Here is a 57202-nt window from a genome sequence, read left to right as displayed (position 1 = left end):
TCTCCGACCGCTTCCCGCAGGACATGCCCGCGCGCCTGACGATCACCCTCGACGACGGCTCCGAGGACGGGAACGTGTTCACCGCCGAGGAGTCAGCCTACGACGGCTTCTTCACCCAGCCACTGGACTGGGCCGGTGCCCGTGCCAAGTTCGACGCGCTCACCACCCCGTTCGCCGACCAGGGCCTACGCGACGAGATCAGCGACATCGTCCACGGCCTGGAGAACCACCGCACCAGCGATCTGACTGCGGCACTGGCACGCGTGAACACCACCCGCGCGTAGCGGCCCGGCGCGGTCACCGGCCACCCCGATATCCCCGGCACACCACCACACGCTGCCGAACCACCGCATTACTCACCACACCACTCACCACGACTCCTAAGGAGTAATCACGATGAGCAACGCCATCGACGAGAACGTCTCATTCAACTTCGTCCCCCGCGCCTACCGGCCCTCCAAGCCCCGCTCCTTCGGCATGACCGAGATTCGCGCACCCTACTACGACACCTACGGCACCCGTCACCTGCAGGACGTCTTCGACGTCATCGAGATCTCCACCGGCTTCATCATGCTGCCCACCAGTGGGCTGGAGCGCCTGGTGGAGAAGGTCGTCAACGCCGGGTTGAAGGCCAAACCCGAGCTCGGCATCCAGATCGGTTCCGGCGGTGACTCCACCGAGACGGAGCTGGCCGCCGAATCCGACAAGGACGTCGGCGACCTCATCGACCGAGGTAAGCGCGCACTCGACGCCGGTGCCTCGATCATCATGATCGAGTCCGAGGGCATCACCGAGAATGTCGTCGAGTGGAACACCGGTGCTGCGGCGTCCATCATCAACGGCCTGGGTCTGGAGAACGTCATGTTCGAGGCCGCTGACGGCCCCGTCTTCGAGTGGTACGTCAAGAACTACGGCAATGAGTGCAACCTCTTCGTCGACCACAACCAGATCCTCCAGTTGGAGGGCCTGCGCCAGAACATCTGGGGCAACAAGTCGACGTGGGGCAGGGTCATCAACCCCCGGCCGTAGCGTCCTGATAGGGCGCCCCCGGGGGGCGCCCTGTGCGACCTTATCCGGTGGTCTAGTCCATCCCCGCCGGGCGTGCGACGAAGACGCTCGCCGCCCTCTTGCCCTGCTCCTGGAGCAGGGCAATGGCATGTCCGGACGGGGTCACCGCCGCATGGACCTCTTTATCGCCCACCGGCTCCAGCCACTTGCCCAGCGACAGGGCCACACCCTCCTCCTCGGTGACCTTGCGGACCGGGAAGCAGGTGGACATCGCCTCGTCCAAGGTCAGGGACAGTTCCGGGGCGGCGTCGGTGTCGTCACGCACGGCGGACAGGGCGTCCAACGTCCTGGCCTGGGAGATGTCGAACGGGCCGGCGCTGGTGCGTCGCAGTGCGGTCAGGTGACCGCCGACGCCGAGTTCCGCGCCCACGTCGCGGGCGATCGATCGGATGTAGGTGCCCGAGGAACAGTGCACGTTGATGTCGATCTCCACGGCGTCGCCGCCGAGTCGGACGTCCAGCACATCCAGCGAGTGCACTGTCACCGGACGCTCCGGAAGCACGACGTCCACACCCTCGCGCACCAGCTCGTGGGCCCGCCGCCCGTTGACCTTCACCGAGCTCACGCTGCTGGGACGCTGCATGATCTCGCCGACCTGGCGGTCGAACGCGGCGCGCACGGTCGCCTCGTCCAACCCGGCGAGATCCTCCGCCGACGCCGAGGTGAGCACCTCACCCTCCATGTCGTCGGTCACCGTGGACGCCCCCAGGCGCACCGTGGCGGTGTAGCGCTTGTCGTGGGTGACCACGTGGGCCAGGAACTTCGTGCCCCGTTCCACCCCGACGACCAGCACACCGGTGGCCATCGGATCCAGGGTGCCGGAATGGCCCACCCGACGGGTTCCGAAGATCCGGCGGCACCGGGCAACCACGTCATGACTGGTCATCCCGGCCGGCTTGTCCACGACCACCAGGCCGGAGCGGGACAACAGCCCGTCGGCGGCGGGGGAGGGTGCGGCAGGGGAACCGGAGGTATCGGAGGCGCCTGTAGACATGGCGTTCAGTCTAGGTGTTGGCCCCGGATGTCGTAGTGTGGTGCCCGTGGATATCTGGAATGGACTAGACGAGGTTCCCACGGATCTCGACGGCAGTGTCGTGACCATCGGCGTCTTCGACGGCGTGCACCGCGGACACCAGAGGTTGGTCACCTCGACGGCGGACAAGGCGCGCGAACTCGGCGTGCCGGCGGTGATGGTGACCTTCGACCCTCACCCGCGGGCGATCTTCGACCCGCAGAACACACCACCACTGCTGGCCACCGTGGAACAGCGCGCGGTCAGTGCCGCACGCTACGGGATCGACGCCATGCTGGTCATCGCCTTCGACGAGGAGATCACCAGCTGGGACCCGGAGGAGTACTTCCGCAACGTCCTGCTGGAGACGCTGGGCGCGAAGGCCGTCGTCGTCGGCGAGAACTTTACCTTCGGGTCGCAGGCGTCCGGCACCAGTGACACCATGCGCGAGCTGGGGGAGAAGTACGACGTGGACGTCACTGTCCACGGGCTGCTCGTCGATGAGGGTGACGTGGAAGAGGGGTCGAGCAGCCACACGGTGTGCTCCTCCTGGATCCGTGACCGGCTGTCGGAGGGCGACGTCGTGTCGGCCGCCGGGGCGATCGGACGCAACTTCACCGTCCGTGGGGTCGTCACCCGTGGTGCAGGACGCGGCGGTGCAGCCCTGGGCTTCCCGACGGCGAACCTGTACTTCCCGGACAGTCAGGCGCTACCGGTCGACGGTGTCTACGCCGGTGACCTGCGCATCCTGCCGACCCAGAAGGATCCGTCGGGGTCCGAGGTCGGCGACATGCCGGTGGACGCGCACCTGCCGGCGGCGATCTCGGTGGGCACCAACCCGACGTTCAGTGACGAGACCCGCAGTGTCGAGGCCTTCGTCCTGGACCACGAGGCCGACCTGTACGGACGCAAAGTCACCGTAAGTTTCATCGACCACATCCGTGGCATGGAGACGTACACCGACCTCGACAGTCTGATCACCGCGATCACCAGCGACGTCGATGCGACCCGACGATTGGTTCCCCGCGACCGAGGGTGATAGTGTTGGCCGGTCTGTGACTGTGGTTCGCGGTAGTCACAGACAGTGTCGCCAGTAATGATGTCGGAAACGGCATCGGACGCTTCAACTTTTTTGCGCGGACTGAAACAACTAGGAGATTCATCATGGCTCTCACCCAGGAGCAGAAGGCCAGCACCCTCAAGGAGTTCGGCCTTCACGAGACCGACACCGGTTCCCCCGAGGCTCAGGTCGCACTGCTGACCGTCCGCATCCGTCAGCTGACCGAGCACCTCAAGTTCCACAAGCACGACCACCACTCCCGCCGCGGCCTGCTGCTGCTGGTCGGTCGTCGCAAGGGCCTGCTGAAGTACCTGCAGGAGAACAATGTCGAGCGTTACCGCTCCCTGATCGACCGTCTGGGCCTGCGCCGCTAGTCATAAGACGGTCGGCCGCATCTTCTGATGCGGCACGTTCTCCGGACACCCGTCCCGTCACCGTCATGGTGGTGGGGCGGGTGTTCTGCTGTTGTAGGGAGGGTCCGGGGGAAGGTGGCTGTCGCTGTGGGGTTCCGCCGCCGCTGTCCTGCGTCCCCGGCACATCGCAGACGCCCTGGGATCTGCTTTTCCGCCCCCGTTTGGCGATATGCCTGCCAGCGGATCGACGAATCGGGGGCGCAAAAGCCGAACTTGAGCGTCACCTCTCGCATCGTCGGCTGATCACCTAGTGTGGGGACTGCACGGCAGGGGTCGTGCGGGGAAGGCTGGAGGGGCACAATGGGGGCGCAGAACATTAAGAGGAAGTTCTGGACCACGTCGGAGCTGTTGAAAGCAGGCAAGAGTCGCCACTCGGTGACCAGGGCAGTGCGGGGCGGAGTGATTCATCGGGTCGGTCACGGTCTCTACAGCGTTGATGAACCAACCGACGACATCCGTCTCGAGGCGCTGGTCCACCAGCATCCGGAGTTGGTGTTCAGCGGGGAGACCGCAGCACACCTCCACGGGTGGGCTGAGATGCAATGGCCGGCGCAGGGCGTCCTGCCGAAGTGTCGGACCAGCGACGGCGGTGCACGGCTGACCGTGACGCAGCGCAAGTTCAGCCGGACGGTGACCGTCCGCGGCCTGCCGGTGACCACACCACTGCAGACCGTCGTGGACCTGCACCGACAAGGCTGGCAGAAAGAGAAACTACGGGCGTGCCTGGTCCGTGCCTACCGCGGGGCGAAAGGCAACGACAACCGTGCCGAGGACATGGCGGCACTGATGCCGCAGAGCCGCGGCATCGCCGAGACCCTGTTGGACGGCCTGGTCACCGGCACCGCGAGCAACCTGGAGCGCCAGGTCGTCGACCGACTCCGGACCGCGCTGGCGGACACCGGGGTGAGGATCGAGGTCAACCGGAAGGTCCGTGGCTACCGCTTCGACATCGTGATCCCTGAGGCCAAGGTCCTCATCGAGATCGACAGCTACATCTACCATGCCGCCGACGGGGCGAACCTGGGGGAGAGGACGTTCATCATCGACCGGTGGAAGGGGAACATGGCGGCCCGGTGGGGTTGGATGCTGCTGCGGTATCCGGACCTGTGCGTGCAGATCATCCCGGGGATGGTGACGGACGAGATCGTCGACACCGTACGGTACAACCTGCGGCACCGGCGGGGACGGAGACTACGCACCGCCCTGGAGAAGTTGTGGACTGACATGGAGGTCTGGCTCTGGCACCCGTCACTGCGATGAGGAGACGGGGACGCCGCAGAGACGCTGCAGGGACGCCGCGGGCCACTGAGGTGGGGATCACGCTGGTGGCCCCACCAGCTTTCCCGGACTGTGGTGTAGGGTTATCTGCGGTAATTGTCCAGAATCCAGAAGACATGTCCAACCGTCGACACCGATGATCGACACACGGACCACAGACGCAGAAGGTTTGAGAATACAACGTCATGACGACGCCGAACGAATCCCCGAACGACGAGCAGAACACCGCCGAGACCGGCGCGAAGAAGGCCCCGGCCCGCAAGTCCACCGCCAAGAAGGCGCCGGCGAAGAAGACCGCCGCCAAGAAGGCTCCCGCGAAGAAGGCTGCCGCCAAGAAGGCGACCGCCACCAAGGCTCCGGCGAAGAAGGCCCCGACCAAGCGCGCTGCCGCCAAGCAGTCCGCTCCGGCCCAGGACGCTCAGGACGCCGCGGCAACCACCGCCGCCGAGACCACGGCACCGGCGAAGAAGGCCCCCGCCAAGAAGGCCCCGGCCAAGACCACCACCAAGGCTCCCGCCAAGACCACCACCAAGGCTCCCGCCAAGACCACCACCAAGGCACCGGCCAAGGCAGCTGCCCCGGCTCCGACCCACACCGCTGAGCTGGTCGATGCCGAGTCCGGCATCTGGGAGTCCGCAGCCACCATCGACAACGGTGACTTCGGTACCCGCACCATCACCTTCGAGACCGGCCTGCTGGCCCGTCAGGCCGACGGTGCCGTCACCGCCTACCTCGACGACGACACCATGCTGCTGTCGACCACCACCGCCTCGAAGCACCCGCGCGAGAACCTCGACTTCTTCCCGCTCACCGTGGACGTCGAGGAGCGGATGTACGCCGCCGGACGTATCCCCGGCAGTTTCTTCCGCCGTGAGGGACGCCCCGGCACCGAGGCCGTCCTGGCATGCCGCCTGATCGACCGCCCGCTGCGTCCTACCTTCTTCAAGGGCATCCGCAACGAGGTCCAGGTCGTCGTCACCGTCATGTCCCTGGACCCGGCCGACCAGTACGACGTCGTCGCGATCAACGCCGCCTCGGCCTCCACCCAGCTTTCCGGCCTGCCGGTCTCCGGCCCGGTCGGTGGCGTGCGCATGGCCCTGGTCGTCGACGAAGACCACGCCGAGGGGAAGTGGGTCGCCTTCCCGACCCGTGAGCAGCAGGACAAGGCCGTTTTCGAGCTGGTCGTCGCCGGTCGCGTGACCGAGCCGGTCAAGCGTGGCCGTAGCCGTCGCAAGCCGGCCCCGGGCGAGAACGTCGCCATCATGATGGTCGAGGCCGGCGCCACCGACTCTGTCGTCGAGCGTGTCGCCGAGGGCGCCCCGGCCCCGACCGAGTCGGTCGTCGCCGAGGGTATCGAGGCCGCCCGCCCGTTCATCGCCGAGCTGTGTGGCGCCCAGGCCGCCCTGTCGGCCGCCGTCGCCGCCGAGACCCGCGAGTTCGAGCTCTTCCCGCCGTTCGGTGAGGACGTCTTCGCCGCTGTCGAGTCCGAGTCCCAGGCCCAGCTGGCCGACATCATGGCCATCGCCGACAAGGCCGAGCGTGACGAGGCCCTGTCCGCCAACATGGCCGCCGCCGTCGACACCCTGGCCACCCAGTTCGAGGGCCGCGAGTCCGAGGTGCGCAACGCCCACAACGAGGTCACCCGCCAGCTGGTCCGCAGCCGCATCCTCACCGATGGTTTCCGCATCGACGGCCGTGACGCCACCGCCATCCGCGACCTCGGCGTGATGATCGACCTGGTGCCGCGCGCCCACGGTTCCGCCCTGTTCGAGCGCGGCGAGACCCAGATCCTGGGTGTCACCACCCTGGACATGCTCAAGATGGAGCAGCAGATCGACAGCCTCGGGCCGGACACGTCCAAGCGCTACATCCACCACTACAACTTCCCGCCGTACTCCACCGGCGAGACCGGACGCGTCGGCTCCCCGAAGCGTCGTGAGATCGGACACGGTGCGCTCGCCGAGCGCGCCCTGCTGCCGGTCATCCCGTCCCGCGATGCCTTCCCGTACACCATCCGCCAGGTCTCCGAGGCGCTGAGCTCCAACGGCTCGACCTCGATGGGCTCGGTCTGTGCCTCGACCCTGTCGCTGTACAACGCCGGTGTGCCGCTGAAGGCCCCGGTCGCCGGTATCGCGATGGGCCTGGTCACCGGCCAGGTCGACGGCAAGGACGCCTACGTCACCCTCACCGACATCCTCGGTGCCGAGGACGCCTTCGGTGACATGGACTTCAAGGTCGCCGGTACCGCCGACTTCGTCACCGCCCTGCAGCTGGACACCAAGGTCGACGGCATCCCGTCCGAGGTCCTGGCCGATGCCCTGGGTCAGGCCCGCAACGCCCGCCTGGAGATCCTGTCCACCATGGGCGAGGCCGTCGCCGGCCCGGAGGAGATGAGCGAGTTCGCCCCGCGCATCACCACCGTCACCGTGCCGCAGAACAAGATCGGCGAGCTGATCGGACCGAAGGGCAAGACGATCAACCAGATCACCGAGGAGACCGGCGCCAACATCTCCATCGAGGACGACGGCACCGTGTTCATCTCCGCCTCCGACGGTAAGGCCGCCGAGGCCGCGGTGGACAAGGTCAACTCCATCGCCAACCCGCAGCTGCCGAAGGTCGGCGACCGTTTCCTGGGCACCGTGGTGAAGACGACCGCCTTCGGCGCGTTCATCTCGCTGCTGCCGGGCCGCGACGGCCTGCTGCACATCTCCAACATCGGCGGCGACCGCCGGGTGGAGAAGGTCGAGGACGAGGTCTCGGTGGGCGAGTCCCTCGAGGTCGAGATCGCCGACATCGACAACCGTGGCAAGATCTCCCTGGTCCTCGTCGACGCCGGAAACTGACAGCAGAGAAACCCGAAGGAGTAGAAGATGACGAAGGTCGGAGTACTCGGCGCCAAGGGCCGGGTCGGTACCGCAGTGGTTGCCGCAGTGGAGGCCACCGAGGGACTGGAGCTGTCCGCAGCCCTGGACCACGGGGATGACCTGCAGGCTCTGGTGGAGTCCGGGACGCAGGTCGTCGTGGACTTCACCGTGCCGGACGCGGTGATGGGCAACCTGGAGTTCTGTGTCGCCAACGGCATCCACGCCGTCGTCGGAACCACCGGCTGGACCCCGGAGCGCTATGACACGCTGCGGACCTGGCTGTCCGACAACCCGACCGTGGGCGTGCTCGTGGCCCCGAACTTCGCCATCTCCGCGGTGCTGACCATGAAGTTGGCGGAGATCGCCGCTCCGTACTTCGACTCTGCCGAGGTCATCGAGCTGCACCACCCGAACAAGAAGGACGCTCCGTCCGGCACCGCCGTGCACACCGCCGAGGGCATCGCCCGGGCGCGTGCCGCCGCCGGGCTGGGCGAGCAGCCGGACGCCACCGACCAGACCCTCGACGGTGCCCGTGGCGCCGATGTCGACGGTGTTCCGGTCCACGCCGTGCGGATGACCGGCATGGTCGCCCACGAGCAGGTCATCCTGGGTGCCAAGGGCCAGACCCTGACCATCAAGCAGGACTCCTACGACCGGGAGTCCTTCGTCCCGGGCGTGCTGCTGGGTGTCGACAAGATCGGCGACACCCCGGGGCTGACCATCGGCCTGGAGAAGTTCCTGGGCCTCGACCAGCTCGGCGTCCCTGCCGAGTAACTCGCGTTCATGACCAACACCACGGAGTTGTCCGTCCGGCTGATCTCAACGTCGTCGTTCATCCCGCCGGAGGACGTCGACTGGGCCCCGCAGCCCGGGGTCGGTGACGCGTCCAGCCTCGTCGAGTTCGCCGGACGCGCCTGCTACGAGACGTGGGACCGTCCTAACCCGCACACCGCGGAGACGGACGCCTACATCCGGCACATCCTGGACGTCGGGCACTTCAACGTGTTGGAGCACGCCACCGCGGGCATGTACCTGCGCGGGGTTTCCCGCAGCTGCGCCCAGGAGATCATGCGGCACCGCCACTTCTCCTTCAGCCAGCTCTCGCAGCGCTACATTCCCGATGGCCAGTCCCAGGTCGTCATCCCCGCGAGCATCGCCGAGGACCCGGAGGTCGCCGGCCTGTTGTTGCACGCCACCGATGTCGCCCGGGACGCCTACGAGGAGTTGCTGGAGGCTCTCGAGGAGCGCTTCAGTGGTGAGTCGAACACGGTGTTGCGCGAGAAACAGGCCCGTCAGGCTGCCCGTGCGGTGCTGCCGAACGCCACCGAGACCCGGTTCGTGATGACCGGCAACATGCGCTCCTGGCGTCACTTCATCGCCATGCGCGCCGCCGAGCACGCAGACCCGGAGATCCGGGAGGTGGCGGTGCAGTGCCTGGAGCTGCTTCGTGGGGTGAGTCCCGAGATCTTCGAGGACTTCACCGTCACCACGCTGCGAGACGGCTCGTCGATGGCCACGAGTCCCTACGTCGCAGATATGTGATTGTCTGCGGCGGCTGCACGTGGCTGCATGTGGTTGCACGCGGCTTCCCGAATTGCAGGCATGTGAGCTGTGACGATGCCTACCGGGTGTGGTCATTCGGCGCGTCGCGGGGGTCGCTGGTACACATCCGGACGCCGGGGCGGTAACCTGTTGTGACATGAGCACAGGTATTGCAGCGACAAGAGGAGCCGAGTTCTTCGGCACGGTCTCTGTGGCGATGGTTACGCCCTTCACGGAGGACGGAGACCTCGACCTGGACGCCGGAGTGGCCCTTGCGGGTCATCTGGTGGATCAGGGCTGTGACGCTCTTGTTCTCGGCGGCACCACGGGTGAGTCACCCACGGTACGTCCGTCGGAAAAGATCGACCTGCTCAAGGCAGTGCGCGCCGAACTCGGCGATCGTGTGAAGCTCACCGCCGGCAGCGGCACCTACGACACCGCGGAATCCGTGGAACTGTCGAGGATGTCGCAGGACGCCGGGGCTGACAGCCTGCTCGTGGTCACCCCGTACTACTCCCGGCCCAGCCAGGAGGGGCTCTACCGGCACTTCACCACTGTGGCAGATGCCGTGGACACCCCGATCTGCCTGTACGACATCCCGTCCCGGTCGGTCACTCCGATCGAGACCGAGACCTTGGCCCGCCTGTCGGCGCATCCGAACATCCACGCCGTGAAGGACGCCAAGGGTGATATTCCGGCGGCGATGGGGTTGATGGAGCAGACCGATCTGGCCTGGTACTCGGGGGATGACCCACTGAACGTCCCGTGGCTCGCCGTGGGCGCGACCGGAATGATCTCGGTCATCGGCCATGTCGCCGCAGCACAACTGAAGAAGCTGCGCGACGCCGTTGACGCCGGAGACATCACCGGTGCCCGCGCGATCGCGACTGCGCTGACTCCGCTGACCCAGGCACAGGGCCGGCTCGGTGGAGTGACGTTCGCCAAGGCCGCACTGAAACTTCAAGGAATTCAGGTGGGCGCACCGCGCCTGCCGATCATCGAGCCCACGCCGGAAGAGATCGACCGGCTGGCAGAGGACCTGCAACGCGCAGGGGTATAAGGACACTATGACTGAGAATCGTTCCCGGGCACGCAAGGTGACCCGGAAGGCTGCTCCGCCGAGCGCCGACACCACCGCGGCCGACGTGACCGCCACCTTCAACGACGGTGGCCTGGCGGCACCGTCCAACCAGGATGGCGACAGCAACGCCGACAGCGGCAACAACGACAACAAGGCCAACCAGGGCGGCAACAGCAACGACGAGGGCGGCAACGGCGGCAACAACCGCAACCGTTCGCGTCGCTCCCGCGGGCGCGGCGGAAACCAGGGCGGTAACCAGGGTGGAAACCAGGGGGGCCAGAACAACTCCGGCAACCAGGGCGGAAACCAGGGCGGCCGCAACCGTGGTGGCCAGGGCAACAAGGGTGGCCAGGGTGGCCGTAACCGTGGCGGGCGCGGCGGTGACCGCAACCAGGGTGGAAACCAGGGCGACCGTCGTCGCAACGCCATGCAGACCATGCAGGGCGCTGACCTGACCCAGCGGCTGCCGAAGCCGCCGGCCGCCCCGAAGGACGGCGTGCGTATCGTCGGCCTCGGCGGTATCTCCGAGATCGGCCGCAACATGACCGTCTTCGAGTACCACAACCGTCTGCTCATCGTGGACTGTGGCGTGCTCTTCCCGTCCTCCGGCGAGCCGGGCGTGGACCTGATCCTGCCGGACTTCTCCTACCTCGACGACAAGTGGGACCGGGTCGACGCCCTGGTCGTCACCCACGGTCACGAGGACCACATCGGTGCGATCCCGTGGCTGCTCAAGCAGCGTTCGGACCTTCCGATCATCGCCTCGCGCTTCACCTGCGCGCTGATCGCCGCGAAGTGCCAGGAGCACCGTCAGCGTCCGAAGCTCATCGAGGTCAACGACACCTCGAACGAGAACCGCGGACCGTTCAACATCAGCTTCTTCAACGTCGGCCACTCCATGCCCGAGTGCCTCGGTGTGCGGCTGAAGACCGGTGGCGGCACCATCGTTCTCACCGGTGACGTCAAGCTGGACCAGACCCCGGCGGACAAGCGTCCGACCGACCTGCCGGCCCTGTCCCGCATGGGCGACGAGGGTATCGACCTCTTCCTCTGCGACTCCACCAACGCCACCACCCCCGGGTTCTCCGGGTCGGAGGCGGCCATCGGCCCGAACCTCAAGCGCATCATCGGTGAGGCCAAGCAGCGCGTGATCCTGGCGTCCTTCGCCTCCAACGTCGCCCGCGTGCAGATGGCGGTCGACGCCGCCGTCGCCGCCGGCCGCAAGGTGGCCTTCAACGGCCGCTCGATGATCCGTAACATGGAGATCGCCGAGCGCCTCGGCCTGCTGACCGCCCCGCGCGGCACCATCGTCTCCATGGACGACGCCTCCCGCATGGCTCCGCACAAGGTGCTGCTGGTCACCACCGGTACCCAGGGTGAGCCGATGGCGGCACTGTCGCGCATGGCCCGTCGTGAGCACCGCCAGATCACGGTGCGCCCCGGCGACCTGATCATCCTGTCCTCGTCGCTGGTCCCCGGCAACGAGGAGGCGGTCTTCGGCGTGATCAACATGCTCTCCCAGATCGGTGCCGAGGTCATCACCGGCAAGGACGCCATGGTCCACACCTCCGGCCACGGCTACTCCGGCGAGCTGCTGTTCCTCTACAACGCCGCCCGCCCGCGCAACGCCATGCCGGTCCACGGCGAGTGGCGCCACATGCGTGCCAACCGCCAGCTGGCGATCGACACCGGTGTCAACCCCGACAACACCGTGCTGGCCCAGAACGGCGTGGTTGTCGACCTGGTCAACGGCAAGGCCTCCGTCGTCGGCCAGGTGCCGGTCGGCAACCTCTACGTCGACGGTGTCACCATGGGTGATGTGGGAGCCGAGGAGCTCGAGGACCGTACCGCCATGTCCGAGGGCGGTCTGATCTCGGTCACCGTCGTCATCGACAACCGCACCGGTCGTCCGCTGGAGGACCCGCAGGTCCAGGCCCGTGGTTTCTCGGACGCCTCGAAGGACATGATGCGTCAGGTCACCGAGCTGGTCGACAATGTCATGCTCGACCTCTCCGGCCAGGGTGAGAACGACCCGTACCGCATGGCCCAGAGCCTGCGACGCAAGGTCGCCAAGTTCGTCAAGGACAAGTGGAAGCGCGAGCCCTTCATCGTTCCCACCGTCGTCCCGATGACCAGCGAGGTCGTCGAGGAGCTCGACCCGGAGGACCACGTCCCCTCGCTGTAGAGCTGGACGAGGCTCGACGAGTCCGACAGCACACGGTCCGCCGTGTCTGCGCGTACCATCGGAGATCATGACGATCTCCCACGATGAACGCGAGGCACTGGCGGACCTTCTGCTGTCTCTGGGGCCGGACGAGCCCACGCTCTGCGAGGGCTGGACCACCCGCGACATGGCCGTGCACCTGGTGCTTCGGGAACACCGGTTGGACGCGACGGCCGGGATGTTCCTCAGTTCGTTGTCCGGCCACCTGGACAAAGTCAGTCGCGAGTACGCGCAGAAGCCTTTCACCGACCTGGTGGAGTCCTACCGGAACGGTCCGCCGGTGTGGAACCCGATGAAACTGGCGGACAAGTTCATCAACCTGGGGGAGAACTTCGTCCACCACGAGGACGTGCGCCGCGGGGGAGGGGAGTACACCCCGCGGGACCTGCCGGTGGCGACCCGTGATGCACTGTGGACGCTGGTCTCCCAGGCCGCCCGCGGGATAATCCGTTCCACCGGGGCGACTGTTCAGCTGGTGCGCACGGATGGTTCTGGAGCCGAGTCGGTGACCGTGGGAACCGGGGAGCCGGAGGTGACCGTGTCCGGGGAGGCCGGCGAGATCGTCCTGTGGGTTTACGGCCGGGACAAGGCTGCAGGCGTGACAGTGGAGGGCCCGGTTGACCGGGTCCGACGGACCTCCCTGTAGTCGGTAGGACGGCCCGGTTCGCTAGGTAGTCATGAAATTGTCACGGTTGTGACGTGTGTTGCGACTGTTAAAGGTGAGGTTAAGCGATTAGACTGGCCGGCATGTCAACGCCCAGTCGCACGCGCACCTCTCCAGGGTCCACCGCTTCCCGCTCTCCGAAGACCTCCGGAGGGCGGGAAAGTGGGCATGCCTCGGGTCGGCGGGCGACGTCCTACGGCACCAGTGAATTCGAGCGGACGTCCGGGGCCTTCGGGGCAGTCGGATCATCGCTGCGTGCGATGCTCGGCGGGATGTCTCGTGGCGTGGGAACCGTGGCACGCGGCCTGTCGGTCTCCGACCGTGGCGGCGACGACCACGGTACGACCGCGCCCGATGAGCAGCCGACCACGGTGCTGGAGCGTGCGGCGGAGAAGGAGCGCGCCAAGGGTTCCGGTAAGGGTAAGCGTAAGGACAAGACCGGGGCAACAGGGGCAGCAGGGTCGACAGGTTCGACAGGTTCGACACGTCAGAAGGGACGCCAGGACACCGTGACCGATGAGCCGGAACAGCCGGAAGAGACGATCGCCGACGATGACGCCGTGCGTATCGGCGGACGCTACGACGGTGCGGCTCTCGGTGCCCTCGCCCTGGCGATCGTCGTGGCCGGGACGTCCTGGTTCAATGTCGGCGGCGCCGTCGGATCCGGCATCGACTTCGGGCTGACCTACCTGGTCGGTGCCGGTGCGCTGCTGGTGCCGCTGATCCTCGTCGCCACCGCCTGGGTGCTGATGGTCGGTGTCGAATCCACCCAGCACTCCCGCCTGCGACTGGGCATCGGCACCGGGCTGATCGTGCTGTCACTGTTGGGCATCATCCACATCCTGGCCGGTCAGCCGTCCGAGGTGGAGGACCGTGCGCGCGCCGGCGGTATCGTCGGCCAGTTCATCGGTACGCCGATGGCAGTGGGCTTCAGCCCCTACCTCGCCGTGCCGCTGCTGCTGCTCATCGTGCTCTACGGTGGCCTGCAGATGACCGGCATGTCGGTGCGCGACCTGGCCGGTGCACTGTCCGGGTGGCTCGGCTACCAGGTTCGATCGGCACGTCACCACGATGAGGACGGCCTGGAAGGCGCTGAAGGCGCAGACGAGTACGCAGCGGTGGACCGGGAGCTCGAGGACGCGGTGCGTGAACGCCGCACTCCGCGGGCGACCCCCCGCGCCGGTGGACCGTCCGCCGCCCGGGCCAGTCACCGGACGTCCCGGGGACGTTCCCCGATGGACAACTACCCCGTCGATCCGGCCGTGGGGGAGCAGACCACCCTCACCTTCCAGACCGGGGACCAGGCTGGAGACGAGGTCGAGGACCAGGCAGAGAAGCGTCCTGCGGCCTCCATCGACGACAACCTCCTCGATGACGCACCGAAGCCCCCTGCCCGGCGCAAGAGTACGGCCCAGAACACGAGCACTGCAGCTGTGAACCAGAACCTGGACGAGCTCGCCGAGGACTACGGGCTGGAGGACGATCCGGCACCCGCCGCCCCGGCTGTTGCATCTCCGGCTCCTGCTGCATCTTCTACAGCGGCATCTTCCGCCGATCCGCGCGAAGAGACCCGTCGCCGCATCGTCGCGCGCTCTGGAGTCGATGCCGCGGCTGTCGCAGGCAAGGCGGCCCAGGCGGCCCAGGCGGCAGAGAGCGCCGAGGCTGAAGCTGTACCGCAGGTCGCCGGCGACTACGTTCTGCCGTCGACCGAACTGCTGGTCCAGGGTGAGACCGCCAAGACCCACAGCGCAGCCAACGACCGGATGATCGAGGCGATCACAGAGGTCTTCGCCGAGTTCAAGATCGACGCCCACGTCACCGGCTTCTCCCGCGGTCCGACAGTGACCCGCTACGAGGTCGAGCTCGGCCCCGGTGTGAAGGTCTCCAAGATCACCAACCTGCAGTCCAACCTGGCCTACGCCGCCGCCACCGACAACGTCCGGCTGCTCACCCCGATCCCCGGCAAGTCAGCCGTGGGTATCGAGGTCCCCAACACCGACCGTGAGATGGTGCGTCTGGCCGACGTCCTGGAGGCCCCGAACGTCCAGTCCGACGTGGACCCGATGCTCATCGGCCTGGGCAAGGACATCGAGGGGCACTTCGTGGCCCACTCGATCCAGAAGATGCCGCACCTGCTGGTCGCCGGTTCCACCGGCTCCGGTAAGTCCGCCTTCGTCAACTCGATGCTGGTCTCGCTGCTCACCCGCGCGACCCCGGAGGACGTGCGGCTGATCCTGGTCGACCCCAAGATGGTCGAGCTGACCCCCTATGAGGGCATCCCGCACCTGATCACCCCGATCATCACCCAGCCGAAGAAGGCGGCTGCTGCGCTGACCTGGCTGGTCGAGGAGATGGAGCAGCGCTACATGGACATGAAGTCCACGCGCGTGCGCCACATCAAGGACTTCAACCGCAAGGTGAAGTCCGGGGAGATCGAGACCCCGCTCGGCTCCGAGCGCGAATACCGGCCGTACCCCTACATCGTCTGTGTCGTCGACGAGCTCGCCGACCTGATGATGACCGCCCCGCGGGAGATCGAGGACTCCATCGTCCGGATCACCCAGAAGGCCCGCGCCGCCGGCATCCACCTGGTGCTGGCCACCCAGCGTCCCTCGGTGGACGTGGTCACCGGTCTGATCAAGACCAACGTGCCCTCCCGGCTGGCGTTCGCGACGTCCTCGCTGACCGACTCCCGCGTCATCCTGGACCAGGGTGGTGCCGAGAAGCTGATCGGCATGGGCGATGGCCTGTTCATCCCGCAGGGTGCCGGCAAGCCACAGCGTATGCAGGGCGCCTTCGTCACTGATGAGGAGGTCCAGGCCGTCGTCGATGCGGCGAAGGACCAGGCGGAGCCGGAGTACGCCGACGGTGTCACCGAGGACAAGGCCGCCGAGGCGAAGAAGGAGATCGACGCGGATATCGGCGACGACCTCGACGACCTGCTCCAGGCCGTTGAGCTGGTGGTCACGAGCCAGTTCGGTTCGACCTCGATGCTGCAGCGCAAGCTGCGCATCGGTTTCGCCAAGGCAGGTCGACTCATCGACCTCATGGAGACCCGTGGGGTGGTCGGCCCGTCCGAGGGATCCAAGGCGCGCGATGTGCTGGTCAAGCCCGAGGAGCTCGACACCATGCTGTGGATGATCAAGGGTGCCGACCCGGCGGACGCCCCCAAGGAGCTGCAGGCGGAAGAGGATGCTGCGTACGGTGCAGCCGGTTCGTCCGACGCCACGGCGGTGACCCTCGTCGGGCAGGACGATCAGCCCACCGGCGAGATCCCGGCGGTGCAGGACGCCCAGACCCGCGTGGTCCGTGCCGACGCCTCCGGTACCACCGGGGCGTTCTGAGGAAGATCTGCTAGACTTCGATCTTGTCAGGAGGGGAGTACCCCGCCCGCGGCACTGATCGTCAACACGGCGGTCGGGGCGACACCACAGGAACCCGTTTCCACCGTGGTCGAGCCTCCGGCCCCCGGTCGTGCCGGCCATCCGGAGCAGACGGCATCGTCGGTCCGGATGGTGGGGGAGACCTCCGGTCCTTAACTCTTGCTACGAGACCGGAGGCTTTAGCTGCCCATGGAAGTTAATACACTCACCTGGGCGATCACCATCGCCGTGATCGCCGGGTTCTTCATCTTCGACTTCTACGCCCACGTGCGTACCCCTCACTCCCCGTCGCTGAAGGAATCAGCGTGGTGGAGCCTGTTCTACGTCGCTCTGGCCTGTGCTTTCGGTGTCTTCCTGTGGTTCACCTGGGGTGAACCAGGCGACCCGCACGGCCACGGCATCGAGTTCTTCACCGGTTATGTCACGGAGAAGGCACTCAGCGTGGACAACCTGTTCATCTTCGCGCTGATCATGGGGTCGTTCAAGGTCCCCCGCGAGTATCAGCAGAAGGTCCTGCTCATCGGCATCGCCCTGGCCCTGGTGTTCCGTGGCGTGTTCATCGCCTTCGGTGCCGCCGCCATCGAGGCCTGGTCGGACGTCTTCTACATCTTCGGCATCTGGCTGATGTGGACCGCCTACACCGTCGTCCGCGACGAGGTCCGCGACGAGCCGGCCCGGGATCCCAGCGACATGAAGCTGATCAAGGTGCTCAACAAGGCGGTCCCGGTGGCCGACGAGTTCCACGGTGACAAGCTGATCGTGCGCAAACTGGGCAAGGTCATGGTCACCCCGTTGATGGTCTGCCTGGTCGCCATCGGCATGACCGACCTGATGTTCGCGCTGGATTCGATCCCGGCGATCTACGGCATCACCCAGGAGCCCTACATCGTCTTCACCACCAACGCCCTCGCGCTGCTGGGACTGCGTCAGATGTACTTCCTGTTGGACGGACTGCTCGACCGCCTGGTCTACCTGCCGTACGGCCTGGGCATCATCCTGGCCTTCATCGGTGTGAAGCTGGTGCTGCACGCACTGCACGAGAATGGCCTGCCGTTCATCAACGGCGGCGAGCCGGTCTCCGGTGCTCCTGAGGTCGAGACCGTGACCTCCCTGTTGGTCATCGTCGGTGTGCTGGTCGTGACCATCATCGCCAGCGTCCTGAAGTCCAGGAAGGACGGTGAGGACGGTGAGAACGCCGGCGCTGCCGAGACCGACGCCGACACCACCTCGGACGCTGTGTCGGAGGCACCGGCCGACGCTGACACTGACTCGAAGGTTGAGTCCACCGTCGCGTCCGACGCCGAGGTTGGTATCGGGAATGACGCCGGTACGGACACCGGATCCGGATCCGATGACGGATCCGCCACCACGAAGAACTGACACCACGGACTGAAAGGCACAGTGACCGGCGCACATGCCGGCACGTGAGTCGACACCGCCGTCGTTCCGACGGTGCGAATCGCGAGTCGGGTGGCTGTCTGAGTAGGATATGGGACGTGCAAGAAACTCACGACGGGAACCAGCCAAGCGCAGAAGACCGTACGCAGGACCCCGGGGGTGACCTCACCGGCGTCACGCGGTCGGCGTTCGGCCGTGCGGTGCACCGCTACAGCATCCCCAACGTCCTGACCACGATCCGGATCGCCCTGATCCCGATCTTCGTCTGGCTGCTCGTCGCGGCCGGCCCGCTGGACGGTACCCGGGAACTGGACACCGCCCTGCGCTGGTGGGCATTGTTCGCGTTCTGCCTGCTGATGATCACCGACCAGCTGGACGGCCACCTCGCCCGCAAGTACGAGGTCATCACCGACTACGGCAAACTCGCCGATCCGATCGCCGACAAGGCCTTGATGATTTCGGCGATGGTCACCCTGAACATCCTGGGCGACCTGTGGTGGTGGGTGACCGTGGTCATCGTCGTGCGCGAGCTGGGGATCACCGTCTGGCGGATGGTCCTGGCCCGTCGTGGCAAGGTCGTGCCCGCCTCCAAGGGCGGCAAGCTCAAGACCGTGCTGCAGACCCTGGCCATCGCCATGGTTCTCGCCCCGCTGCCGGACTGGACGGACTGGATCACCATCCCGCTGGTCCTGCTGGCCGTCGCGGTCACCGTGGTGACCGGCATCCAGTACCTGCTGGATTCCCGGAACCGTTCGGACAGCTGAACGGACACCTGAGGTGCCTTCGCCCGAGACCGTGACCGCGACCGTTGCCCGCGAGTTCGTCGCGGCTGCGGAGGAGCGTGGGTTGACGGTCGCCACGGCTGAGTCGTTGACGGCTGGGCGTATCGCGGCCACCATCGCCGACGTCCCGGGAGCCTCGGCGGTGCTGCGTGGCGGACTCATCGTCTACGCCACCGACCTGAAAGGCACCCTGGCAGGGGTCGACGCTGATCTGCTGGACCGGGTCGGCCCGGTTCATCCGGAGGCTGCCGCCCAGCTCGCCCGCGGAGCGGCACGGGTCTGCGGGGCCGATCTGGGGGTGGGGGTGACAGGGGTCGCCGGCCCCGACGCCCAGGACGGCCACCCGGTCGGGGAGGTCTACCTCGCCGTCAGTGTGTTCGCGCAGGCCGACTGCCCGGACCAGGGCACAGTCGTCCATCGTCTGGATGACCGGTGGCACTCCCCGGCCCAGGACATCGGGGCACGGGAGGCCATTCGGAGGGCCACCACGATCCGTGCCCTCGAACTGCTCACCACGCAGGTGGCGGGTGGTCTAGAATTGAAGGGGAACAAACCAGCCCCCACATCCGTTGGAGACGGTGATGGCAAAGCACACTTCGGTCCTTGAGAAAGAACGCCCCGACGTCGACCTGGCGCAGATGGGCGCTGTTCCTGAGCCCGTCGCCGAGCCGCTGTTGCGGGAGGCTCTCGGCGCGACGTTGCGCGGCTTCCGTGAGGATGCCCACCTGACACTCCGGCAGCTCGCCGTCCAGGCGAACGTGAGTCCCGGTTACCTCTCCGAGCTGGAACGTGGCCGCAAGGAGGTCTCCTCTGAACTGCTCGCCAGCGTCTGTGAGGCGCTGGGGGTCCGGGTGTCGCAGACGATCATCGAGGCAGCCTCGATGATGGCACTGGACGCAGCGGCGGCGGAGCTTACGGCGGCAACGCAGGTCACCGTTCCTACCCGCTGATATACTTTTCCCGGTAACAACCCCGACACCAACCCATGCCTGTGACTAGGAGACTGTAGGACCAATGGCAAACCCGTTCGTGAAAGCCTGGAAGTACCTCATGGCACTGTTCGACTCGAAGATCGAGGAGAACGCCGATCCCAAGGTGCAGATCGAACAGGCCATCCAGGAGGCGCAGCACCAGCACCGTCAGCTCTCCCAGCAGGCCGCCGCGGTCATCGGCAACCAGCGTCAGCTGGAGATGAAGCTGAACCGCCAGCTCTCCGAGATCGAGAAGCTGCAGTCCAACACCAAGCAGGCTCTGACCCTGGCGGACAAGGCTCGCGCTGAGGGTGACAACGACAAGGCCGTGCAGTACGAGAACGCTGCCGAGGCCTTCGCCGCCCAGCTGGTCACCGCCGAGCAGGGTGTCGAGGACATGAAGCAGCTGCACGACCAGTCGCTGCAGCAGGCCGACCAGGCGAAGAAGGCTGTGGAGCGCAACTCCATGCAGCTGCAGCAGAAGGTCGCCGAACGCACCAAGCTGCTGAGCCAGCTGGAGCAGGCCAAGATGCAGGAGAAGGTCGCCGACTCCCTGCAGTCGATGGACAAGGCCTCCGGCGCCTCGACCCCGAACCTGGACCAGGTCCGCGACAAGATCGAGCGTCGCTACGCCAACGCGCTCGGCCAGGCCGAGCTGGCGGAGAATTCCGTGCAGGGCCGCATGGCGGAGGTCGAACAGGCCGGCGTGCAGATGGCCGGGCACTCCCGCCTGGAGCAGCTGCGTGCCGAGATGGGTTCCGGCTCCGACCAGGCTGCCGTGGCCGGTGGCGAGAACAAGGCCATCGACCAGGCGCAGCCCGATGCGCAGTCCGTGTCGAATGACGCGGTCGCCCAGAAGATGCGCGAACTGCGCGGCGAGTAGTCGCCTCTGATCCGGGGTGACCCGGATGATCCGTCGACGGCCCGGTCCCTGTGTCAGGGGTCGGGCCGTCGTCGTTTCCTCGGGAAGAAATGCGAAGGGGAGTCGAGGGTACTCTGGTGAAGTATGGGCACTGAAACCACCCCCGGCAACGGGGACGATCGCAGTCGGCCGATCCGGGCCACGACCGAACAGCGTGAGCGTGTGCTCAGGGAACTGTCGGAGGCGACGGCACGGGGACAGCTGGAGATCGGCGAGTTCGACGAGCGTTCCGCCCAGGCCTGGAAAGCCCGGTCAGCGACGTAGCTGGCCGATCTGCTCGATGACATCCTGCCTGATCCGATGGGAATGGTCACCGGTGCGGCACTGCCGCGCACGGACGTCCCGGTCACCAGATTCTCTGACCATGTGACTCCCGTGGTCAGCGGACCTGGTAGCGCGAGGGTGACAGGGGAGGCCGGCGCCAGGTGGACCGTGGCGGTGTTCTCCGGGGCGGAGAAGAAGTCCGGCTGGACCTGTGCCGCCTCACACAATGCGGTCTTTGTGTTCGGTGGCGGGCTCATCGACCTGCGTGAGGCAACTTTCGAGGCCTGCGAGACGGTGATCACCGTGTATGTGGCGTTCGGCGGGGCACAGATGCTGGTGCCTGAGGATGTCCGCGTGGAGGAGCACGGGATCGGAATTTTCGGCGGGTTCGAAAGCAACACGTCCAAGAAAGTCAGGACGCACAACCGTGACCTTCCTGCGGACGTACCGGTGGTGCGGGTACGAGGCGCCGCTGTCTTCGGTGGCGCTGAGGTGAAACGAGTGCCTGTTCGCCCCCGCAGGAGCTGAGGTTTCAGTCGGCCGCACCACGGGCGCGCAGCGCATCGGCGATCGCCCGGGACCGCAGGATCGTCCGCACCACGATAGGCACCCCGAAAGCGGTCAGGGAAGCGCTTGTCGAGCGGGAACCCCGGGCCCGACGAGCGTCGAGGACCTCGTTGACCGCCTGGACCTGCAGCGGGATCAGCCGGATGGTCAACGTCATCGCCAGGGCGACCTGGTCGACCGGAACACCGATACGGGCGGTTGGGGCGAGGATCCGCTCGAAGGTCTCCATCAGTACAGAGACCCGTGTGGTCAGGGTCAGTAGGATCGCCGCGGCGATGGCGGAGAGCAGGACCAGGAACATCGTCAACGCCTGCTCGCCGTCGGTACGCCACCACAGCATCAGTGCGATGAAGATCAGCAGCGGCAACGCCCCGGACAACTGACGGACGAAGAGTCTCGCCGGGATCCTGGCGACGGCAGCAGTCAGCACGACCATGCCCACGCTCACCGCAGCCCACTGCCAGGTGGAGACGAAGATCGCGGTGCTCAGGATGAACACGGTCAGGACCAGGAGCTTGATCCCGGCCGGGGCACGGTGGACCACCGTGTTTCCGGGGGAGTAGACCCCGAGTGGGACGCGGGAGGTGCTGATCATTGTTGGCACACCTCGTTCATCCGTCGGATGTAGCGGTCGATGACCTCGCCGGGCTGGCCGTCGTCCACGACCTGGCCGTTGTCGATGCACAGGGTACGCTCGGCGTCGGCGGCGAGTTCGAGATCGTGGGTGACCATGATCAGCTGCTGCGGCAGGGCGTCGAAAGTGCGACGCAGCCGATTGCGGTTGACCAGGTCCAGCAGGCATGACGGTTCGTCGGCGACGATGACCTGCGGAGTCAGGGCCGTGATCGAGGCCAGCGCGAGCATCTGCTTCTCACCGCCGGAGAGCAGGTGCGGGGACTGCTCGTTCTTTCCGGCCAGGCCCACGGCGGCGAGGGACTCGTCGACTTTCGTGGCGATCTCCTCGCGCGACAGGCCGGATCCACGCAGTGAGAAGGCGACGTCCTCGGCGACGGTAGGCATGATGATCTGGTTGTCGGGGTCGGAGAACAGGAAGCCCACGGCACCGCGAACCTTGCGGCCGCGGCGTCCCACCTCCACCCCGTTGACCTGTACGGTACCGCTCGTTGCCGGTGTGAGGGCGTTGATCATACGGATCAACGTCGATTTGCCGGAGCCGTTGGCGCCGATGATGCTGATCCGCTGTTCGGTGAGGTCCAGGGTGACCGGTTCAAGCAGGGTGGTGCCGTCGACCTGGACGCCTGCATGATCGAAAGTGACCGTCATCTAGGCCGCGACCTTCTCCTCGCTGGCGGAACGGTCCGGCTGACGGGGCCCGCGGGACGGTGCGAGGTCCGGGATGGCGCGCAGCACCGCCGCGGCGATCAGGGCGGCGGCGACGACCTTGATGATGTCGCCGGGGATGAAGGCACCATTGGAGGTCAGGGCACCGACGAAGTCCATGCCGGTGCGCAGCATCAGCCCGATGGTTCCGCAGATGTACTGCACGACCACTCCGACCAGGCCGGCGATGGTGAACACGACCAGGCGTCCCGTGTTCGAGCGCGGAGCGAGCTGGGCGATGAGACCGATGACCACGGCTGCGACGATGTAGCCGAAGATGTAGCCGACGGTCGGGCCGGACACCGCGGCGATCGCGGGCTTCCAGCCGGCCATGTTCGGCACGCCGACGAAGCCGACGGCGATGAACAGCGTGACGGCGAGTCCGCCGCGCTTCCATCCCAGGATCATGGCGGCCAGTGCCACGCCCATGTTCTGCAGGACGATCGGGACACCAAGGGCTCCGATCGGGACGGTGATGCCGCCGAGCACGATGATCAGGGCGGCGAAGGCCGCGATCAACGCAATGTCGGCGGCTGTGGAACGGGAGGATGGTGTCGTCATGGAAAGAACTTTAGCCGGTTCACTGTACGGCGTTCAACACAGTGTCCGTGGTGCCTGCCCGTGCTGCCCGGAGTGTGCGGTCTGTTAGCGTGGGAGTCATGAGACGCACCGAGTTCGACAGGTTGGTCACCGGGGAGTTCGGCGATTCCTTCGGTACCTGGATCGCCGGTAGTCATGTCCTGCAGTCGCTCGGACGGACATCGGCCGAGTTGATCGAACAGGGGCACGATCTTCGGGAGATCTGGCTGTCGTTGTGCGATGATTTCGATGTCCCGTCGGACCGGCGGTTGGGCGAGGACCTGTGAGCTGACCTGTAAGTTCCGATCATGCCGGTCGGGTGTTCGACTTACTTTCGGCCCAATTGCGTTGATCGAACACAGGTTCGTGTATTCTCGTTGGTGTCCGCCCTGCACGGTAGAAATGGGGACCAGAACGTTGGCCCGGGATCACCGCTGACGGGAACCCCGGCACTACCGCCGGAGTCTATCTCCGGTAAAGGCCCGCTGACTGAACCAAGCACCGAACGAATCGAGGACTGAGATGGCCACCAGGAAGAAGACCGCTGCAGCCGGAAACGCCGCCAACGACCGGCAGAAGGCGCTCGATCTCGCGATGTCGCAGATCGAGAAGGATTTCGGCAAGGGGGCGGTGATGCGTCTGGGTGACGACAACCGCCCGCCGATCCAGGTGATCTCCTCCGGCAACATCGCCATCAACGTGGCGCTGGGTATCGGAGGATTCCCGCGCGGCAGGGTCGTGGAGATCTACGGTCCGGAGTCCTCGGGTAAGACCACGGTGGCCCTGCACGCCATCGCCGAGGCCCAGCGGGCCGGTGGCATCGCCGCGTTCGTCGATGCCGAGCACGCCCTGGACCCGGACTACGCCCGGAAGCTCGGCGTGGACACCGACAACCTGTTGGTGTCCCAGCCCGACACCGGTGAGCAGGCACTCGAGATCGCCGATATGCTGGTTCGTTCCGGCGCCATCGACATCATCGTGGTCGACTCCGTGGCGGCACTGACCCCGAAGGCCGAGATCGACGGCGACATGGGTGACAGCCACGTCGGCCTGCAGGCCCGCCTGATGAGCCAGGCGCTGAGAAAGATGACCGGTGCCCTGCACCAGACCGGGACCACCGCGATCTTCATCAACCAGCTGCGCGAGAAGATCGGCGTGATGTTCGGTTCCCCGGAGACCACCACCGGCGGTAAGGCCCTGAAGTTCTACGCCTCGGTGCGTTGTGACGTGCGCCGGATCCAGACCCTCAAGGACGGTCAGGATGCGGTGGGCAACCGTACCAAGATGAAGATCGTCAAGAACAAGGTCTCCCCGCCGTTCAAGATCGCCGAGTTCGACATCCTCTACGGTGAGGGTGTGTCCCGTGAAGGATCGATCATCGATCTCGGTGTCGACAACGGCATCGTGAAGAAGTCGGGCTCCTGGTACACCTACAAGGGTGACCAGCTGGGGCAGGGCAAGGAGAAGGCCCGTGAGTTCCTGAAGACCAACCCGGACCTGTGCGCCGAGATCGAGGACAAGATCATGCAGACGCTGCAGGCTGGTCCGTACGCCGCGAAGTCCGGTGCCGTCGCGGCCGAGTCCGACGAGATGGACGTTCCGGGCATGGAGTCCGGTGCCGGCGCAACCGACCCGGACAATGTGCCGATCAGTGTGGTGCCGACCTTCGACGACGAGGACGATGACTAAGTCCGATGACTGAGTTCGCCTCCGACGAGCCTGGCATGGGCCACGGCCCTGACGGCCAGGGGAAGACGGTGGAGAAGGTCAGGGCGCTGCAGGAGGCCATTGCCGCGGTCCAGGCTGACGGTGGTGCCGAGCCGATCGTCGACGCCCTGCTGGAGGAACGGCTGGCACCGTTGAAGGCCAAGGCCCAGCGTCTGGTCAGCCACCGCGACCGCTCTGTGCACGAACTCCGGCAGCGATTGGGGGAGGTCACCTCGTCCGATGGCACACCAGTCGATACCGAATTGGTGGAGATGGTGGTCGAACGGTGCATCGCCAACGGCATGGTCGATGACCAGCGGTTTGCTTACGAGTGGGTCCGGCAGCGTCAGTACAACAAGAAGAAGTCGGTGTCCGCGCTGCGCCGCGAACTACACGACAAAAAGGTCCCGGCAGACATCATCGAGGATGCGCTGTCACAGGTCGACCAGGACGAGCAGGACGAGATCCTGCAGTCACTGGTGACGAAGAAAGCGGGCACCGTGAAAACGGTGCCCGCTGACCGGGGGGAGTACGACAAGGCACTGCGCCGCATCGTCGGGGTAGCTGCCCGCCGGGGGTTCCCGGAGGGCCGTAGTCTCACCGCCGCCCGGGCCGCGCTGGATGAGCGCATCTCAGAACTCGGCGGCTGAACCGCCGGGCCCAGGCGAGATCCCGCCGGGGCAGGAGATCATCGGCCCGGCTTGCCTAGTCAGTGCCGGGACGTAGGTCCTTGTGCCCTTCGGCGTGCCAGTCGACATTCACGCTGTCCTTGGTCTCCAGGCCCTGGTCGGGCTGGTGGGGGACCTTGGCAACGATATTGCGGCGGGCACGCCCCGCACGCAGCTGCTGCTCGATACGCTCCGCCAGCTTCGACAGACCGAAGTTGATCAGGATCATGATCGCAGCAACAGCCAGCAGCGCCGGCAGCATCGCACCGTAGAACTCGCCGAGCTGACGCCCCGACCGGACGACCTCGACGAAGCCGATGGCGTAACCCAGCGCCGAATCCTTCAGCGCAATGACCATCTGGGAGACGATTGCCGGCAGCATCGCGGCCACGGCCTGCGGCAGCAGGACCTTGCGCATCGTCTGGCCCCAGGACATGCCCAGGGCGTAGGCAGCCTCGGACTGGCCCTTCGGCAGCGACTCGATACCCGAGCGCAGCACCTCGGCGATGACCGAGCCGTTGTACAGCGTCAGAGCGAAGACCACGGCCGCAAGACCCAGGTACTGCGACGGGAAGACCCCGTAGAAGCCGAACACGGCATAGCCGAAGAGAATCAGCACCAGCACCGGAATGGAACGGAAAAGCTCGACGACGATGCCGCAGAACCAACGCACCGCGCGATTCGTCGAGAGTCGTCCGATCCCGAACACGGCACCGAAGATCAGGGAGAAGACGATCGACAGCAGTGCTGCGCCGATCGTCGCCAACAGACCCGGGAGAATGTAGGTGGTCCAGGTGCTGCCCTCGAGGAAGATGTTCCACTTGTCGGCGTCGAGCTGACCGCCGTCGTTGAGCTTCCACAGCACCCAGGCCAGGATCGCCAAGAGGGCGATGGTGGTGATGACCGTCAGGATTTTGTTGAAACGCACCGCCCGGGGGCCGGGGGTGTCATAGAGAACTGTCGCACGTGCAGACATCAGCGCTTCACCGCCCAACGCTTACCCGCCCAGCCGAAGAACAGGCCGGTCGGGAGGGTGAGAATGATGAAGCCTGCCGCGATGATCGCGGTAATGACGAACAGGTCACTGGCATAATTCTCCGTCATGGTCTTCATCAGCAGCGACGCCTCGCCGACGCCGATGACTGAGGCGATGGTGGTGTTCTTGATCAGGGCGATCAGGGTGTTGCCCAGCGGAACGATCGCGCCACGGAACGCCTGGGGGAAGACGACGTAACGGAAGTTCTGCATGAAGCCCAGGCCCAACGAGCGGGCGGCCTCAGCTTGACCGAAAGGCACCGTGTTGATGCCCGAGCGCAGCGACTCGGCCACGAAGGTCGAGGTGTACAGGATGAACGCCAGCACCGCGAGTCGGAAGTTCTGCTGTTCGACGAAAGCACCACTGCTCTCATTCGCCAGCAGCAGATTCAGCTGGTAGTACAGGCCCATGGTCATCAGCAGGGCGACCAGGGTCAGGGGGGTGTTGCGCACGATGTTGATGTACGCGGTGGAGACGGTCCGCAGGATGCCCATCGGGCAGACCCGCATCGCCGTGAGGATCACGCCGAGGATCAGGGCGCCGATCGCTGACCAGAACGACAGCTTGATCGTCACCCAGAACACCGGGAGCAGTTCGGGGCCCATTTCGGCCCATAGATCGGGATTCATGTTGTTCTACCTCCTTCTTCCTTCCGGTCAGGACTCTTCTGTGAAGGAGAGGTCGCCGATATTCGGCTTGGGGCCGATCTCGAAATCTTCACCGAGGTTGTCGCGTGCCATGGTCTCGAAGGCGCCGGAGTCGTGCATCTCCTCCAGTGCCTCGTTGACGGCATCGACGTCCGCGTCGTTGCCCTTGGGCAGGCCGATGCCGTAGTTCTCGTCGGTCCAGTAGGAGCCGTCGTCGTTCTGCAGTTCGATGACCTGGAACTCGTCGCCGTAGCGTTCCAGGAAGCGCTGCGCGAAACCGGCCAGGATGGTCGTGTCGGTGGTGGTGGCGTCCACCACCCCCTGCTTCACACCTTCGGCGCAGGCGGCGTAGGTGTCGAACTCCTGGAGCTGGACCCCGGGGAGCTCCGCCTTGACCTGCTGGGCCGGGGTGGAGCCGGAGACCGAGCACAATCGGGTGCCGTCGGCGACGTCCTCCAGGCCCCTGATGGCATTGTCGGCATCGATCAGCAGTCCCTGGTGGGTTACCAGGTAGGGCCCGGCGAAGTCCACGGCGTCCAGGCGTCCGGCGTTGATCGAGTAGGTGGCGGCGATCATGTTGACCTCGCCGTTGCTGATCAACTGCTCACGCTGGGCGGAGGGGGTTTCGCGCCAGGTGATGTCCGGCATGTCCCAGCCGTTCTTGTCCGCGATGTACTTGACCACGTACTCGGAGACCTCGACGTCCAGACCGACGAACTCCTTGTCCGGGGTGCGCTCGCCGAGACCGGGCTGGTCGTACTTGGTGCCCAGGGTGACGCTGCCGTCACGGATGTCGTCGAGCAGGGAGCGCGGTTCGGTGCTGCCGCAGGCCGCCAGGGCCACGACCCCGGCGGCGGCGACCACCGTCGCGGTGACCCGCCGGAGCACGCCGGTGCGTCCTCTCGTGGATGAATGTGTCTTCAGATTCCTCACGGTCAGATCGCCTCCCTAGTGGCCGTGGATCTTGGCCAGGAAGTCCTTGGCGCGATCCGACTCAGGGTTGGTGAAGAAGGTCTCCGGATCGGTGTCCTCGACGATGGCACCGTCGGCCATGAACAGGATCCGGTCGGCGGCCTTGCGGGCGAAGCCCATCTCGTGGGTCACCACGACCATGGTCATACCGCCGGCGGCGAGGTCGGCCATGACGTCCAGCACCTCGTTGATCATCTCCGGGTCAAGCGCGGAGGTCGGCTCGTCGAAGAGCATCACCTTCGGCTCCATGGCCAGGGAGCGGGCGATGGCCACGCGCTGCTGCTGGCCACCGGAGAGCTGGGCGGGATACTTCTCGGCCTGGACGGCGATGCCCACGCGGTCGAGCAGCCGGTCAGCGGCCTTGTTGGCCTCCGCCTTGGGGGTCTTGCGGACCTTCAACGGTCCCAGGGTGATGTTGTCCCGGATGGTCATGTGGCTGAACAGGTTGAAGGACTGGAAGACCATGCCGACTTCCGAGCGCAGCCGGGCGAGGTCCTTACCCTCCTCAGGCAGGAGCTCACCGTTGATGTGGATCTCTCCGCTGTCGATGGTCTCCAGGCGGTTGATCGTGCGGCACAACGTGGACTTACCGGAACCGGAGGGGCCGAGAACAACGACGACCTGGCCGGCCGGAATATCGAGGTTGATGTCCTTCAGGGCCTGGAAGTCCCCGAAGTACTTGTTCACCCCACTCAACTCGATCATGGTGGCATTCTCGTTAACTGTCATAGGCGAAGTCTACTGCTGTGGTGGGTCGAAGGGGGAAACCAAAAAGGGACTTCACGATGAAGAATGTGTAAATCCGAGGATTCGGCAGGTAGTGGCACCTCGACTAGACTGGGCCGACGTGGCTGATACCCCAATCACAGCAGAGAAGACCAGCGACTACAGGGCCGATGGCGCCGGAGTGCCGCGCACCTACGAGGTGCGGACCTTCGGCTGCCAGATGAACGTCCACGACTCCGAGCGACTCTCGGGGCTTCTGGAGGACTCCGGTTACGTGTCGGCGAGCCGGACCGGTGCGTCCACACCCGACGTGGTGGTCTTCAACACCTGCGCGGTGCGTGAGAACGCCGACAACCGGCTCTACGGCACCCTCGGGCAGCTGAAGAAGGTCAAGGACGCCCACCCGGGGATGCAGATCGCCGTCGGCGGTTGCATGGCGCAGAAGGACAAGGACACCGTCGTCGCCAAGGCCCCGTGGGTGGACGTGGTCTTCGGCACGCACAACATCGGTTCGCTGCCGGCACTGCTGGCACGCAGCGCCCACAACCAGCAGGCCGAGGTGGAGATCCTCGACTCTCTGGAGCAGTTCCCCTCGGTGCTGCCGGCCAAGCGCGAGTCCGCCTACGCCGGCTGGGTCAGCGTGTCGGTGGGCTGCAACAACACCTGCACCTTCTGCATCGTGCCCTCGTTGCGCGGCGCGGAGCAGGACCGGCGCCCCGGCGACATCCTGGCCGAAGTGCAGGCACTGGTCGACCAGGGGGTCACCGAGGTCACGCTGCTGGGCCAGAACGTCAACGCCTACGGCGTGAACTTCTCCGACCCCACCCTGGAACGTGACCGTAGCGCCTTCTCGAAGCTGCTGCGGGCCTGCGGCGAGATCGAGGGCCTGGAGCGGCTGCGTTTCACCAGTCCGCACCCGGCGGAGTTCACCGACGACGTCATCGAGGCGATGGCCGAGACCCCGGTCGTCTGCCCGCAGCTGCACATGCCGCTGCAGTCCGGCTCCGACAAGGTGCTCAAGGAGATGCGCCGGTCCTACCGCTCGAAGCGGTTCCTGGGGATCCTGGACAAGGTACGTGACCGGCTGCCGGACGCGGCGATCACCACCGACCTCATCGTCGGCTTCCCGGGTGAGACCGAGGAGGATTTCCAGGAGACCCTGCGGGTCGTCGAGGAGTCCCGCTTTAGCAGCGCCTACACCTTCCAGTACTCGCCGCGTCCCGGCACCCCGGCCGCCGGGTACGCCGACCAGGTGCCGAAGGCTGTGGTGCAGGACCGCTACGAGCGACTGATGGCACTGCAGGACCGGATCAGTGCCGAGGAGAACGCCGCCCAGGTCGGACGCTGCGTCGAACTGCTGGTGCAGGACGGTGGGGGACGTAAGAACGCCGAGACCAAGCGCATGTCCGGACGTGCCCGCGACGGCCGCCTGGTGCACTTCGACCCCGGTGAGGTGCCGGTGCGTCCCGGTGACATCGTCGAGGTTACCGTGACCGGTTCGGCCCCGTTCTTCCTGCTGGCGGATTCCGGGGTCCACACCCACCGCCGGACCAGGGCGGGGGACTTGTCGGAGGCAGGGACGGTGCCGACCACCGCTCCCATCCCCACCACCGGTGCCGGACCGGGTGCTGGCACAGTGGTGGGAGTTGGACTTGGGCTGCCGGGGATCGGACGCCCCAGTGGTTCCACACAAGACCTGGGACTGACCCAGGCAGGAGCATCACAGGGAGGATGCGGCTGTGAGTGATAGGGCGAGCAAGAAGGCCAGCAAGAACGCCAGCGGCACTGATGTCGCGAAGGCCAGCGACACAGACGCTGCGGCGGCTGACCGGCAGGAGATCAACTCCCGCCGGGCGGCGGCGATCGACAAGCACATCGCCGAGCTGCAGGAGCAGAACGGTGGTGACCTGGCCCGCGCCGAGCGTGCGGCGGCGGGGACGATCGTGCTGGGTGGCGCCCTGCCGATGCTGCTCTGTGGCGGGATCCTCATGCTGGTGGTGATGTTCATGCCACACTCCGGTTCCGTCCACACCTATGACGTCCTGCTCAACTCCGATCGGGCGCAGGCCTTCGTGACGACGCTGCCGGAGCGGATCTACGCCTGGCTGTCGCTGGTCGGTGGCGTGCTTCTGACCTTCGGTACGGTGTTCTCCCGCTCGTCCCTGGTCGCCTGGGTGAACTGGATCGTCTGCGGGATCGGCTGGGTCTACGCGGTGCTCGCCATCGGTATGCGGCAGTCCCGACCACCGACAGAGCCGGGAGAGGGCCCCGGTATCGCCCTGATCCTGGGGTTCATCGGGATGGTGTTCATCTTCATCACGCTGTCGAGCCGCCTGCTGCGTCGTGGCGCGGTGCAGAAGGAGATCGCAGCCCGCCGACGCACCTTGGCCGACCAGGACGAGGAGTCCCGGGCCAAGCAGCTGGTGCTGCGCACCGGCCTGGCGCCGGTGGTGGCCGAGGATCTCGCCAACCCGGCCGACAACCGACGGAACCGTGTCCGGGCCCGACGGGAGTCGCAGGCCACGGGGCAGTCCACGTCGGAGTCGGCACCGGAGTCATCGTCGACCGACGAGCAGCACTAGTCCTCGGCAGCCTGGGCCGCCGTCTTTGCCCACTCGGCCCACTGGTCGGCCTGGTCGCGAAGCTCGGCGGCCTTCTTGGCACGACCGGCCTTCTCCGCATCCTCGGCCGAGGACCGCAGCTGATCGACCTTCGCCTGGAACTGGGCGACACGTGCCTCGACCTCAGGGTCGGTACGGCGCCACTGCTGCTCGGCGAAATCGGCGACGCGGGATTCCAGGACTCCGATCTTTTCGTCGAACTCGCGCACCCGGGCACGCGGCACGAAACCGATCTCGTCAAACTTCTCCTGTAGTTCCCGCAGCACCTCACGTGCCCGGTCCAGGCCGGACTCCGGGTCGATCTTCGCGTCGTACTCGTCGAGCAGCGCCTGCTTGGCCACAGCATTGTCCTCGAACTCGGCGTCCTTACGGCGGTTGTCGGCGTCCTTGGCCCCGAAGAAGTGGTCCTGGGCGGCACGGAACTGCGCCCACAGCCGATCATCATCGGCACGCTGCGCCCGACCAGCGGCCTTCCACTCACCCATCAGGTCACGGTAGGCACGTGCGGTCTCGTTCCAGTCCGTGGAGTCCTGCATGGCCACGGCGCGGGCGACGAGGTCCTGCTTGCGACGCTTCACCGCCCCACGCTGCTTGTCTAGGTCGGCGAAGTGTGCGCCGCGCCGCTGGTTGAAACTCTCCCTCGCGGTACGGATCCGCTTCCACAGTGCATCGTTGACGACCCGCTCGCCGCCACCGAGGGTGCGCCACTCATCGACGATGGCACGCATCCGGTCGCCGTCGGCCTTCCAGTTCTCGCCCTCGGCGGCGATGCGCTCGGCCTCGACGGTGAGCTCCTCGCGACGCTGCGCCGCCTGGCTGACCACTTTCCCGGCACGTTCCAGGATCCCGGCCAGGCGGGTGTCCAGGGCAGGCACGTCGCCGAGGATGTCCGCGGTGGGCAGACTCTCCTGGATCCGGGTGGCGTCGGCACTGATGCGCTCGACCTCCTCCGGGTGACTCTCGAGCCGGGCGTCAAGCAGGCCGACCTCGGTGGCGACGTCGGCGTAGCGGCGTCCGAAGTGGGCCAGGCCCTCCTCCGGGGTACCGGCCTGCCAGACGCCGATCTGCCGCTCCGGCGGGCCGGTGAGCCACACTGCACCGTCGTCGTCGATGCGTCCGAACTTGGCGGCGACCTGCGGGTCGGCGTAGTCGGGGCCGGTGGCGGCAGCGGGGGCCGTCGGGGACGCAGCCCCGGCAACTGTCGCGGGAGTCGGGCGCTTGCTGGTGCTCACGTTCTGTCCAGGCCGGGGACCCGGCTTCGGGGCGTTCATCGATGATCCTCACCGTCGGTCGTCTGGTTTCCTGCCAGTATGTCAGAGCGGCCCCGGCCGCCCCGTAGAATGGTCATCCATGACCACCACACGCAGCTCCTCCGGCGCCCCGGTGCCTCCCCGTCCGGTGGCGGTGGTCGGGCCGACCGGGTCCGGTAAGTCGGAGGTCGCCCTGGCCATCGCCGAAGCAGCCGATGGTGAAGTGGTGAACATCGACTCGATGCAGCTCTACTCGGGCATGGACATCGGCACGGCGAAGCTCCCGGTGGATCTGCGTCGGGGGATCGTGCACCACCAGTTCGACGTCCTCGACGTCACCGAGACCGCCTCGGTGGCGGCATACCGGGACGCCGCGGTGGCGGACGTGGAGGACATCCGGAAACGCGGGCGCACCCCGGTGATCGTCGGGGGGTCGATGATGTACGTCCAGGCACTGCTGGACGAGTGGGATCTGCCGCCGACCGATCCCCAGGTCCGCGCCCGGTGGGAGGCGGAACTCCAGCGGATCGGTGTCGAGGCGCTGCACCAGAGGCTGGGGGAGATCGATCCGGAGGCCGCCAAGGTCATCGAGACCCGCGACCCGCGCCGTACCGTGCGCGCCCTGGAGGTCATCGAGCTCACCGGGCGTCCCTTTGCCGCTTCGCAGCCACCGAAAGACCGTCCCACCCGCTGGGACACCAGGATCATCGGGCTGGCCGCCGACCCCGCGTGGCTCAATCCGCGACTGGAGGCCCGGGTGCAGACCATGTTCGACGCCGGGCTTCTCGACGAGGTTGCCGCACTTCGCGCCCGGGGCTTACGACGGGACTCCACCGCCGGCCAGGCGATCGGCTACGCCCAGGTCCTCGACCATCTCGCCGGTGAGCTGAGCCTGGACGAGGCCGTGGAGCAGACGGTGATCGGCACCCGGCGGTACGCCCGCCGGCAGCGGGCCTGGTTCCGCCGCGATCCACGTATCGAGTGGTTCGACGCTGCGGAGCCCGGGGTGACCGACCGGATCGTGGCCGCGGTGACCACCCCCGCCTGGACCGGCGACTAGACTCTGGTGTCATGGTTGAGATCGACATCGTCAAGGGCCACGGCACCGGCAACGACTTCGTGGTCGTCCCGGATCCAGGCGCAGACCTGGAGCTGACCACCGAACGCATCCAGGCCCTGGCCGACCGGCACCGCGGTGTCGGCGCGGACGGGGTGATCCGTATCGCCACCGCCGGCGTCCTGGTCGATGCCGGGGTGTTGGACGCTCTGCCTGAGGGTGTGGATGCCGACGACTGGTTCATGGACTACTACAACGCCGATGGCTCGATCGCCGAGATGTGCGGCAACGGCGTCCGCGTGTTCAGCCACGCGCTGCGCGCCCTGGGGTTCACCGACGCCACCGAGATCCCGGTCGGCACCCGCGCCGGACGCCGCGACGTGGTCGTGCATTCCGCCGACACCACGGACGCCGAGGTGAGTGTGGGGATGGGCGTGCCGCGGACCTTCGGTACCTCCGTGGCGAGACAGGACGACGTCACCTTCGAGGGACTGGCCGTGGACATGGGCAACCCGCATCTGGCGTGTGTCGTCCCGGGCCTGGATCCGGCCGGGCTGGCGGCCCTCAATGTCGGTCTGGTCCCGACGTGGGATGACCGGGTGTTCCCGGACGGGGTGAACCTGGAACTCGTCACCGCGCTGGACGATGGCACAGTGCATATGCGTGTCCACGAGCGAGGGGTGGGGGAGACCTTGTCCTGCGGGACGGGGACGGTCGCCGCCGCTGTCGCCGCTGTTGCTGCGGAACGGAACAGCGGGCAGGACGGAGGAGCAGGGGCGGCCGCAGCCGACCGGACGGTGCGGGTGGTGATCCCCGGCGGCGAGGTCGAGGTGACGTTGAGCGCCGAGGGCCCGGCGGTGCTGCGTGGCCCGTCCCGCCTGGTGTTCTCCACCCGCGTCACCGTCTGAGTCCGGCCGGGGGTGACCGAGAGCCCGGCGGGGAGATCAGCCTCGGCGGGCCTCTGCGGCGTCCCGGCGGGCGCGCTCCCACATCGAGCTGAGCGCCACCGCACGCTGGTCTGTCTCGGTGAGCAGCGCCGTCAACGATGACACATCGGTCAACTCCCGCGCCCGGTCCGGAAGCTCATTCAGGAACTGTTCGCATGCGTCGGCGGCGGAGTGGAAGCGACGCACGCTGGAGACCTCCGACGCCGGGTCGAGCAGGGTCGGACGGTGCACCTCCCGGTCGCGGACGTGCTCGGGCGCGTGGGATCGCCGGAACGTCTCCCAGTCGTCCAGGACGACCGAGACATCGGTGGAGGACAGGGCGACGGAGTTCCGCAGCGACTCCAGCTCATGGGCGGAGTCACGCCGCAGCACCAACGCGGTGCCGACAACGACGACTGCGCAGGTCAGCAGAACCCCCACCACCCCCAGGGCGCGAACCAGCACCAGGCTCACCACCGTCAGAACAAGCAGCGCCACCAGGTGTCCGCGGGCGGTGATCCGGCGGGACGTGGTGTGGTTGACCGCGGAGTGGCTTAGCTGGGGCCGGTCATCAGCCACAGGATCCTCCGCAGCCTCCTGACCCGCAGCCGCAGCCTCCGGAAGAGCAGGACGCCGGATCAACGGCGGTGGCGGTGAACTGGACATCGCCGGACAAGATCGTCCCGGTGGTGATCTCCGGGGTGTCGGGGGAATCAGGGACCACGACGGTGAAGGCGAAGGGGGCGTTGACGGTGCACACCCAGAAACGCTGTCCGGTCAGTGCGGTCGTCCGGCGGTCGGCCGAGGCGACCTCCACGGCGATGGTGGCCGTGGAGTGCGGTGCCGTGGCGCCGGAGTTCAGGTCGGCCATGCCCTTGGACTCCACGGTGCCGACCCGGAGGACGCCGGCCATCGCGGCGTCCTCCGGGGTGGTGTGGACGCCGACGTTGGCGGCGAGTGCGGACACCTGCACCGGCTGGTACTCCAGCGCACCCTCCTCCGAGAGCAGCGGGCCCTGGGCGACCGTCGCGGTGACCGAGGCGATCACCGGCGCGCCCTGACCACGGACCTGCAGCAGGGGAGTGTCCGCCACGATGTCGAGCACACCGACGATGTCGTCGATCATGCTCAGGTGCGCAGCGGTCTCCACCCCGCCACTGAAGCTGGCGAAGGATCCGTAGGGCTCCACGGCCAGGATCACCAGCCGTGCCCCACTCGGGTCGTCGTACTGCAGCACCTGGCCGTCCCGGACCTCCCCGGTGACCCGTAGAGCCCCTGACCCGTAGGCGGCCTCCAGTGCGTCCTGCCATCGGGTGAACTCCAGCCCGACACTCCTCAACTCCGGAATCATAGGTGCGATCCTACTCTCTGGGCGCAGACGTGGAAAGATGGAGGGGGATGACAGACAACGAAGAGACCACCGTCGGCGATCTGGACCTTGAACAGCGCTCCAGTCTTCGCCGACTCACCCGCGGAACCAACGTCCACTCCACCGAGCAGGACGACGGTTACGACGTAGAGTACCGAAAGCTCCGCCTGGAGAAAGTGGTGCTCGTCGGCGTGTGGACCGACGGCTCACTCGCGCAGATCGAGGCGCGGCTCGACGAGCTCGCCGCACTGGCGGAGACCGCCGGTTCCGAGGTCGCCGACATGCTTTACCAGCGGCGGGACAAGCCCGACGCGGGAACCTACATTGGTTCCGGCAAGGTCGAGGAGCTCCGCCAGGTCGTCGTGGAGACCGGTGCCGACACCGTCATCGCCGACGGTGAGCTCAGCCCCGGCCAGATGATCGCCCTGGAGAAGGCGCTGGACGTCAAGGTCATTGACCGGACCATGCTGATCCTCGACATTTTCGCCCAGCACGCCAAGTCCAAGGAAGGTAAGGCGCAGGTCGCCCTGGCCCAGCTGGAGTACCTGATCACCCGGGTGCGTGGCTGGGGTGGCGCCCTGTCACGACAGGCCGGCGGTCGTGCCGGAACCAACGGTGGTGTGGGTCTGCGTGGCCCCGGTGAGACCAAGATCGAGGCCGACCGTCGACGGCTGCGTACCGAGATGGCCCGGCTGCGCCGCGAGATCGCAAGCATGAAGAAGGCCCGCGACGTCAAGCGCAGCCGCCGTGACTCCTCGGCGATCGCCAAGATCGCCATCGCCGGGTACACCAACGCCGGAAAGTCCTCACTGCTCAACTCCCTGACAGGGGCGGGTGTGCTGGTGGAGGACGCCCTGTTCGCCACCCTGGACCCCACTACCCGGCGTGCCGAGCTCGCCGACGGTCGGGCCGTGGTGTTCTCCGACACCGTCGGTTTCATCCGCTTCCTGCCGACCCAGTTGGTTGAGGCTTTCCGCTCGACACTGGAGGAGGTCATGGCCGCCGATGTCGTACTGCACGTCGTTGACGGTTCCGACCCCTTCCCGATGGAGCAGATCGCCGCGGTGAACAAGGTCATCGGGGAGATCTCCGAGGAAGTGGGGGAGCAGGCCCCGCCGGAGATCCTGGTCGTCAACAAGATCGACCAGGCCGACCCGGTCGTGCTGGCGGAGCTGCGCAGTCGCCTCGACGATGTCGTCTTCGTCTCCGCGGCCACCGGTGAGGGGATCGAGGAGTTGGAGAGTCGGCTGGAGCTGTTCCTCAATTCCCTGGATGAGCGGGTCGTCCTGCAGGTCCCGTTCCACCGTGGCGATGTCGTGGCCCGCCTGCACGAGTACGGCACCGTGCTCAACGAGGAGTACACCGAGGACGGCACCCGGGTGGACGTCCGGTTGCCGGGCGTGCTGGCGGCGGAACTCAAGGAGTTCCGCGTCACCGACTGAGACCAGGTTCCGGGGGCCTGACCGGGTATCATCAACCGCGTGAAAAACAACCCCTTCTTCGGCTGGACGCTGCACGGCGACGGCAAGACCATCCAGCCCGGGGCCGTGGTCGCCCCCGATGAGAGACTGACCTGGCCACGCACGATCGGTATCGGCATGCAGCATGTCATCGCCATGTTCGGCGCCACGCTGCTGGTGCCGACCCTGACCGGCTTCCCGGTGAACGCCACCCTGCTGTTCTCCGGACTCGGCACGATCATCTTCCTGTTGATCACCCGCAACCGGGTGCCGTCGTACCTGGGCAGTTCCTTCGCCTTCATCGCCCCGCTGACCGCCACCCAGCAGGACGGTTTCGCCGCCCAGCTCGGCGGTGTCATGGTCGCCGGCCTGGTGCTGATCCTGGTTGGCGTGATCGTCGCCGCCGCCGGACGACGTCTCCTTGATGCGGTACTGCCCCCGGCGGTCACCGGTGCCATCGTCGCCCTGATCGGCCTGAACCTGGCACCGACCGCGGCATCCAACTTCTCGGAGCAGCCGCTGGTCGCCGCGGTCACCCTCGCCGCCGTCCTCATCGTGACCGTGGCCGGGCGTGGGATGGTCGGACGTCTCGGCATCCTCATCGGAGTCATCATCGGCTGGCTCTTCGCCGTGGTCTCCGGCAATCTGGCGGACGGGGCGGCCGACACCATCGCCGAGGCCGACTGGATCGGGTTGCCGCAGTTCGCCACCCCTGAGTTCCAGCTCAGCGCGGTGTTGTTGACGCTGCCGGTGGTGGTCGTCCTGATCGCCGAGAACGTCGGGCACGTCAAGGCCGTGGCCGGGATGGCCGGACGCAACCTCGACGGTGAGACCGGTCCGGCCCTGATCGGTGACGGCATCGCCACGACCCTGGCCGGTGGTCTCGGCGGTTCGGGTACCACCACCTACGCAGAGAACATCGGTGTGATGGCGGCGACGAAGGTCTACTCGACCGCGGCCTACTGGGTGGCGGCAGTCACGGCGATTGCGCTGGCTTTCATCCCGAAGTTCGGAGCGGTCATCAACACCATCCCCGTCGGCGTACTGGGCGGGGCCACGATGGTCCTCTACGGGATGATCGGCCTGCTGGGTATCCGGATCTGGCAGGACAACAACGTCAACCTCACCAACCCGGTGAACCTCGCCGCTGCGGCGGCTGCCCTGGTCGCCGGAATCGGCAACCTGACCATCGAGATCGGCTCGTTGTCCCTGGAGGGCATCATGTGGGGCTCGGTGGGGATCATCGTGGGCTACCCGGTGCTCAAGTGGCTCTACGAGCATGTCGGCGAGGGACGCGACTTCTCGGTGCGCGACTACTACCTGCGTAGCTGAGACACCAAAGCCGGCAGGCCACGGGACGACCTGCCGGCAGGAGTGGGGGTGGGAAAGACTACTCGGCGTCGAGGTCCTTGACGATCAGCGCGGCGATGGCCTCGACAGCCTCGGCGTTGTCGGAGGTCACGGTCACCTCATCGCCCTTCTCGGCACCCAGGGCCATGATCATCAGCGAAGAGCTGGCGTCCGAGGGCTCCTCGTCGTCCTCCCCCGGCAGGGAGAGCAGGATCTCGTCGTCGTAGCCGGCGGCGGCCTCGGCGATGATGGTGGCCGGACGGGCGTGGAGGCCGACGGCAGAGCCGACGGTGACGGTGGTCGATGCCATGATGCTTCTCTTTTCTCACGTCTCGGAAGAACTCTCCCGGAGGAACGGTTGCGACGGTTCTCTGTACCCCGTCAGCCTATCGAAAACCCGCGTCCGCGGTAGCGTGTGGGCGGTTGTATGGGTGGTACGCCCTGCGGCGGGGGGAAATGGAAACAGGACCTAGCGGCGATAACGCTGCGAGGGCCTTAAGCGTGGACGACCTCGACACCTTCGGCGATGAGTGCCTCGCGGTACTGTGCGGGTGCGTCGTCGTCGGTGACCAGGATGTCGATCTCCGGGACGGTGGCGAAACTGACGAGGTAGTCTCGGCCGAACTTGGTGGAGTCGCACATTGCGATGATCTGGGAGGCGTTGGCGATCATGGCCCGTTTCATCGCGGCCTCGGCGGCGTCGGCGGTTGAGAGCCCGTGATCCATCGACAGGGCATTGGTGCCGATGAAGGCCACGTCCGCGTGGTGCACGCCGATGGTGCGCAGTGCGATGTCGCCGACGACAGCCTGGGTGATCGGCCTGATGTGCCCACCGACCAACTGGACGTCGTTGAGTCCGGCTGCCGACAGTCGCACGGCCAGTGGCAGGAAGTTCGTCAGTACGGTGAGGTCGCGGAAGGGATTGTCCTCCGGGGTGCCGGCTTCGGCGACGGCGTGGGCGAGCATGGCCGTCGTCGTCCCGGCGTCGAGGAACACGGTGCCCGACCTGGGGAGCAGGGCGGCAGCGGCACGCCCGATGCGGATCTTCGCCTCGGTGGAGGTCGAGCCGCGGAGCTCGATCGGGGTCTCGGTGGTCTGGTAGGTGTTCGTCGGCACCGCGCCGCCGTGGACCCGGTGTAGCGCCCCGTCGTTGTCCAGCACAGTGAGGTCACGACGGATCGTCTCGGGGGTGACGTTGAAGCGTTCGGCGAGTTCGGCAACAGTCACCCGACCGTTCACGGCGGTCAGCGAGGCGATCTGCCGTCGACGTTCCTCTGAGTACATGGCTTTCAGTCTAGGGGCAGGGGAGGTCCGCGGTCCGTAGGCCGGTAGGACAACGGGGGTGGGGTTTCAACCCCGGGGTAGGGCCCGGCGGTCCTCGTCGCGAACCGGGTAACGTGGTCTGCAGCACAGTTTTGCACCGATCGATGGCGGGAGATTCGACACCATGGCAGATACGGCAGAAGGCACCTCCGGCGTCCGGATTCTCACGGGGAAGTCCGTTGTGACCGGCACCGTCTATGCGCCGGTGACGTGGGCGACCGAGCGTCCCGAGCTTCCGGAGGCGGATGCAACGGTCGTCGAGGACCAGCGTGAGGCCGAGTTCGAGGCTTTCACTGCGGCGGTCGACACCGTCGCCGGTCGGCTCAGCGCACGCGCGGAGACGGTGGAGGGGCACGCCCGCCAGGTCCTCGAGGCGACGGTGGCCATCGCCCGGGACCGCGCGTGGGCGAAGAAGGTCAAGAAGGCGATCAACGCCGGGCAGACCAACCAGTACGCGGTGCGTCAGGCCACGGATGATTTCGTGGACCTCTTCCTCAAGGCCGGGGGTGTGATGGCCGAGCGGGTGACCGACCTGAAGGACGTCCGCGATCGGGTGATCGCCGAACTCCGGGGCGAACCGGAGCCGGGAATCCCGGAGGTCACCACCCCACATGTCCTGTGTGCCGACGACCTCGCGCCAGCGGACACCGCCACCCTCGACCCCGAGTTGATCGTCGCCGTGATCACGGAGAAAGGTGGGGCCACCAGCCACACCGCGATCATCGCCCGACAACTGGACATTCCGTGCGTTGTCGCCGTCGGTAAGGGGCTGGCGGACATCACCAACGGGACCGAGGTGCTGGTGGATGCTGCTGCCGGAACAATTGAGACCGGCGTGCCGGCCGAGGATGTCGAGCGTCGGGTCGCTGAGGCGGCGGCGTTGGCGGAGAAGGTCCGGGGCTGGAGTGGTCCGGCGCAGACCTCGGACGGTCACCGGGTGCAGTTGCTGGCGAATGTGCAGGACGGCGACACCGCCATGCAGGCTGCGGAGTCGGTCGCCGAGGGCATCGGGTTGTTCCGCACCGAGCTGAGTTTCCTCAGTGAGACCGCCGAACCGAGTGTGGAGCAGCAGGCAGAGCGCTATGCCTCGGTGTTGTCGGCGTTCCCTGAGGGCAAGGTGGTCATCCGTACGTTGGATGCCGGCTCCGACAAGCCGGTGCCGTACGTGGATGCCGAGGACGAGGAGAACCCGGCTCTGGGAGTACGTGGTCTGCGTATCGCCCGGGGGAACAAGGCGTTGCTGGAGCGCCAGCTTGACGGGATCGCTCTGTCGGTGGAGAGCACCGGAAGGGCGGAGCGTGGGGGGCAGACCTGGGTGATGGCACCCATGGTGGCCACAGTGCAGGAGGCCCGTTGGTTCGCTGAGCTGTGCCACAGTCGGGGATTGACCGCCGGGGCGATGATCGAGGTGCCGGCGGCGGCGATGATGGCCGAGAAGATCATGTCCCACCTGGACTTTGTGTCGATCGGCACGAACGACCTGACCCAGTACACGATGGCGGCGGACCGGTTGTCGTCCTCGCTGGCGTATCTCACCGATCCCTGGCAGCCGGCGGTGCTCCACCTGGTGCACACCACCTGTCGTGCAGGCGCGGTGACGAAGACCGCGGTGGGAGTCTGTGGTGAGGCGGCCGCCGACCCGTTGCTGGCCTGTGTGCTCGCAGGGCTCGGCGTCACCTCGTTGTCGGCGGCGACCCCGGCGTTGGCGGCGGTGGGCGCACAGCTGGGCGAGGTTGATTTCGTGACCTGCCGGGAGATGGCCGCCGCAGCGTTGGACGCTGAAGGGGCTGAGGAAGCCCGCATCGCGGCTGCGGCAGTGATCGGACGCTGACCCGCCCGGGAGCAACCGGTCAGATCTTGCGGAGGACCGCCACGACACGGCCGAGGATGTCGGCGTTGTCTCCCCGGATGGGCTCGAAGAGCTCATTGTGGGGGATCAGCCAGGTTCCGCTGTCGTCCTGCTGGAACTCCTTGACCGTGGCCTCCCCGTCGATCATGGCGGCGACGAATTCGCCGAGCTCGGCGACCTTCTGGGACCGCACCACGACCCAGTCGCCGTTGAAGATGCCGGCATCGCGCATCGACTCGCCGACCACCTGCAGCAGAAAGAGTTCGCCGCCGCCGACCAGTTCCTGGGGCAGCGGGAAGTGCGCCTCGACGTGCTCCTCGGCGAGGATCGGTGAGCCTGCGGCGATCTGACCGACGACGGGGACGAAGGACGGCGAGGGCATGCCCTCGGGGGCAGTCGTGGGGGCGGGGGCCGTTGCCGGCTTCGGCCCCGGACGCGATGAGGTGTCTTCCTCGAAATCCCGGATGTCGACAGCCCGCGGCTTGTTGTCCTCGCGGCGCAGGTAGCCCTTCCGCTCCAGCTCGCGCAGGTGGTAGGAGACCGAGGACGTGGAGTTCAGCCCGACGGCATCGCAGATCTCCCGGATGCTCGGCGGGTAACCGCGGAAGCGGGTGGCGTCCTTGATCACGTCCATGATCCGTCGCTGACGTTCCGAGAGCTTTTCGCGGCCCTTCGAATCGGTGGCGTTGGTCGCACGCGACCCCGACCGGCGCCGTGTCCCCGTTGTGCTGCCTGCGGAATCCGCTGGCGTGCTGCCCGCGGAATCCGCCGGGATCTGCTGATTCTCTGTCATTGTGACCCACTCCCTGACGTTGGTTGCCGACCCGCTGAACTGGTCGTTAGCTCGACCATACATCAGGTGGTGGACATGTTTCATCATTGTGTTCGAAAGATTCTCGATAAGGCTGGACACGTTCGAACGCGCGTGCTAGATTTTCGAACGAACGAAGGTTCTCGAACATGCGGGCGAAATTGAGGCGGTGTCCCGGTGTTCGTGTCCGACCCCGGTGGTCTCATGGGGTTGCCACGGTGTCCGAAGGTCGGCGCCAGTCCAGGAGAAAGAGGTCGTCATGGCTGTAGTCAACACCACTCGCTACACTGTAGTCGCTGATCGTCCCGTGTACCGGCGCCCCGATTGGGCCGGTCAGGATTCGGTGCGGTCAGCTTCTGCCGCCCCGTTTTCGAACACCTGGGGCAGTGGTGCGGTGCATACGCCTACCGTAGCTGACCGCGAACGTCGACGTCGGATCGCCTCCGGTGTGGAACGCCCGTTCGATGTTGCGAGCCGATGGGCCAGGATTCGCCGTCGAATGAACCTGGTGGCGGAATCGCCGGGTGTGTGTTTGCTCGCACTCGTCACTTTCGCTGCGCTGCTTGGTGCGGGTCCGGTGATCATCGCGGGTTCGGAGCCCGAGCCAGCTGTGGACCATCATCCTGCGGCGGTCGCCGGAATCGATGCAGGAAGCAGCGACCGCGCTACGCACGGTGGCCAGGCGGTGGATGTCGCCCCGGTGTCCACGGATACTTCGGCACGCTGACCTCTCCCACGCCCGCTATGGCATGACACTGTCAGCTCTCCCAGGGCTCATGACCTCCGGGGGTGTGCTCGGTGGGGTAGCGGTAGGATCGTGAACAACGAAGCGATCCGCCAACCTGTCACGAAGGGAGCACCACCGTGCTCTGCCCCGCCTGCCGCTCCGATGTGTCACGAGTCGTCGATTCCCGCACCGTGGAGTCCGGGTCCGCGATTCGCCGCCGCCGTGAATGCACGAACTGCAAGAACAGGTTCACCACTGTGGAGCGTTCGGTGCTGCTGGTCACCAAACGCAACGGTGTCACCGAGGAGTTCCGGCGCGACAAAGTCATCCGTGGTGTCGGTCGAGCCTGCCAGGGGCTCGGTGTGTCAGAGGATGACTTGAAGGTGCTGGCCCACGACGTTGAGCAGTCGATCCGTGCTCGACACGGTTCGCAGGTCGCCGCCGATGATATCGGCCTGGCGATCCTGGAACCGCTGCGCAAACTGAACGTCGTGGCCTACCTGCGTTTCGCCTCGGTCTACAAGTCCTTCAAATCCACCGAAGATTTCGAGCGCGAGATCGCCATGCTACGGAAGGCCTCGGATTCCGCCGATTCGACCGACCCGGTAGACCCGTCAGACCCGGTCCACCGGGCCAGCGAAGAGCACGGCGTCAACCTCACCTGATCTTGTCGAGGGCTTTGCGCACCCGGGTCACACTGGCCGGACGCGAGGTCCCCAGGTGCTGCGCGAACAGTGACACCCGGACTTCCTCGACCAACCACTCGACCTCCTTGATCTGGGGCGTCGCAGACCGGGAGCTCGGCAGCCGCTTCCGGGTCGCCTCGATCATCTCCTGGCACTCCTGGATCTGGCTATCCAGGTCGGCCTCGCGGTCCGGGGCGGTCTCCATCAACTCCAGCCGCGCAGACATCGCAGCGACATAACGGGGCACGTGACGCATATGCCCGACACCGTTCACCGCCACCCGGTGCGGCCCGAGGAAGAAATCCAACTGCTTGCGCATGTCGGTGATCGACGCACCATCCCAGGACTGCAATTCCTCGGCCATGTCCGAGACCGCCAACACCGCCGGAGCGATCGCAACCACCATCTGCCGGACGACACCCGGCCCAGATGTGCGGGCGGCCTCCAGTGCGGTGGCACAGCGGTCGGGGTCGCGGATCACCGGGCCATGCTTTTCCAGCAGGTCACGGCATGCCAGAACCCGACAGTCCTCCACCAGGGCCTCCGCACCACCGTGCGGGTAGTTCTCCATGGCGACCCGCTGACGTAGCGGCATCCCCTTGATCATCTGCTTCGTCGATACCGTGCACTTCCCCAGCATCATCGCCAGCACGGTCGAGAACTGCTGGCCCGCCGCCGCCTGGGCAGTGGGCAAGGCCTTGAGCAGCAGCCCGTTCTTCTTGTCGGACACCAGCGCCGGATACGCGGACGTGGGCTGGCCGTCGACGATGGTCTCCACCGACTCCGGGATGGTGCCGAAGGTCTCCGCGGTCCAGCTGTCCGCCTGGGCCAGCACACCGGCACCGGTGCCACCGGCTCCGGACCCTCGGGTGTCAGCCTGCTTCCCCTTACCCGGGGCTCCCTTGGAGCGTCCGCGACGCGCAGCGCCACCAGGAGAGGCCGGCGTGGGTTCGGAGCCGGACTCCGTACCGCCGCTCGTCCGGGCAGCCGCGGCAGCGATGGACTGGGAGATCTCGCCGGCCAGGTTCTTCTGCAGCTCACCAAGGTCCTTGGAGGTTGCCACGGTCTTGCCCTTGCGGTCCACCGCGGCGAATGTCATCCGGAGGTGTCGGGGCACCCGGCTGTAGTCGAAATCGGTTGCGCTGATCCCGCTGCCACCCAACTGGCGCAGAGCATCGGCGAAGGCCTGTCCGAGGTCGCCGTCATAGGGGGTCATCCGGGACAAGGCTGCCCGGGCGAACTCACCGGCCGGTACCACACTGGTGCGCAGCGGCTTGGGCAATGACTTGATCAGCGCTATGCACAGCTCCTCACGCATACCCGCCACCAGCCACCGGGACGGTTCCTCCTCGACGGTGGCCAGTAGCGGCAGCGGGATGCGCATGGTGATGCCGTCGGCCTCGTCGCCCGGGTCGAAGACGTACTCCAGGTCGAAGGTCATCGTTCCCTGGGTCCACGTGTCGGGGAACTCACGTGCCGCAGCCGCTCCACCATCGGAGTCGATCAGCGCGTCCGCCGAGAAGTTCAGCAGGTCAGGAGTCTTGTGCCGGGCCTTCTTCCACCATGAGTCGAAATGACGGGTGGAGACGACAGACTCAGGGATGTGCGCGTCGTAGAAGGCGAAGAGGGTGTCGTCGTCGACGACGATGTCACGCCTCCGTGCCTTGTCCTCGAGGCTCTCGGCCTCCTCCAGCAACTCCTGGTTGTGACGGAAGAAGCGGTGGTTGGTCCGCCAGTCGCCCTCGACCAGGGCATGCCGGATGAACATCTCCCGGGCGGCCTCCGGATCGGTCCTGGACAGACTGACCCGCCGGTCCGGGATGATCGGCAGCCCCAGCATCATCGCCTTCTCGTGCACCTGTGCCTCGCCACGTTTGGACGACCAGTGCGGCTCCGCATAGGAGTAACGCACCATCTGCGGGGCAATGGCCTCGATCCACTCGGGTACCAGAGGGCCCACAGTGCGGGCGAAGACCTGCGAGGTCTCCACCAGTTCGGCGGCCATGACCCACTGCGGTGGTTTCTTCGACAGATGCGATGAAGGGTGGATCACGAAAGTACTGTTGCGTGCCCCGGTGAACTGCCGGGAATTGCCCTGACGCATACCGATATTGGTCAGCAGGCCGGCAAGCATCGCCTTGTGCACGTTCGTCTCGTCCGGGGACGCGCCGGAGCCACGACGCCCACCGTCGGTCGGCGTCTGAGGGGGCTCCAGCTCGAAGTGCAGGTCGCGGAAGTGACGTACATCGGGGATCTTCCACCGCAGATCCTGGATGACACCGAGCAGCTGGCGGACCAGGTCCATCCACTCCAGAACCCGCACATAGTGGATGAACTCCTCGCGGCAGAGTTTCCGGAACTTGTTGCCGGACAGCTCGCGGCGCTGCTCCTGGAGATAGTTCCACAGCTTCAGCACGCTGATGAAGTCGGAGTCAGCCTTGAACCTGGCATGCAGCTGGTCGGCACGGGCCTGCTGCTCCAACGGACGTTCCCGGACGTCCTGGATGCTCAGGGCACTGACGATCACCGCCACCTGCTCCAGGACGTTGAGCTCGTGGGCGGCCGACAACATCCTGGCCAGCCTCGGATCAGTCGGGATCCGGGCCATGTCCCGGCCCACCTGGGTCAGGGAAAGCCCGGCGTCGGAGTCATCTCCCAGGGCACCGAGCTCCTTGAGCAGCAGGACACCGTCGCGTACCGATTTCGAGTCGGGTGGCTGGAGGAAAGGGAAGTCGGCGATGTCTCCGAGACCCAGAGCGGTCATCGAGAGAATGACGCTGGACAGGTGGGTACGCAGGATCTCCGGGTCGGTGAACTCGGGTCGTGTCTCGAAGTTCTCCTCCGAGTACAGGCGCACCGCAACGCCCTCGGAGACACGGCCGCATCGTCCGGACCGCTGCTTGGCCGAGGCCTGGCTGATCTCCTCGACAGGCAACCGCTGGACCTTGGTGCGGTGGGAGTAACGGGAGATCCGGGCGTAGCCGGTGTCGATGACGTACTTGATGCCCGGCACGGTCAGGGAGGTCTCGGCGATATTGGTGGCCAGGATGATCCGGCGCCGCGGACCGGTGCTGAACACCCGGTGCTGCTCGGCGGCGGACAAGCGTCCGAACAGCGGCAGGATCTCCAGGTTGCGGAACTTCCGGGTGCTCAGGGCATCCGCAGCATCGCGGATCTCCCGCTCGCCGGAGAAGAAACACAGGATGTCGCCCGGGCCCTCGGCGATCAGCTCGGAGGTGGCGTCCAGCAGACCGTCCAGGGGGTCGGTCTCGATCTCCCGCGTGGTGCCGTTGGGGGACTGCTCGATGCGGGTCAGTGGACGGTAGCGCACCTCGACGGGGTAGGTGCGTCCGGACACCTCGACGATGGGGGCCGGGGTGCCGTCGGCGGCCTTGAAGTGCTCGGCGAAGGACTCCGGGTCGATGGTGGCCGAGGTGATGATGACCTTGAGGTCGGGACGTTTCGGCAGGATCTCCCGGAGGTAGCCGAGCAGGAAGTCGATGTTGAGACTGCGTTCGTGGGCCTCGTCGACGATGATCGTGTCATAGCCACGCAGCAGCCGGTCGCGCTGGATCTCGGCCAGAAGAATGCCGTCGGTCATCAGCTTGACGGCGGTGGAGTCGGAGACGTGGTCGTCGAAGCGGATCTTGTATCCGACCCGTCCTCCCGGCTCGCCGGCCTTCTCACCGAGTTCCTCGGCGATGCGGTCGGCGACACTGCGCGCGGCGATACGACGTGGCTGGGTGTGGCCGATCCGGGCCGATGTGCCGCGGCCCAGGGCCAGGCACATCTTCGGCAGCTGGGTGGTCTTTCCCGACCCGGTTTCACCGGCGACGATGACGACCTGGTGGTCGCGGATCGCGGCCATGATGTCGTCACGGCGGGCGGAGACCGGAAGTGACGCGGGGAAGGACAGGTTACGGTCCAGCCCGGTGCGCACCGTCCGGTTGCGTCCTGACCCCCGCGAGCCGGACCGTCCCGACCGGTTACGTCGACGCTTCGACTGCTGACCGGTCGTGCCCGGCTGACTGCTCTGAGCGTTCCTACCGCTCTGACGTGCCTGTCCCCGGGGCTCGGACGGATTGGACTCGCTCTTGGTCGCCCTGTGTGTTTCCCTGGATTCCACCCGGCGATTCTACCACCGCGGCCGGAAACGCCGGACCCCCGCCGTCACCTCGTATGAGGTGATGACGGGGGTCAGGGACGTGCCGGTGACGTGCCAGGGACTCACCGGAGATTCACGGGAGTCCTGCGGTGACGCAGGCTCTAGCGTGCGTCCTCGATCTCGATGGTCTGGGCGACGCCCTGGACCACAGCGGCAATCTTGACGGCCTCGAAGACCTGCTCCTTGGTCAGGCCCTCGTCGCGCACGGTCTTCTCGTGGGCGATGGTGCAGTGCTCGCAACCGTTGATGGTGGAGACAGCCAGGGAGAACAGCTCGAAGTCGACCTTCTCGATGCCGGGCTTGCCGATGACGTTCATCCGCAGGCCCATGCGGACCTGTGCGTAGTCGTCACCCAGCCAACCACGGGCGCGGTAGGCGACGTTGTTCATGGCCATGATGGACGCTGCGGCGAGCGCGGCGTTGTAGGCCTCGTCGGACAGGTGCTGCTTGGCCTCGTCGGAGATCTCGGAGAGCACCTGGTCGTTGCGGGTGGCGGCGGCGGTGGCGACGAAGGTGCCCCACAGCTGCTGCTCACTGAGCTCGGTCGAGCGCGTCAGGGTACCGAGGTTGAGCTTCAGGTCCTTGGCGTACTCGGGGAGTCCGGACTTCAGGTTGTCGATCGACATTTAGTTCAGTGCCTCCTGGACGACATCCATCTTGTTGATGTTCTTGGTCGGGTCGTTGGCCTGCCAGTTGCAGGCGCAGACCTCTTCGGACTGCAGGGCGTCGAGGACGCGCAGGACCTCGTCGACGTTGCGGCCCACGGCGTCCGGGGTGACGGAGACGAACTGGATGACGTTGTCCGGGTCGACGATGTAGGTCGCACGGTCGGCGACACCGTCGGCGTTCTCGACACCGAGGGCGCGGATCAGGTCGTGGCGGACGTCAGCGAACATCGGGAAGGGGACACCCTTGAGCTCCGGGTGGGTGGCGCGCCAGTTGAAGTGGGCGAACTCGTTGTCGGTGGAGCCGCCGAGGATCTGGGTGTCGCGGTCCTGGAACTCGTCGTCGAGCTTGCCGAATGCGGCGATCTCGGTCGGGCAGACGAAGGTGAAGTCCTTCGGGTAGAAGAAGACGACCTTCCACTGGCCCTGGTACTTGTCGAGGCTGACCTCCTCGAAGTAGTCCTCCGGCTGCTGGGCGTTGGCCTCGTGCAGGTTGCCGCCCTTGAGTGCGGTGAGAGCGAACTCGGGGAACTGGTCGCCGACGGTGAGAATGGACACGTGAATGCCTCCTTGAGAGATCTACAACAAGCACCGGAGTGCTTCTGGAACTAGGTCCAAGTATGCCACCTTCCGGCCGATAGTGCAAAAGATAAACCTTTCTATTTGTAGGCGCCCGATAAGGCCGACCTATTTTAAGGTGAGTATAGGTCCATAAGGTTCCCCTGGTGTATTCTCATAGGTATGGTTAATAAGCCGTATCGTCCGACGATTTCCCAGCTGCGTACCTTCGTCACCATTGCGGAGCACGGGCACTTCGGTGCGGCCGCCCAACGACTCGGTATCTCGCAGCCGTCACTGTCCCAGGCTCTCGCCGCACTGGAGAACGGCCTCGGCGTCCAGCTGATCGAACGCTCCACCCGCCGGGTGATCGTCACACCCGTCGGTAGCTCCCTGCTGCCGTTCGCACAGGCGACCGTGGACTCCTTGGACGCCTTCGTCAGTCACGCCAAGGGCGCGCAGGGCCATCTCAGCGGTCAGGTCAGCATCGGCATGATCCCGACCACCGCCCCCTTCATCCTGCCGACCCTGCTGCGGTCACTGCCGGAGGTCGCTCCTGAGATGGAGCCCCGCATCGTCGAAGAGAAAACGGCCAGCCTGGTGGATTCACTGCGCCAGGGCGGAATGGACGCTGCGGTCCTGGCCTCTCCCGAGGACGGCTCCGGGCTGTCGCACATCGACCTGTACCACGAGGAATTCGTCCTCGTCGTGCCGTCGACCCACTCCTACGCCGGACGCACCGACCTCACGGTGGACGACCTCCACGGCCTCGCGGATGCTGATGGTTCGAACGGCTCGGATGAACTGGACCTGCTGCTTCTCGACGACGGGCACTGCCTGCGCGACCAGGTGCTGGACCTGTGCCGTTCGGCGTCCCTGGCGACGGAGCCGGCCAGTTCGGTCACCCGGGCTGCATCGTTGTCGACGATCGTGCAGTGCGTCGTCGGTGGTCTGGGCTGCACGCTGGTCCCGATGAGCGCGGTGCCCGCCGAATGCGACCGTCCCGGACTGGGCCTCGCCAGGTTCGCCGGTGGGGCGCAGAGCGCCGGACGGACCGTGTCCCTGGCCTATCGCACCAGCTCGCACCGGGGCGAGGATTTCAGCGTCCTCGCCTTCGCCGTGAAGACCGCCTACCAGGAGTCGCTGGAGGACGGTCAACGCGTCTTCGACAGGGCAGCCCGGGCCGACTGAATCAATCATGGTGCCAGGTCGGGGGCGCCAGGTCGGGCGCCAACGTCGGGTGACGTGCAGCGTCAACCCCGGACGACGGTCAGCTCGCTGAGCCGCACCTCACCGCTGTCATCGGTGGCGTCGAGATCGACGACACCCTCAAAGGCCCAGCCGTGGTCGCCCTCCGGGTCGTCCAGGATCTGCCGGACCCGCCAGTGGCGTCCCTCCTCGGTGATGAGCACCAGCTGCGGGGAGCGTGCGGCGGCATCCACCCCGATATCCGCGTACTCGTCGAAGTAGGCGTCGAGTTCCTCGGGCCAGTCCGGGGCATCGTCCAGGTAGTCGTCGAGTAGGGCGAGCTGCTTCTCCCGCTCGAAGGCGAAGAGTTCGACATGGCGGAAGAAGTGGTTGCACACCATCCGTCGCAGTGCCCGCGGATTCGCGCTGAGCAGTGACGGGTCGTCGACGGCGAAGGCCTGCTCGGCCACCTGCTGTTCGGTGACCGGGGTATCAGGGTCGGTCATCGCGGCCCACTCGTCGACCAGGGAGGAGTCCACCTGCCGGATCAGCTCGCCGAGCCAGACGATGATGTCCTCCAGCTCCTCGGTGCGGTGCTCCGGGGGAACGGTGTGCGACAGGGTGCGCCAGGCGTCGGTGAGGTAGCGCAGCACCACACCCTCGGAGCGGGCCAGGGTGTAGGTGGCGACCAGGTCGGAGAAGGTCATCGCCTTCTCGATCATGTCGCGCACCACCGACTTCGGCGCCAGGTCGAACTCCTTGGCCCACGGATTGGACTCGCAGAAGATGTCGTAGGCCTGCTCCAGGTCATCCTCCAGCGGCTTCGGCCACGTGATGTCCTCCACCAGGGCCATACGCTCGGTGTAGTCGACGCCCTCGGCCTTCAGCGCGGCGATCTCCTCACCGCGTCGCTCCCGCTGCTGGGCGGTGAGGATCTGGTTCGGGTTGTCCAGGATCGCCTCGATGGTGCTGATGATGTCGAGGGTGTAGCTGTCCGACTCCGGGTCGAGCAGGTCCAGGGCCGCCAGGGCGAAAGGCGACAGCGGCTGGTTCAACGCGAAGTCACGCTGCAGTTCCTGGGTCAGGTGGGCATCCTTGCCGGACGGGGTGTCGGCCTCGGCCTCCTCCACGATCCCGGCCTGCAACAACCCCCGGTACAGCGAGAGGGTGGTTCGGATGTCACGGTTCTGCTTGGCCCGGGTGTCATGGTTGCCTCGCAGCAGCCCTTTCAGCGCCTCATAGGTCCACTGGTCGCGGGCGATGACGTTGATCAGCATCGAGTTGCTCATCCGGAACTGGCTGACCAGTTCCTCCGGCTCGGCGGTGGTCAGCCGGTCGAAGGTGGACTGCGACCAGGTGGCACGGCCCTCGGGCGCGGACTTCTTGCGCATCTTCTTGAGCTTCTTCGGGTCCGAGCCGGCCCGTTGGCGAAGCCGGAAGTTCTCGATCTCATGGTCGGGGGCCTCGACCACCACGGTGCCCTCGGTGTCGTAGCCGGCGCGACCGGCGCGTCCGGCGATCTGATGGAACTCCCGGGACTTCAGGACGCGATGCTTGATGCCGTCGTACTTGGCCAGCCCGGTCATCAGCACGGTACGGATCGGCACATTGATGCCGACGCCGAGGGTGTCGGTGCCCGAGATGACGGTGAGCAGGCCCTGCTGGGCGAGCTTCTCCACCAGCCGACGGTACTTCGGCAGCATGCCGGCGTGGTGCACCCCGATGCCGCGGCGCAGCAGACCCGACAGCGTCTTGCCGAAGGCTGAGGTGAACCGGAAGTCCCCGATGGCGTCCGCGATGGCGGCCTTACGTTCCTTGGAGGCGAAGCTCATGCTGGTCAGTGCCTGGGCGCGTTCCACCGCGTCACGCTGGGAGAAGTGGACGATGTAGACCGGCGCCTTGCCGTTGTCGACCAGCTCCTCCAGAGTCTCGTGCACCGGGGTGTAGACGTAGGAGAAGTCCAGGGGGACAGGACGCACCGTCCCGGTCACCGGGGTGGTGGGACGCCCGGTCCGGTCGGTGAGATCCTTCTCCAACCACGAGGTGTCACCGAGGGTCGCGCTCATCAGCAGGAACTGTGCCCGCGGCAGTTCCAGCAGGGGAACCTGCCAGGCCCACCCCCGGTCAGGCTCGGAGTAGTAGTGGAACTCGTCCATCACCACCTGGTCGATGTCGGCGGAGGCACCCTCGCGCAGGGCGATGTTCGCCACGACCTCAGCGGTCGCGCAGATGACCGGGGCGTGGCCGTTGACGGTGGCGTCACCGGTCATCATGCCGACGTTGGCGGCACCGAAGATCTCGCACATCGAGAAGAACTTTTCGCTGACCAGTGCCTTGATCGGTGCGGTGTAGAAGGTCCGCTTGCCGTGGGCCAGGGCGATGAAGTGTGCCGCGGTGGCGACCATCGACTTTCCTGACCCGGTCGGCGTCGCCAGGATGACATTGTCTCCGGCGGCCAGCGCCGTGGCGGCCTCCTCCTGGGCAGGGTAGAGACTGAAACCACGGTCCCGGGTCCACGCCAGGAAAGACTCCAGTACGGCGTCGTCGACGAGACTCTCGGGAACTTCGGCGAGGTCGGGGAGAAGGTCGGCCAGGGTCTGGTCGGCGTTGGTCACGGTACGGGGTTACCTGTCGGTGTCGGTGGGGTCTGAGTCGGTGTCGGTGCTGTCGGTGCTGTCGGAGTCAGTGTCGCCAGCGTTGTCGGCTGCGTCGGTCGCGTCCATCCCGTCAGACTCGGCGGCCTCGGCGAGGAAGCGCTCGAACTCCGCGCTGATCTCGTCACCGGAGGGGATCTCCTCGCCCGGGGCGAGCAGTGCGTTCTCCGTCTTGCGGCGGATCCGCGCCATCTCCTCGTCGTACTGGCGTTCCAGGGCCCCGACGACCGAGGCGATCTCGGCGGAGTCGTCGACCTGCTCGGCGAGTTGCTGACGCACCTTGTCCATGTCCGCCTGCAACGCCCGCAGCGGCAGGGACAGCTCGGCGACCTTCTCCACGGTGTGCAGCAGCCCGTAGGTCGCCTCCGGGTAGTCGGACGCGGCGATGTAGTGGGGGACGTGCGCAGTCAGGCCGACGGTGGTCAGTCCACGCCGGGACAGCAGTAGCTCGATGTCCAGCGCAGCCGCCCCCGGGATGATCATCCTGGAGGTCCAGGCACGCATCTCCTCGGTGAGCGACTGGTCGGAACTGTGCGCCGACACCACCAGCGGGCGGGTGTGCGGCACCGTCATCGGTGCGGCGTACAGGGTGATCGTGCGTTCAACGTTGGTGCGCGTGGCGAGTTCGGCGACGGCCTTGGAGAACGCTTCCCAGCGAAGATCCGGCTCGGGGCCGGTGAGTAGCAGGAAGGGGCGTCCGTCCGTGTCCTCTACCCGATGCAGCGTGATCGACAGGTCCTCCCGGTCGACGACCTGGCCGGAGTCGATGGTGACCCCGGGGCGGCGTGACCGGTAGTCGATCAACTCGTCGACGTTGAAATTCGCCACCGGTGAGTGGTTCAGCGCCTGCAGCAGATGTTGTCCGGCCTGCTGGACGCCGTGGCCGGCATCCGCGTAGCCCTGGAGCGCTACCACCATCGACAGACCACCGGCAGCATCCCCGGTGTCCAGCGCGGGACCGGGGTACTCCAGTTCGTACATATGGTTGTCCTTCGGCATCGGTGCGAAACTCCCTTCACTGTCGCAACTCGCGCACATTTCAAGCCTACCAGTCGCTTTCCGTGCCATCGGCGGAGGTCAGGCGGTAGGAATCGTGTTATCCACAGGGGTCGGGTTATCCACATGTTCATTGGAGAACACCCACGACACGATGGTCGTCGCCGCGGGCTGCGGGGAAGATCGACCCATGACCTTCATGCCGTACAACACCACGCCGGACGATGACATTCCCGGCCCCGACAACGCCATCTCCCTCGGTTCGGACCCCGGGCTACTGATCACGGCTGTTCCGGCGTTGCTGGGATTCCGCCCCCGGTCGAGTCTGGTTCTCGTGGGGATGCGGGAGGAGGACAGGTCCCGTCGGGTCGGCCCGGTGGTCCGCCTCGATCTTGACGGCGCAGCCCTGCGCGAGGCAGTCCACGCTCTGGAACGTGCTCTGGCCGGCTGCGAGGAACCCTCGGTGGTCGCCATGGTCATCGATCCCGAGTCGTGGCCGCTGTCCGGAGGTGTCGACGACCTACTGGGGGCTGCGGAAGACAGGCTCGCCCGGTTCGGGATCGCGGTCACCGAGACTCTCCTGATCGACGAGATACAGGCAGGACGGCGGTGGCGGGCGGTGCAACGCCACGGGGCCGAAGGCAGGTGGTGGTGTCTGCGCCAGGGGATGTTGGGGGCGGCCGAGGACAATCCGGTCCGGAGCACCTTGCAGCCCGGGGAATTCGACGGCTCGCTGTCGGCGGAGGAGTTCGCCGGGCTGCTGGGTCAGGCCGACGCGGTGCCGAGGGCGATTCCCACATTGCCCGACAGCTGGCGAACCGGGGTCGGCGGGACGACTGAGGTAGCGGGGGACGGCCTGATCGGGGACGGGGACACAGAGCCCAGCACAGTAGTACTATGCTCGTTGCTGATGGAGGTCGCCGCGGTGGTCGATCCGAGGGTGGGGGAGACGGCGGCGGAGACGGCGGCGGAGATTCCGGGGCCCGCCGATATCCCGGTGGGATGCGGGGCGGACCTGGAGATGGCCCGGGCGGAGGTGCGTCGCCGATTAGCGGATCCGGTATTGGCGCAGGTGGTCTTCGACATGTGCATGTCACCGGAACTGTTTCCCGCGCTGGTGGTGCTGGGGTTGGGTTCCGGCAGTGTCGCCGTGGAGGCACTGCTGCTGGAGGTCGTCTCCTTGGCCGGTCCTGTGCTGCGTCACCGGGCCCTGGCGCTGATCGCCGTATTGGGGGTGTGCGGACGCAACGGCGCGCTGGGACTGCAGGCGGCGCGGTTGTGCCTGGCCGGTGGGGATACCGATGATCCGGGGGTTCTGAGGGGGCCAGGGGAGCTGCTCGCCGATGAGTTCCTCACCATGGTGGTGGCAGAGGCGACGTCGAACAGTCTCGCGCAACAGATCGTCACCGGGATGTGCGACGGCTCGGCGGCACCCATGGTGATCGACATCCTCGAGGCCGGCAGCCGGCGACTGGAGGACGGGCTCAGTGGAGAGCCAGGCGTGGCCGCAGCTGTCGACCGGGCGGCGGTCAGCGCTGTGCGAACCGCGCTCGCTCGCCGAGCTGGAACGTGAACGCCCAGGCGTCGGAGACGATCGTCGTCAGGTCGGAGCGGGTGGGGGTCCAGCCCAGCTCCTCGATGGCGCGTGCGGAGGAGGCGATCAGCGTCGCCGGATCCCCGTCGCGACGCGGTGCGACCTCGGCCGGGATGGGATGGCCGGTGACCGTGCGGCAGGCGTCGATGACCTGCTGCACGCTGTAGCCGTCACCGGAGCCGAGGTTGAAGATCCGGTGGGTACCCGGGGTGTTGGAGCGTGCAGCCAGCAGGTGGGCATCCGCCAGATCCCGGATATGGATGTAGTCACGCACACAGGTGCCGTCCGGGGTCGGCCAGTCATCACCGAAGACCATGATCTTCTCGCGGGCGTCCAGGGCGACCTGCAGTACCAGCGGGATCAGGTGGGTCTCGATCTCACGGTTCTCGCCGACCGCGCCGTAGGCGCCGGCGACGTTGAAGTACCGAAGACTTGTGGCACCCAGACCGTAGGCCCGGGCGTAGGAGGTGATGATCTGGTCGATGGACAGCTTCGAGGCCCCGTAGGGGTTGGTCGGAGCGGTCGGCATGTCCTCGGTGATCGGGACGCTCTCCGGCTCGCCGTAGCAGGCGGCGGTAGAGGAGAAGACCAGGTTGTCGACCCCGTGGGAACGCATCAGGTCGAGCAGCTCCAGGGTGGTCACCACATTGCCGTGCCAGTAGATGTCCGGGGCGGACACGGACTCGCCGACCAGGGACTTCGCGGCGAAATGGAAGACCGCGGTGCAGTCGTCCGCGAGCACCTCGGCGGCGCGGTCGAGCACATCGCCCTCGAAGAAGGTGGC

General features: G+C 66.5%; 52 protein-coding genes (2 of these 52 running past the window's edge). 32 read left to right on the top strand and 20 right to left on the bottom strand.

What is annotated here, in order from left to right; translation table 11 throughout:
* Together ACTXPP_RS01045 and ACTXPP_RS01040 are read left to right on the top strand one after the other, a co-directional pair.
* A protein-coding gene (locus tag ACTXPP_RS01045; RefSeq protein WP_443340456.1) for an MmgE/PrpD family protein crosses the window boundary here: on the top strand, nucleotides 1-284 show its final stretch. The gene continues 1228 nt to the left of window position 1, outside the view; 284 of the gene's 1512 nt are visible here — the last part of the coding sequence; the start codon falls outside the window, past its left edge; its stop codon occupies nucleotides 282-284.
* A 112-nt stretch (nucleotides 285-396) separates the two neighbouring features.
* On the top strand, nucleotides 397-1029 hold the full coding sequence (locus ACTXPP_RS01040; protein ID WP_443340455.1) for a phosphosulfolactate synthase: 633 nt from the start codon (nucleotides 397-399) through the stop codon (nucleotides 1027-1029).
* A 52-nt stretch (nucleotides 1030-1081) separates the two neighbouring features.
* On the opposite strand, the gene truB is transcribed toward ACTXPP_RS01040, so the two are convergent.
* Nucleotides 1082-1954, bottom strand: coding sequence for a tRNA pseudouridine(55) synthase TruB (gene truB, locus ACTXPP_RS01035; protein WP_443340479.1), 873 nt, complete (start codon nucleotides 1952-1954; stop codon nucleotides 1082-1084).
* A 154-nt stretch (nucleotides 1955-2108) separates the two neighbouring features.
* Here truB and ACTXPP_RS01030 point away from each other — a divergent pair, with 154 nt between their 5' ends.
* The 17 genes from ACTXPP_RS01030 to ACTXPP_RS00950 all read left to right on the top strand — a co-directional run bounded on the left by ACTXPP_RS01030 (nucleotide 2109) and on the right by ACTXPP_RS00950 (nucleotide 21454).
* Complete coding sequence (locus ACTXPP_RS01030) at nucleotides 2109-3119, top strand: bifunctional riboflavin kinase/FAD synthetase (RefSeq protein ID WP_301496326.1); 1011 nt, start codon at nucleotides 2109-2111, stop codon at nucleotides 3117-3119.
* Nucleotides 3120-3244: 125 nt separating this feature from the next.
* A complete protein-coding gene (gene rpsO / locus ACTXPP_RS01025) occupies nucleotides 3245-3514 on the top strand; it encodes a 30S ribosomal protein S15 (protein WP_301496324.1) in 270 nt (89 codons plus the stop codon).
* Nucleotides 3515-3853: 339 nt separating this feature from the next.
* The gene (locus ACTXPP_RS01020) at nucleotides 3854-4813 is read left to right on the top strand and encodes a type IV toxin-antitoxin system AbiEi family antitoxin domain-containing protein (protein ID WP_301525291.1); all 960 of its coding nucleotides are present in this window, start codon (nucleotides 3854-3856) and stop codon (nucleotides 4811-4813) included.
* Between the two features lie 203 nt (nucleotides 4814-5016).
* Entirely contained in the window at nucleotides 5017-7674 is a 2658-nt protein-coding gene (locus ACTXPP_RS01015; protein WP_301520543.1) for a polyribonucleotide nucleotidyltransferase, read from the top strand.
* Nucleotides 7675-7701: 27 nt separating this feature from the next.
* Nucleotides 7702-8469 (top strand): 4-hydroxy-tetrahydrodipicolinate reductase, encoded by a 768-nt coding sequence (dapB, locus tag ACTXPP_RS01010; RefSeq protein ID WP_301520544.1) that lies wholly within the window; start codon nucleotides 7702-7704, stop codon nucleotides 8467-8469.
* A 9-nt stretch (nucleotides 8470-8478) separates the two neighbouring features.
* Nucleotides 8479-9237: an FAD-dependent thymidylate synthase gene (gene thyX, locus ACTXPP_RS01005; protein WP_301494971.1), complete on the top strand. Its 759-nt coding sequence runs from the start codon at nucleotides 8479-8481 to the stop codon at nucleotides 9235-9237.
* 157 nt (nucleotides 9238-9394) lie between these two features.
* The gene (gene dapA / locus ACTXPP_RS01000; protein ID WP_301494969.1) at nucleotides 9395-10297 is read left to right on the top strand and encodes a 4-hydroxy-tetrahydrodipicolinate synthase; all 903 of its coding nucleotides are present in this window, start codon (nucleotides 9395-9397) and stop codon (nucleotides 10295-10297) included.
* A gap of 7 nt (nucleotides 10298-10304) precedes the next feature.
* Nucleotides 10305-12503 (top strand): ribonuclease J, encoded by a 2199-nt coding sequence (locus ACTXPP_RS00995; RefSeq protein ID WP_301494967.1) that lies wholly within the window; start codon nucleotides 10305-10307, stop codon nucleotides 12501-12503.
* 67 nt (nucleotides 12504-12570) lie between these two features.
* A complete protein-coding gene (locus tag ACTXPP_RS00990; RefSeq protein ID WP_301494965.1) occupies nucleotides 12571-13188 on the top strand; it encodes a TIGR03085 family metal-binding protein in 618 nt (205 codons plus the stop codon).
* A gap of 101 nt (nucleotides 13189-13289) precedes the next feature.
* Nucleotides 13290-16550: an FtsK/SpoIIIE family DNA translocase gene (locus ACTXPP_RS00985; RefSeq protein WP_301494964.1), complete on the top strand. Its 3261-nt coding sequence runs from the start codon at nucleotides 13290-13292 to the stop codon at nucleotides 16548-16550.
* A gap of 228 nt (nucleotides 16551-16778) precedes the next feature.
* Entirely contained in the window at nucleotides 16779-17969 is a 1191-nt protein-coding gene (locus ACTXPP_RS00980; RefSeq protein WP_301520545.1) for a TerC family protein, read from the top strand.
* Between the two features lie 218 nt (nucleotides 17970-18187).
* Nucleotides 18188-18751, top strand: a complete 564-nt coding sequence (gene pgsA, locus ACTXPP_RS00975) for a CDP-diacylglycerol--glycerol-3-phosphate 3-phosphatidyltransferase (protein ID WP_301494981.1) — start codon at nucleotides 18188-18190, stop codon at nucleotides 18749-18751.
* Nucleotides 18752-18782: 31 nt separating this feature from the next.
* Nucleotides 18783-19376 (top strand): CinA family protein, encoded by a 594-nt coding sequence (locus tag ACTXPP_RS00970; protein WP_443340453.1) that lies wholly within the window; start codon nucleotides 18783-18785, stop codon nucleotides 19374-19376.
* Complete coding sequence (locus ACTXPP_RS00965) at nucleotides 19351-19719, top strand: helix-turn-helix domain-containing protein (protein WP_443340452.1); 369 nt, start codon at nucleotides 19351-19353, stop codon at nucleotides 19717-19719. Before ACTXPP_RS00970 ends, ACTXPP_RS00965 begins: the two co-directional genes overlap by 26 nt.
* Before the next feature lie 64 nt (nucleotides 19720-19783).
* A complete protein-coding gene (locus ACTXPP_RS00960; RefSeq protein ID WP_301494960.1) occupies nucleotides 19784-20623 on the top strand; it encodes a PspA/IM30 family protein in 840 nt (279 codons plus the stop codon).
* A 123-nt stretch (nucleotides 20624-20746) separates the two neighbouring features.
* The gene (locus ACTXPP_RS00955) at nucleotides 20747-20926 is read left to right on the top strand and encodes a DUF1707 SHOCT-like domain-containing protein (RefSeq protein WP_301494958.1); all 180 of its coding nucleotides are present in this window, start codon (nucleotides 20747-20749) and stop codon (nucleotides 20924-20926) included.
* Between the two features lie 138 nt (nucleotides 20927-21064).
* Nucleotides 21065-21454, top strand: a complete 390-nt coding sequence (locus ACTXPP_RS00950) for a hypothetical protein (RefSeq protein WP_443340451.1) — start codon at nucleotides 21065-21067, stop codon at nucleotides 21452-21454.
* A gap of 4 nt (nucleotides 21455-21458) precedes the next feature.
* Here the strand turns inward: ACTXPP_RS00950 and ACTXPP_RS00945 are convergent, their stop codons facing one another.
* From ACTXPP_RS00945 to ACTXPP_RS00935, 3 genes are read right to left on the bottom strand one after another with little or no spacing between them, the layout of a single operon-like run.
* A complete protein-coding gene (locus ACTXPP_RS00945) occupies nucleotides 21459-22088 on the bottom strand; it encodes an energy-coupling factor transporter transmembrane component T family protein (protein WP_301494954.1) in 630 nt (209 codons plus the stop codon).
* On the bottom strand, nucleotides 22085-22777 hold the full coding sequence (locus ACTXPP_RS00940; protein ID WP_301494952.1) for an energy-coupling factor ABC transporter ATP-binding protein: 693 nt from the start codon (nucleotides 22775-22777) through the stop codon (nucleotides 22085-22087). Before ACTXPP_RS00940 ends, ACTXPP_RS00945 begins: the two co-directional genes overlap by 4 nt.
* Nucleotides 22778-23395: a biotin transporter BioY gene (locus ACTXPP_RS00935; RefSeq protein ID WP_301494950.1), complete on the bottom strand. Its 618-nt coding sequence runs from the start codon at nucleotides 23393-23395 to the stop codon at nucleotides 22778-22780. It abuts the gene before it with no gap.
* Nucleotides 23396-23493: 98 nt separating this feature from the next.
* Here ACTXPP_RS00935 and ACTXPP_RS00930 point away from each other — a divergent pair, with 98 nt between their 5' ends.
* The 3 genes from ACTXPP_RS00930 (at nucleotide 23494) to ACTXPP_RS00920 (ending at nucleotide 25770) form a co-directional block, all read left to right on the top strand.
* Nucleotides 23494-23700 carry a DUF3046 domain-containing protein gene (locus tag ACTXPP_RS00930; RefSeq protein WP_301494949.1) on the top strand — a complete coding sequence of 69 codons (207 nt, stop codon included), beginning with the start codon at nucleotides 23494-23496 and terminating at the stop codon, nucleotides 23698-23700.
* 235 nt (nucleotides 23701-23935) lie between these two features.
* Entirely contained in the window at nucleotides 23936-25102 is a 1167-nt protein-coding gene (gene recA / locus ACTXPP_RS00925) for a recombinase RecA (RefSeq protein WP_301494947.1), read from the top strand.
* Between the two features lie 5 nt (nucleotides 25103-25107).
* Complete coding sequence (locus tag ACTXPP_RS00920; RefSeq protein WP_301494946.1) at nucleotides 25108-25770, top strand: regulatory protein RecX; 663 nt, start codon at nucleotides 25108-25110, stop codon at nucleotides 25768-25770.
* A gap of 55 nt (nucleotides 25771-25825) precedes the next feature.
* Here ACTXPP_RS00920 and ACTXPP_RS00915 read toward each other — a convergent pair whose 3' ends face one another.
* The 4 genes from ACTXPP_RS00915 to ACTXPP_RS00900 are packed head-to-tail and all read right to left on the bottom strand — an operon-like array spanning nucleotide 25826 to nucleotide 29148.
* Nucleotides 25826-26764: an amino acid ABC transporter permease gene (locus ACTXPP_RS00915; RefSeq protein WP_301494944.1), complete on the bottom strand. Its 939-nt coding sequence runs from the start codon at nucleotides 26762-26764 to the stop codon at nucleotides 25826-25828.
* Complete coding sequence (locus tag ACTXPP_RS00910) at nucleotides 26764-27453, bottom strand: amino acid ABC transporter permease (RefSeq protein ID WP_301494942.1); 690 nt, start codon at nucleotides 27451-27453, stop codon at nucleotides 26764-26766. The genes ACTXPP_RS00915 and ACTXPP_RS00910 overlap by 1 nt, the downstream gene beginning before the upstream one ends.
* A 27-nt stretch (nucleotides 27454-27480) precedes the next feature.
* Nucleotides 27481-28404, bottom strand: coding sequence for a transporter substrate-binding domain-containing protein (locus ACTXPP_RS00905; RefSeq protein ID WP_443340450.1), 924 nt, complete (start codon nucleotides 28402-28404; stop codon nucleotides 27481-27483).
* A 15-nt stretch (nucleotides 28405-28419) separates the two neighbouring features.
* The gene (locus ACTXPP_RS00900; protein WP_301497811.1) at nucleotides 28420-29148 is read right to left on the bottom strand and encodes an amino acid ABC transporter ATP-binding protein; all 729 of its coding nucleotides are present in this window, start codon (nucleotides 29146-29148) and stop codon (nucleotides 28420-28422) included.
* A 157-nt stretch (nucleotides 29149-29305) separates the two neighbouring features.
* Between ACTXPP_RS00900 and miaB the strand changes: the two genes are divergently transcribed.
* Complete coding sequence (gene miaB / locus ACTXPP_RS00895; protein WP_301520894.1) at nucleotides 29306-30916, top strand: tRNA (N6-isopentenyl adenosine(37)-C2)-methylthiotransferase MiaB; 1611 nt, start codon at nucleotides 29306-29308, stop codon at nucleotides 30914-30916.
* Entirely contained in the window at nucleotides 30909-31751 is an 843-nt protein-coding gene (locus ACTXPP_RS00890; protein ID WP_301497807.1) for an Rv2732c family membrane protein, read from the top strand. The genes miaB and ACTXPP_RS00890 overlap by 8 nt, the downstream gene beginning before the upstream one ends.
* Here ACTXPP_RS00890 and ACTXPP_RS00885 read toward each other — a convergent pair.
* Nucleotides 31748-33061, bottom strand: a complete 1314-nt coding sequence (locus tag ACTXPP_RS00885) for a DUF349 domain-containing protein (RefSeq protein WP_443340449.1) — start codon at nucleotides 33059-33061, stop codon at nucleotides 31748-31750. The genes ACTXPP_RS00890 and ACTXPP_RS00885 overlap by 4 nt on opposite strands.
* A gap of 79 nt (nucleotides 33062-33140) precedes the next feature.
* Between ACTXPP_RS00885 and miaA the strand changes: the two genes are divergently transcribed.
* Both miaA and dapF read left to right on the top strand, forming a co-directional pair.
* The gene (gene miaA, locus ACTXPP_RS00880; protein WP_301497803.1) at nucleotides 33141-34100 is read left to right on the top strand and encodes a tRNA (adenosine(37)-N6)-dimethylallyltransferase MiaA; all 960 of its coding nucleotides are present in this window, start codon (nucleotides 33141-33143) and stop codon (nucleotides 34098-34100) included.
* Between the two features lie 20 nt (nucleotides 34101-34120).
* Nucleotides 34121-35005 carry a diaminopimelate epimerase gene (dapF, locus tag ACTXPP_RS00875; RefSeq protein WP_301524782.1) on the top strand — a complete coding sequence of 295 codons (885 nt, stop codon included), beginning with the start codon at nucleotides 34121-34123 and terminating at the stop codon, nucleotides 35003-35005.
* 36 nt (nucleotides 35006-35041) lie between these two features.
* Here the strand turns inward: dapF and ACTXPP_RS00870 are convergent, their stop codons facing one another.
* Both ACTXPP_RS00870 and ACTXPP_RS00865 read right to left on the bottom strand, forming a co-directional pair.
* A complete protein-coding gene (locus ACTXPP_RS00870) occupies nucleotides 35042-35602 on the bottom strand; it encodes a hypothetical protein (RefSeq protein ID WP_301498365.1) in 561 nt (186 codons plus the stop codon).
* The gene (locus ACTXPP_RS00865; RefSeq protein ID WP_301498363.1) at nucleotides 35595-36374 is read right to left on the bottom strand and encodes a hypothetical protein; all 780 of its coding nucleotides are present in this window, start codon (nucleotides 36372-36374) and stop codon (nucleotides 35595-35597) included. The genes ACTXPP_RS00870 and ACTXPP_RS00865 overlap by 8 nt, the downstream gene beginning before the upstream one ends.
* Nucleotides 36375-36421: 47 nt before the next feature.
* Here ACTXPP_RS00865 and hflX point away from each other — a divergent pair, with 47 nt between their 5' ends.
* Both hflX and ACTXPP_RS00855 read left to right on the top strand, forming a co-directional pair.
* A complete protein-coding gene (hflX, locus tag ACTXPP_RS00860) occupies nucleotides 36422-37834 on the top strand; it encodes a GTPase HflX (RefSeq protein ID WP_301521013.1) in 1413 nt (470 codons plus the stop codon).
* Nucleotides 37835-37873: 39 nt separating this feature from the next.
* A complete protein-coding gene (locus ACTXPP_RS00855) occupies nucleotides 37874-39184 on the top strand; it encodes a uracil-xanthine permease family protein (protein WP_443340446.1) in 1311 nt (436 codons plus the stop codon).
* Between the two features lie 58 nt (nucleotides 39185-39242).
* Here ACTXPP_RS00855 and ACTXPP_RS00850 read toward each other — a convergent pair whose 3' ends face one another.
* Nucleotides 39243-39512: an HPr family phosphocarrier protein gene (locus ACTXPP_RS00850; protein ID WP_301521014.1), complete on the bottom strand. Its 270-nt coding sequence runs from the start codon at nucleotides 39510-39512 to the stop codon at nucleotides 39243-39245.
* Nucleotides 39513-39697: 185 nt separating this feature from the next.
* Nucleotides 39698-40486, bottom strand: coding sequence for a DeoR/GlpR family DNA-binding transcription regulator (locus ACTXPP_RS00845; RefSeq protein ID WP_301521015.1), 789 nt, complete (start codon nucleotides 40484-40486; stop codon nucleotides 39698-39700).
* A 163-nt stretch (nucleotides 40487-40649) separates the two neighbouring features.
* Here ACTXPP_RS00845 and ptsP point away from each other — a divergent pair, with 163 nt between their 5' ends.
* Nucleotides 40650-42356 (top strand): phosphoenolpyruvate--protein phosphotransferase, encoded by a 1707-nt coding sequence (gene ptsP / locus ACTXPP_RS00840; RefSeq protein WP_301498976.1) that lies wholly within the window; start codon nucleotides 40650-40652, stop codon nucleotides 42354-42356.
* Between the two features lie 19 nt (nucleotides 42357-42375).
* On the opposite strand, the gene lexA is transcribed toward ptsP, so the two are convergent.
* Complete coding sequence (gene lexA / locus ACTXPP_RS00835) at nucleotides 42376-43167, bottom strand: transcriptional repressor LexA (protein ID WP_301520547.1); 792 nt, start codon at nucleotides 43165-43167, stop codon at nucleotides 42376-42378.
* Between the two features lie 882 nt (nucleotides 43168-44049).
* Between lexA and nrdR the strand changes: the two genes are divergently transcribed.
* Entirely contained in the window at nucleotides 44050-44577 is a 528-nt protein-coding gene (gene nrdR / locus ACTXPP_RS00830) for a transcriptional regulator NrdR (RefSeq protein WP_301496951.1), read from the top strand.
* Here nrdR and hrpA read toward each other — a convergent pair.
* The 3 genes from hrpA to ACTXPP_RS00815 form a co-directional block, all read right to left on the bottom strand.
* Nucleotides 44570-48538 carry an ATP-dependent RNA helicase HrpA gene (hrpA, locus tag ACTXPP_RS00825; RefSeq protein ID WP_301520548.1) on the bottom strand — a complete coding sequence of 1323 codons (3969 nt, stop codon included), beginning with the start codon at nucleotides 48536-48538 and terminating at the stop codon, nucleotides 44570-44572. The genes nrdR and hrpA overlap by 8 nt on opposite strands.
* A 326-nt stretch (nucleotides 48539-48864) precedes the next feature.
* The gene (ahpD, locus tag ACTXPP_RS00820) at nucleotides 48865-49389 is read right to left on the bottom strand and encodes an alkylhydroperoxidase, AhpD family (RefSeq protein WP_301496955.1); all 525 of its coding nucleotides are present in this window, start codon (nucleotides 49387-49389) and stop codon (nucleotides 48865-48867) included.
* Nucleotides 49390-49986, bottom strand: a complete 597-nt coding sequence (locus ACTXPP_RS00815; protein WP_301496957.1) for a peroxiredoxin — start codon at nucleotides 49984-49986, stop codon at nucleotides 49390-49392. It lies immediately after the preceding gene.
* A 183-nt stretch (nucleotides 49987-50169) separates the two neighbouring features.
* Between ACTXPP_RS00815 and ACTXPP_RS00810 the strand changes: the two genes are divergently transcribed.
* On the top strand, nucleotides 50170-51177 hold the full coding sequence (locus tag ACTXPP_RS00810) for a hydrogen peroxide-inducible genes activator (RefSeq protein ID WP_301496958.1): 1008 nt from the start codon (nucleotides 50170-50172) through the stop codon (nucleotides 51175-51177).
* 62 nt (nucleotides 51178-51239) lie between these two features.
* Here ACTXPP_RS00810 and ACTXPP_RS00805 read toward each other — a convergent pair whose 3' ends face one another.
* Together ACTXPP_RS00805 and ACTXPP_RS00800 are read right to left on the bottom strand one after the other, a co-directional pair.
* Complete coding sequence (locus ACTXPP_RS00805) at nucleotides 51240-53789, bottom strand: DEAD/DEAH box helicase (protein ID WP_301520549.1); 2550 nt, start codon at nucleotides 53787-53789, stop codon at nucleotides 51240-51242.
* A 9-nt stretch (nucleotides 53790-53798) separates the two neighbouring features.
* A complete protein-coding gene (locus ACTXPP_RS00800) occupies nucleotides 53799-54827 on the bottom strand; it encodes a PAC2 family protein (protein WP_301498656.1) in 1029 nt (342 codons plus the stop codon).
* A 187-nt stretch (nucleotides 54828-55014) separates the two neighbouring features.
* On the opposite strand from ACTXPP_RS00800, the gene ACTXPP_RS00795 reads away from it, so the two are divergent.
* A complete protein-coding gene (locus ACTXPP_RS00795) occupies nucleotides 55015-56397 on the top strand; it encodes a DUF4192 family protein (protein WP_443340445.1) in 1383 nt (460 codons plus the stop codon).
* Here the strand turns inward: ACTXPP_RS00795 and galE are convergent.
* A protein-coding gene (galE, locus tag ACTXPP_RS00790; protein WP_301495795.1) for a UDP-glucose 4-epimerase GalE crosses the window boundary here: on the bottom strand, nucleotides 56354-57202 show its 3' portion. Its footprint extends 168 nt past the window's final position; 849 of the gene's 1017 nt are visible here — the last part of the coding sequence; its start codon lies off the right edge, out of view; it ends in the stop codon at nucleotides 56354-56356. The genes ACTXPP_RS00795 and galE overlap by 44 nt on opposite strands.

The sequence above is a fragment of the Candidatus Corynebacterium faecigallinarum genome (genome assembly GCF_052264515.1).
Taxonomy (GTDB): domain Bacteria; phylum Actinomycetota; class Actinomycetes; order Mycobacteriales; family Mycobacteriaceae; genus Corynebacterium; species Corynebacterium faecigallinarum.
This window is presented reverse-complemented; position numbering and strand designations above follow the sequence as displayed.

Excerpts from the sequence above, each read along its gene's own strand:
- thyX (WP_301494971.1), top strand. The coding sequence starts at position 8,479 with ATGACCAACACCACGGAGTTGTCCGTCCGGCTGATCTCAACGTCGTCG.
- rpsO (WP_301496324.1), top strand. The coding sequence starts at position 3,245 with ATGGCTCTCACCCAGGAGCAGAAGGCCAGCACCCTCAAGGAGTTCGGC.
- ACTXPP_RS00850 (WP_301521014.1), bottom strand. The coding sequence starts at position 39,512 with ATGGCATCGACCACCGTCACCGTCGGCTCTGCCGTCGGCCTCCACGCC.
- ACTXPP_RS00845 (WP_301521015.1), bottom strand. The coding sequence starts at position 40,486 with ATGTACTCAGAGGAACGTCGACGGCAGATCGCCTCGCTGACCGCCGTG.
- ACTXPP_RS01020 (WP_301525291.1), top strand. The coding sequence starts at position 3,854 with ATGGGGGCGCAGAACATTAAGAGGAAGTTCTGGACCACGTCGGAGCTG.
- recA (WP_301494947.1), top strand. The coding sequence starts at position 23,936 with ATGGCCACCAGGAAGAAGACCGCTGCAGCCGGAAACGCCGCCAACGAC.
- ACTXPP_RS00990 (WP_301494965.1), top strand. The coding sequence starts at position 12,571 with ATGACGATCTCCCACGATGAACGCGAGGCACTGGCGGACCTTCTGCTG.
- ACTXPP_RS00930 (WP_301494949.1), top strand. The coding sequence starts at position 23,494 with ATGAGACGCACCGAGTTCGACAGGTTGGTCACCGGGGAGTTCGGCGAT.
- miaA (WP_301497803.1), top strand. The coding sequence starts at position 33,141 with ATGACCACCACACGCAGCTCCTCCGGCGCCCCGGTGCCTCCCCGTCCG.
- ACTXPP_RS01015 (WP_301520543.1), top strand. The coding sequence starts at position 5,017 with ATGACGACGCCGAACGAATCCCCGAACGACGAGCAGAACACCGCCGAG.
- ACTXPP_RS00795 (WP_443340445.1), top strand. The coding sequence starts at position 55,015 with ATGACCTTCATGCCGTACAACACCACGCCGGACGATGACATTCCCGGC.
- ACTXPP_RS00885 (WP_443340449.1), bottom strand. The coding sequence starts at position 33,061 with ATGAACGCCCCGAAGCCGGGTCCCCGGCCTGGACAGAACGTGAGCACC.
- dapA (WP_301494969.1), top strand. The coding sequence starts at position 9,395 with ATGAGCACAGGTATTGCAGCGACAAGAGGAGCCGAGTTCTTCGGCACG.
- ACTXPP_RS00980 (WP_301520545.1), top strand. The coding sequence starts at position 16,779 with ATGGAAGTTAATACACTCACCTGGGCGATCACCATCGCCGTGATCGCC.
- truB (WP_443340479.1), bottom strand. The coding sequence starts at position 1,954 with ATGACCAGTCATGACGTGGTTGCCCGGTGCCGCCGGATCTTCGGAACC.
- ACTXPP_RS01040 (WP_443340455.1), top strand. The coding sequence starts at position 397 with ATGAGCAACGCCATCGACGAGAACGTCTCATTCAACTTCGTCCCCCGC.
- ACTXPP_RS00955 (WP_301494958.1), top strand. The coding sequence starts at position 20,747 with ATGGGCACTGAAACCACCCCCGGCAACGGGGACGATCGCAGTCGGCCG.
- ACTXPP_RS00810 (WP_301496958.1), top strand. The coding sequence starts at position 50,170 with ATGGTTAATAAGCCGTATCGTCCGACGATTTCCCAGCTGCGTACCTTC.
- ACTXPP_RS00965 (WP_443340452.1), top strand. The coding sequence starts at position 19,351 with ATGGCAAAGCACACTTCGGTCCTTGAGAAAGAACGCCCCGACGTCGAC.
- ACTXPP_RS00960 (WP_301494960.1), top strand. The coding sequence starts at position 19,784 with ATGGCAAACCCGTTCGTGAAAGCCTGGAAGTACCTCATGGCACTGTTC.
- ahpD (WP_301496955.1), bottom strand. The coding sequence starts at position 49,389 with ATGTCGATCGACAACCTGAAGTCCGGACTCCCCGAGTACGCCAAGGAC.
- ACTXPP_RS00985 (WP_301494964.1), top strand. The coding sequence starts at position 13,290 with ATGTCAACGCCCAGTCGCACGCGCACCTCTCCAGGGTCCACCGCTTCC.
- ACTXPP_RS00940 (WP_301494952.1), bottom strand. The coding sequence starts at position 22,777 with ATGACGGTCACTTTCGATCATGCAGGCGTCCAGGTCGACGGCACCACC.
- ACTXPP_RS00995 (WP_301494967.1), top strand. The coding sequence starts at position 10,305 with ATGACTGAGAATCGTTCCCGGGCACGCAAGGTGACCCGGAAGGCTGCT.
- ptsP (WP_301498976.1), top strand. The coding sequence starts at position 40,650 with ATGGCAGATACGGCAGAAGGCACCTCCGGCGTCCGGATTCTCACGGGG.
- ACTXPP_RS00945 (WP_301494954.1), bottom strand. The coding sequence starts at position 22,088 with ATGATCAGCACCTCCCGCGTCCCACTCGGGGTCTACTCCCCCGGAAAC.
- ACTXPP_RS00920 (WP_301494946.1), top strand. The coding sequence starts at position 25,108 with ATGACTGAGTTCGCCTCCGACGAGCCTGGCATGGGCCACGGCCCTGAC.
- dapB (WP_301520544.1), top strand. The coding sequence starts at position 7,702 with ATGACGAAGGTCGGAGTACTCGGCGCCAAGGGCCGGGTCGGTACCGCA.
- ACTXPP_RS00800 (WP_301498656.1), bottom strand. The coding sequence starts at position 54,827 with ATGCCGAAGGACAACCATATGTACGAACTGGAGTACCCCGGTCCCGCG.
- ACTXPP_RS00935 (WP_301494950.1), bottom strand. The coding sequence starts at position 23,395 with ATGACGACACCATCCTCCCGTTCCACAGCCGCCGACATTGCGTTGATC.
- hflX (WP_301521013.1), top strand. The coding sequence starts at position 36,422 with ATGACAGACAACGAAGAGACCACCGTCGGCGATCTGGACCTTGAACAG.
- ACTXPP_RS00915 (WP_301494944.1), bottom strand. The coding sequence starts at position 26,764 with ATGTCTGCACGTGCGACAGTTCTCTATGACACCCCCGGCCCCCGGGCG.
- lexA (WP_301520547.1), bottom strand. The coding sequence starts at position 43,167 with ATGACAGAGAATCAGCAGATCCCGGCGGATTCCGCGGGCAGCACGCCA.
- ACTXPP_RS00910 (WP_301494942.1), bottom strand. The coding sequence starts at position 27,453 with ATGAATCCCGATCTATGGGCCGAAATGGGCCCCGAACTGCTCCCGGTG.
- ACTXPP_RS00865 (WP_301498363.1), bottom strand. The coding sequence starts at position 36,374 with ATGATTCCGGAGTTGAGGAGTGTCGGGCTGGAGTTCACCCGATGGCAG.
- ACTXPP_RS00900 (WP_301497811.1), bottom strand. The coding sequence starts at position 29,148 with ATGATCGAGTTGAGTGGGGTGAACAAGTACTTCGGGGACTTCCAGGCC.